The organism is Flavobacterium sp. GQ95 (assembly GCF_059758655.1).
On the sequence record NZ_JCAXEB010000002.1, the window covers coordinates 403,701 to 461,371 of the forward strand.

At 34.9% G+C, this 57,671-nt stretch carries 44 protein-coding genes (2 of these 44 cut by a window edge); 27 read left to right on the forward strand and 17 right to left on the reverse strand.

The window, feature by feature from the left end:
- Both AC6CH4_RS06430 and porV read left to right on the forward strand, forming a co-directional pair.
- A protein-coding gene (locus AC6CH4_RS06430; protein WP_498101250.1) for a S8 family serine peptidase crosses the window boundary here: on the forward strand, nucleotides 1–7,777 show its 3' portion. The gene continues 539 nt to the left of window position 1, outside the view; 7,777 of the gene's 8,316 nt are visible here — the last part of the coding sequence; its start codon lies beyond the left edge, outside the window; it ends in the stop codon at nucleotides 7,775–7,777.
- Nucleotides 7,778–7,910: 133 nt separating this feature from the next.
- Entirely contained in the window at nucleotides 7,911–9,074 is a 1,164-nt protein-coding gene (gene porV, locus AC6CH4_RS06435; protein ID WP_498101252.1) for a type IX secretion system outer membrane channel protein PorV, read from the forward strand.
- A 160-nt stretch (nucleotides 9,075–9,234) separates the two neighbouring features.
- Here the strand turns inward: porV and AC6CH4_RS06440 are convergent, their stop codons facing one another.
- Nucleotides 9,235–10,284: a glycoside hydrolase family 130 protein gene (locus AC6CH4_RS06440; RefSeq protein ID WP_498101254.1), complete on the reverse strand. Its 1,050-nt coding sequence runs from the start codon at nucleotides 10,282–10,284 to the stop codon at nucleotides 9,235–9,237.
- 312 nt (nucleotides 10,285–10,596) lie between these two features.
- On the opposite strand from AC6CH4_RS06440, the gene AC6CH4_RS06445 reads away from it, so the two are divergent.
- Nucleotides 10,597–10,959: a BlaI/MecI/CopY family transcriptional regulator gene (locus AC6CH4_RS06445; protein ID WP_498101256.1), complete on the forward strand. Its 363-nt coding sequence runs from the start codon at nucleotides 10,597–10,599 to the stop codon at nucleotides 10,957–10,959.
- Nucleotides 10,956–12,974 (forward strand): M56 family metallopeptidase, encoded by a 2,019-nt coding sequence (locus AC6CH4_RS06450; protein WP_498101258.1) that lies wholly within the window; start codon nucleotides 10,956–10,958, stop codon nucleotides 12,972–12,974. Before AC6CH4_RS06445 ends, AC6CH4_RS06450 begins: the two co-directional genes overlap by 4 nt.
- Nucleotides 12,975–13,043: 69 nt before the next feature.
- Here AC6CH4_RS06450 and AC6CH4_RS06455 read toward each other — a convergent pair whose 3' ends face one another.
- The 7 genes from AC6CH4_RS06455 to AC6CH4_RS06485 all read right to left on the reverse strand — a co-directional run bounded on the left by AC6CH4_RS06455 (nucleotide 13,044) and on the right by AC6CH4_RS06485 (nucleotide 21,724).
- Entirely contained in the window at nucleotides 13,044–14,258 is a 1,215-nt protein-coding gene (locus tag AC6CH4_RS06455) for a hypothetical protein (protein ID WP_498101260.1), read from the reverse strand.
- A gap of 36 nt (nucleotides 14,259–14,294) precedes the next feature.
- Entirely contained in the window at nucleotides 14,295–15,200 is a 906-nt protein-coding gene (locus tag AC6CH4_RS06460) for a DUF4625 domain-containing protein (protein WP_498101262.1), read from the reverse strand.
- A 36-nt stretch (nucleotides 15,201–15,236) separates the two neighbouring features.
- Entirely contained in the window at nucleotides 15,237–17,663 is a 2,427-nt protein-coding gene (locus AC6CH4_RS06465; protein ID WP_498101264.1) for a TonB-dependent receptor, read from the reverse strand.
- Between the two features lie 10 nt (nucleotides 17,664–17,673).
- Entirely contained in the window at nucleotides 17,674–18,162 is a 489-nt protein-coding gene (locus AC6CH4_RS06470; RefSeq protein ID WP_498101266.1) for a DUF4625 domain-containing protein, read from the reverse strand.
- A 353-nt stretch (nucleotides 18,163–18,515) separates the two neighbouring features.
- Nucleotides 18,516–18,866 (reverse strand): hypothetical protein, encoded by a 351-nt coding sequence (locus tag AC6CH4_RS06475; RefSeq protein ID WP_498101268.1) that lies wholly within the window; start codon nucleotides 18,864–18,866, stop codon nucleotides 18,516–18,518.
- 144 nt (nucleotides 18,867–19,010) lie between these two features.
- Nucleotides 19,011–20,552 (reverse strand): hypothetical protein, encoded by a 1,542-nt coding sequence (locus AC6CH4_RS06480; protein ID WP_498101270.1) that lies wholly within the window; start codon nucleotides 20,550–20,552, stop codon nucleotides 19,011–19,013.
- Nucleotides 20,553–20,986: 434 nt separating this feature from the next.
- Complete coding sequence (locus tag AC6CH4_RS06485; RefSeq protein ID WP_498101272.1) at nucleotides 20,987–21,724, reverse strand: hypothetical protein; 738 nt, start codon at nucleotides 21,722–21,724, stop codon at nucleotides 20,987–20,989.
- 585 nt (nucleotides 21,725–22,309) lie between these two features.
- Between AC6CH4_RS06485 and AC6CH4_RS06490 the strand changes: the two genes are divergently transcribed.
- From AC6CH4_RS06490 to AC6CH4_RS06535, 10 genes are all read left to right on the forward strand, one after another.
- Nucleotides 22,310–22,894, forward strand: a complete 585-nt coding sequence (locus tag AC6CH4_RS06490) for a TetR/AcrR family transcriptional regulator (protein ID WP_498101274.1) — start codon at nucleotides 22,310–22,312, stop codon at nucleotides 22,892–22,894.
- Nucleotides 22,895–22,952: 58 nt separating this feature from the next.
- Nucleotides 22,953–24,005, forward strand: a complete 1,053-nt coding sequence (locus tag AC6CH4_RS06495; protein WP_498101276.1) for an aldo/keto reductase — start codon at nucleotides 22,953–22,955, stop codon at nucleotides 24,003–24,005.
- Between the two features lie 229 nt (nucleotides 24,006–24,234).
- Nucleotides 24,235–24,825, forward strand: coding sequence for a Crp/Fnr family transcriptional regulator (locus tag AC6CH4_RS06500; RefSeq protein WP_498101278.1), 591 nt, complete (start codon nucleotides 24,235–24,237; stop codon nucleotides 24,823–24,825).
- A 74-nt stretch (nucleotides 24,826–24,899) separates the two neighbouring features.
- Nucleotides 24,900–25,487 (forward strand): NAD(P)H-dependent oxidoreductase, encoded by a 588-nt coding sequence (locus AC6CH4_RS06505; protein WP_498101280.1) that lies wholly within the window; start codon nucleotides 24,900–24,902, stop codon nucleotides 25,485–25,487.
- A 27-nt stretch (nucleotides 25,488–25,514) separates the two neighbouring features.
- Nucleotides 25,515–25,730, forward strand: coding sequence for a 2TM domain-containing protein (locus AC6CH4_RS06510; RefSeq protein ID WP_498101282.1), 216 nt, complete (start codon nucleotides 25,515–25,517; stop codon nucleotides 25,728–25,730).
- Nucleotides 25,731–25,753: 23 nt separating this feature from the next.
- On the forward strand, nucleotides 25,754–26,536 hold the full coding sequence (locus AC6CH4_RS06515) for a putative quinol monooxygenase (protein WP_498101284.1): 783 nt from the start codon (nucleotides 25,754–25,756) through the stop codon (nucleotides 26,534–26,536).
- Nucleotides 26,537–26,586: 50 nt separating this feature from the next.
- Nucleotides 26,587–27,411 carry a DJ-1/PfpI/YhbO family deglycase/protease gene (locus AC6CH4_RS06520; RefSeq protein WP_498101286.1) on the forward strand — a complete coding sequence of 275 codons (825 nt, stop codon included), beginning with the start codon at nucleotides 26,587–26,589 and terminating at the stop codon, nucleotides 27,409–27,411.
- 86 nt (nucleotides 27,412–27,497) lie between these two features.
- Nucleotides 27,498–28,607, forward strand: coding sequence for an alkene reductase (locus AC6CH4_RS06525; protein WP_498101288.1), 1,110 nt, complete (start codon nucleotides 27,498–27,500; stop codon nucleotides 28,605–28,607).
- A gap of 168 nt (nucleotides 28,608–28,775) precedes the next feature.
- Entirely contained in the window at nucleotides 28,776–29,816 is a 1,041-nt protein-coding gene (locus AC6CH4_RS06530) for an adenylate/guanylate cyclase domain-containing protein (RefSeq protein ID WP_498101290.1), read from the forward strand.
- A gap of 9 nt (nucleotides 29,817–29,825) precedes the next feature.
- A complete protein-coding gene (locus AC6CH4_RS06535; RefSeq protein WP_498101292.1) occupies nucleotides 29,826–30,470 on the forward strand; it encodes an NAD(P)H-binding protein in 645 nt (214 codons plus the stop codon).
- Between the two features lie 116 nt (nucleotides 30,471–30,586).
- Here AC6CH4_RS06535 and AC6CH4_RS06540 read toward each other — a convergent pair whose 3' ends face one another.
- Nucleotides 30,587–31,279: a DUF4386 domain-containing protein gene (locus tag AC6CH4_RS06540; RefSeq protein WP_498101294.1), complete on the reverse strand. Its 693-nt coding sequence runs from the start codon at nucleotides 31,277–31,279 to the stop codon at nucleotides 30,587–30,589.
- A gap of 11 nt (nucleotides 31,280–31,290) precedes the next feature.
- Nucleotides 31,291–31,725 (reverse strand): DUF6326 family protein, encoded by a 435-nt coding sequence (locus AC6CH4_RS06545; protein ID WP_498101296.1) that lies wholly within the window; start codon nucleotides 31,723–31,725, stop codon nucleotides 31,291–31,293.
- A 393-nt stretch (nucleotides 31,726–32,118) separates the two neighbouring features.
- Between AC6CH4_RS06545 and AC6CH4_RS06550 the strand changes: the two genes are divergently transcribed.
- From AC6CH4_RS06550 to AC6CH4_RS06560, 3 genes are all read left to right on the forward strand, one after another.
- Nucleotides 32,119–32,889: an alpha/beta hydrolase gene (locus tag AC6CH4_RS06550; RefSeq protein WP_498101298.1), complete on the forward strand. Its 771-nt coding sequence runs from the start codon at nucleotides 32,119–32,121 to the stop codon at nucleotides 32,887–32,889.
- A gap of 82 nt (nucleotides 32,890–32,971) precedes the next feature.
- Nucleotides 32,972–33,790, forward strand: a complete 819-nt coding sequence (locus AC6CH4_RS06555; RefSeq protein ID WP_498101300.1) for an alpha/beta fold hydrolase — start codon at nucleotides 32,972–32,974, stop codon at nucleotides 33,788–33,790.
- Nucleotides 33,791–34,045: 255 nt separating this feature from the next.
- Nucleotides 34,046–34,285 carry a hypothetical protein gene (locus AC6CH4_RS06560; protein WP_498101302.1) on the forward strand — a complete coding sequence of 80 codons (240 nt, stop codon included), beginning with the start codon at nucleotides 34,046–34,048 and terminating at the stop codon, nucleotides 34,283–34,285.
- Between the two features lie 81 nt (nucleotides 34,286–34,366).
- On the opposite strand, the gene AC6CH4_RS06565 is transcribed toward AC6CH4_RS06560, so the two are convergent.
- The 4 genes from AC6CH4_RS06565 to AC6CH4_RS06580 form a co-directional block, all read right to left on the reverse strand.
- A complete protein-coding gene (locus tag AC6CH4_RS06565; protein ID WP_498101304.1) occupies nucleotides 34,367–35,941 on the reverse strand; it encodes a Na+/H+ antiporter in 1,575 nt (524 codons plus the stop codon).
- A gap of 253 nt (nucleotides 35,942–36,194) precedes the next feature.
- Nucleotides 36,195–37,526, reverse strand: coding sequence for a sensor histidine kinase (locus tag AC6CH4_RS06570; RefSeq protein ID WP_498101306.1), 1,332 nt, complete (start codon nucleotides 37,524–37,526; stop codon nucleotides 36,195–36,197).
- 34 nt (nucleotides 37,527–37,560) lie between these two features.
- The gene (locus AC6CH4_RS06575; protein ID WP_498101308.1) at nucleotides 37,561–38,001 is read right to left on the reverse strand and encodes a response regulator; all 441 of its coding nucleotides are present in this window, start codon (nucleotides 37,999–38,001) and stop codon (nucleotides 37,561–37,563) included.
- Nucleotides 38,002–38,012: 11 nt separating this feature from the next.
- A complete protein-coding gene (locus AC6CH4_RS06580) occupies nucleotides 38,013–39,830 on the reverse strand; it encodes a PAS domain-containing sensor histidine kinase (protein WP_498101310.1) in 1,818 nt (605 codons plus the stop codon).
- 301 nt (nucleotides 39,831–40,131) lie between these two features.
- On the opposite strand from AC6CH4_RS06580, the gene AC6CH4_RS06585 reads away from it, so the two are divergent.
- Nucleotides 40,132–40,557 carry a response regulator gene (locus tag AC6CH4_RS06585; protein WP_498101312.1) on the forward strand — a complete coding sequence of 142 codons (426 nt, stop codon included), beginning with the start codon at nucleotides 40,132–40,134 and terminating at the stop codon, nucleotides 40,555–40,557.
- A gap of 5 nt (nucleotides 40,558–40,562) precedes the next feature.
- Here the strand turns inward: AC6CH4_RS06585 and AC6CH4_RS06590 are convergent, their stop codons facing one another.
- Nucleotides 40,563–42,011, reverse strand: a complete 1,449-nt coding sequence (locus AC6CH4_RS06590; protein ID WP_498101314.1) for an FAD-dependent oxidoreductase — start codon at nucleotides 42,009–42,011, stop codon at nucleotides 40,563–40,565.
- Nucleotides 42,012–42,408: 397 nt separating this feature from the next.
- On the opposite strand from AC6CH4_RS06590, the gene AC6CH4_RS06595 reads away from it, so the two are divergent.
- From AC6CH4_RS06595 to AC6CH4_RS06620, 6 genes are all read left to right on the forward strand, one after another.
- Nucleotides 42,409–42,606, forward strand: coding sequence for a hypothetical protein (locus AC6CH4_RS06595; RefSeq protein WP_498101316.1), 198 nt, complete (start codon nucleotides 42,409–42,411; stop codon nucleotides 42,604–42,606).
- 57 nt (nucleotides 42,607–42,663) lie between these two features.
- Entirely contained in the window at nucleotides 42,664–44,454 is a 1,791-nt protein-coding gene (locus tag AC6CH4_RS06600; protein WP_498101318.1) for a DUF8693 domain-containing protein, read from the forward strand.
- Nucleotides 44,455–44,499: 45 nt separating this feature from the next.
- Nucleotides 44,500–45,987: a phage tail-like protein gene (locus AC6CH4_RS06605; RefSeq protein ID WP_498101320.1), complete on the forward strand. Its 1,488-nt coding sequence runs from the start codon at nucleotides 44,500–44,502 to the stop codon at nucleotides 45,985–45,987.
- A 121-nt stretch (nucleotides 45,988–46,108) separates the two neighbouring features.
- Complete coding sequence (locus AC6CH4_RS06610; protein WP_498101322.1) at nucleotides 46,109–46,303, forward strand: hypothetical protein; 195 nt, start codon at nucleotides 46,109–46,111, stop codon at nucleotides 46,301–46,303.
- Nucleotides 46,304–46,537: 234 nt separating this feature from the next.
- On the forward strand, nucleotides 46,538–47,173 hold the full coding sequence (locus AC6CH4_RS06615; protein ID WP_498101324.1) for a hypothetical protein: 636 nt from the start codon (nucleotides 46,538–46,540) through the stop codon (nucleotides 47,171–47,173).
- A gap of 183 nt (nucleotides 47,174–47,356) precedes the next feature.
- Nucleotides 47,357–47,809, forward strand: coding sequence for a hypothetical protein (locus AC6CH4_RS06620; RefSeq protein ID WP_498101326.1), 453 nt, complete (start codon nucleotides 47,357–47,359; stop codon nucleotides 47,807–47,809).
- A 113-nt stretch (nucleotides 47,810–47,922) separates the two neighbouring features.
- Here AC6CH4_RS06620 and AC6CH4_RS06625 read toward each other — a convergent pair whose 3' ends face one another.
- Nucleotides 47,923–49,530 (reverse strand): class I SAM-dependent methyltransferase, encoded by a 1,608-nt coding sequence (locus AC6CH4_RS06625; protein ID WP_498101328.1) that lies wholly within the window; start codon nucleotides 49,528–49,530, stop codon nucleotides 47,923–47,925.
- Between the two features lie 416 nt (nucleotides 49,531–49,946).
- Here AC6CH4_RS06625 and AC6CH4_RS06630 point away from each other — a divergent pair, with 416 nt between their 5' ends.
- The 3 genes from AC6CH4_RS06630 to AC6CH4_RS06640 all read left to right on the forward strand — a co-directional run bounded on the left by AC6CH4_RS06630 (nucleotide 49,947) and on the right by AC6CH4_RS06640 (nucleotide 56,616).
- A complete protein-coding gene (locus AC6CH4_RS06630) occupies nucleotides 49,947–53,258 on the forward strand; it encodes a SusC/RagA family TonB-linked outer membrane protein (protein WP_498101330.1) in 3,312 nt (1,103 codons plus the stop codon).
- Between the two features lie 13 nt (nucleotides 53,259–53,271).
- The gene (locus tag AC6CH4_RS06635) at nucleotides 53,272–55,272 is read left to right on the forward strand and encodes a RagB/SusD family nutrient uptake outer membrane protein (protein ID WP_498101332.1); all 2,001 of its coding nucleotides are present in this window, start codon (nucleotides 53,272–53,274) and stop codon (nucleotides 55,270–55,272) included.
- Between the two features lie 549 nt (nucleotides 55,273–55,821).
- Complete coding sequence (locus AC6CH4_RS06640; protein WP_498101334.1) at nucleotides 55,822–56,616, forward strand: polysaccharide lyase; 795 nt, start codon at nucleotides 55,822–55,824, stop codon at nucleotides 56,614–56,616.
- Between the two features lie 131 nt (nucleotides 56,617–56,747).
- Here the strand turns inward: AC6CH4_RS06640 and AC6CH4_RS06645 are convergent, their stop codons facing one another.
- Nucleotides 56,748–57,671 carry the 3' portion of a PepSY-associated TM helix domain-containing protein gene (locus AC6CH4_RS06645; protein ID WP_498101336.1) on the reverse strand. Its footprint extends 192 nt past the window's final position, so 924 of the gene's 1,116 nt are visible here — the last part of the coding sequence; its start codon lies beyond the right edge, outside the window — the gene reads right to left on this strand; the stop codon is at nucleotides 56,748–56,750.

A 57,671-nucleotide genomic window follows, 5' to 3' on the forward strand; every position in this document is an offset into this window, starting at 1 on the left:
GGGATATCCAAATGGTTCAGACATCAATTTATTTAAAGCTTGGGATGTTGTTAAAGGTAATCCTAACGTTATTGTTTCAATACATGATCAGGGAGTAGATATTGAACATCCTGATTTAAAGGCCAACATCTGGACCAATTTAGCAGAGCTTAACGGAGTTACCGGAGTTGACGACGATGGAAATGGTTATACAGATGACATTCACGGATGGAATTTTGACAAGAATAGCGGAGCTATTGAAGCTCAGCCCCACGGAACGCACGTAGCAGGTACAATTGCCGCGGTAAACAATAATGGTATTGGGGTTTGTGGAGTTGCCGGAGGTAGTGGTAATAATGATGGTACCAGAGTAATGTCGTGTCAAAGTTTAGGAGGCGGCAGCTTTGAAGAAGCCTATATTTACGCAGCAAATAACGGTGCTGTTATTTCCCAAAATAGTTGGGGATATACAAGTCCAGGAACTTTTGATGAATCTGTACAGGAAGCAATCGATTATTTCATCGCAGAAGCAGGAGATTTTCCAAACAGTCCCATGAAGGGAGGAATTGTAATATTTGCTGCAGGAAACCAAAATAGTGATGCAGACTGGTATCCAGGTTATTATGAAAATACTATAGCTGTAAGTTCAATTGGTCCTAACTGGCAAAAAGCCAGCTATTCCTGTTATGGTACCTGGGTCGATATTGCAGCGCCGGGAGGAGAAACGGATCTGGGAGCAAAAAATGGCGTTTTAAGTACATTGCCAAAAAATCAATATGGTTTTTATCAGGGTACCTCTATGGCTTGTCCGCACGTTTCCGGTATTGCGGCATTGGCGTTGGCAAATCGTAAGAGTCAATTAACACCTGAGGTTTTAAAAACTAAACTTTTAACGGGTGTTGTTGATATTGATTCTCACAATCCGGACTATGTTGGAAAATTGGGTTCGGGGCATATTGATGCTTTTTTAGCTATCCAAAATAACCAGGGTGTTGCACCAAATGCTATAGCGGATTTGGCTGTAACAGGAATTGCACAGGAATTTGCTAATTTATCGTGGACTGTTCCAACAGATACAGATGATTCAAAACCAGTTGATTTTCGTGTTTATTACAGTACTTCACCTCTAACAAAAAGCAATCTTGCGTCGGCGAAGTATGATATTATTAAAAATACAGCATTGCCAGGAGAAACAGTAACACATTCTGTTAATGGTCTTTTAGGACTTACTCATTATTATTTTACTGTGATTTCGGGAGACAGATGGAATAACTTATCAGAATTGTCGAATATTATCGAAGGGACAACAAATGATGGTCCAAAAATAGAGGTAGACGACAATAGTAAAGAAATTGTAATTGATGTTGATGCTAGTACTTCTTTTAAAGGAGCACATGAAATGACGATCTTAAACAACGGAGAAGGTGTATTGAGATGGGAATTTTCAACCCGACATACAGAAACTTCTCTTTCCTATTCGGCAAACAAAATAAGCTATCCTTCTGCTAAAACAACAAAAGTTGCATCGGCAGGAAAAGTAGCCAGAAAAAAATCTCAGATTGCAGCTTCTTCAAAAACGGCAACTGCAGGAACTTTTGAATTTACTCCACAAAATAAAAGTTATTGTGACGGACCTACGGATATTATAGGTGATACTGATGTGAATATTCCAAATTCAGCAGCTACTAAATATTATGTAAGTGAAGCAGATGGTTTCAATTTAACACAAATTGAGACCTACTTAAAAGTAAATCCAGAATTAGGTCCAGTTGTTTTTGAAGTGTATAAAGGAACAGCACTAAACAAGCAAAATCTAATTTATGCTCAGGAATATACTCCCTGGAGTGCTACAGAAGGTTATGTAAGCCTTAATCTAAAGGAGCAATTGTATTTTCAGCAGGGAGAAACTTTTTGGGTGGTGATGCACATTCCGCCTGGAAATCTGTATCCTTTAAGTATTGGTTATGAAAATACACCAGCAGGATCTGATAATTGTTTTATTTCTTTTGACTTAGGACAAACTTGGGGATCCTTGGGAGTAGCGCTTGACAGTAATGATTTTGCATGGTTCAGCGTTGCAAGTAGTCAAAATAAATACTTAGGAGAATATTTGTCTTTAGATCCTACGAATGGAGAATTAAACGGAAATACGACGCAAAAAGCAAATCTTTCAGCGGATGCATCGAAGTTGATAAATGGTACTTATCGTGCAAATGCTATTTTTAAATCCAATGACGGAACTAATAAAGAATTAAAATTACCAGTTACGGTAAATGTATCGGGGCAGCAACCAGTTCTTAAATCGGTTGAAAAACTTGATTTTTCAAGTGTTTTTAAAGGTACTTCCAAAGAAATGGAATTTGTAGTAAAAAATACAGGATTAGGTAATTTTAATGATGTAGCGGTTGCTATTTCTAATCCAAATTTCGAACTTATCAGTTCAGCTCCTTATCAAATTACAGCAGATAATGAAGTGTTGCTGAAAATTAGATACACACCAAATAATATTGGAAACGATAATGGTTTTGTAACGTTAACTTCTACTAGTAGCCCTAAAACATTAAGAGTTATTTTATTTGGAGTAAGTTCTGAACCTGCAAAAATTGTGGTTGAACCAATGACACAGTTGATTGATAATGTTGCATTGGGAGATCAGGTTACGGCTTCAGTTACGGTAAAAAATGAAGGTCAGGCGGCATTGAAATACTTCATTCCTACTTATGACCAATCCGGAACAAGTGATACTTGGGAAGGCGGTTACCATAAATACGGATATAAATACCGTACAAATTACGCTTCAGAAACTGCTCCATTGACTTATGAGTATCAGGATATTTCAGGTTCTGGAACAGATATTACAAATTATTTTAAAGCAGAGGCTGACAGGTACTATCCTGTTGAAATGGGATTTGATTTCCCATATTATGCTGAAAAAATGAAAAAACTGTATGTAAGTTATAGAGGGTTTACAACTTTTGATGATACAGTAAGACCCGTTAATGCTCCAGATTTGAATGGTGCCCCTTATACACCAAAAGGATACATTTCTCCTTTGGGAACTTTTGTTGAATTAGCTGCTGGAGGCGCTGTTTATTACAAAGTAGAGCCAGATAAAATGATTGTTCAATATACAAATCTTTCTGATGGATATTCAGGAACACTAACAATGCAAATGGTTTTATTTGCAGATGGTAATATTCGTTTCTTTTATGACAATATTACTTTTTCTGAGCAAGATTTGGCTTACCTAAATATTTTGATCGAAGATTATGCACAGAAAGATGGTATTTTAGTAAATAACTATGCTAAAAGAACTCCGATCTATTCTGGATTGGCTTTAGGTTTTGATTATCCAGGTCCGGATATGATTACATCAATCAGCAATGCGGGTGGAATTTTATTGCCAGGTGAATCTGCTAAAATGGATGTTGTTATGAAAACGGCAGGTTTGTATGAAGGTACAATCAACAGATATTTGAATATTGTATCTACAGATCCGTTAAATGCACAAATAAATCCTCTGATTCAAATTAACATTACAAGCGGTGGTAATGGGGAACTTGCTGTCTCTCATACAGAGATTAATTATGGCGATGTATTTCAGGGAGCTATTGCTTCAAGAAAGTTTAGCATTAAAAATAACGGTACTGCACCTGTAACCTTAACAGGATTTGCTTTAGACAACAATAAATTTCAAGTTACCGGCGAAACAACTGCAACTATTGCACCGGGACTTAGTAAAGTATACGATGTAAATATGCCTACAACTGTTGTAGCTGATTTAGCAGATGTCTTGCATATTACAGATAGTAAAGGAGAAAGCTACACGATCACACTTTCTGGAAAAGTATTGGATCCTCCTGGTATTGATGTTACGGATTTAGATGTAATAACAACGACTTTACAACATGGTCAAACGGCGAAATTCCCATTAAAAATTGAGAATACAGGTATAGCTGATCTTGAAGTAGTGGCAACAGGAACACATTGGCTGACTGCCTCAGTACCAGTAAGCACTTCTGAAGCGATTCCGAATTTTACTTATAGTTATGAAATGTTTAATGATGGCACCAATTATCAATGGATTGATATCCGTAAAACGGGAACGCAGCTTCCGTTAGCTGATGACATATTTGATACTGAACAATATTGGCATAAAATGAGCTTGCCATGGTCTGTTAATTTTTATGGTAAAGAGTATACTGATATTCAAATTGGTACTACCGGATTATTAACATTTGATACACCAGATGCTAGTGCCGCAATGAATGACAAGATTCCAACAGATTTGTTTAAAACCCTTATTGCTCCTTATTGGACGTTTGGTGCCTTTGATACAACAACATATCCGGCGGATGAAGTAGGTGTTTTCTATTACAGCGATGCTGAAAAGGTTATTATTTCATGGGAGTATTTTGCAAACTTCTTTGGTGGATTGGGAGACCCGACTTCGGCACAGGTTATCTTTTATAAAAATGGAACGATGAAGTTTCAATATAAAGTAAATGGAACTGTAGATCAGACTACTAATTTAACTGCTATCGGACTTCAGAATGGCGATCATTCTGATTTTCTAGCAATTTCAAATTATGCAAATGTTAATCACGGAACAGGTTTAGCTTATGTGATTAACCCGGCAGAAAAACTTGTTATTCCGGCAGGAACAACATTAAATGCTCAGATTGATATTGATGCACGTAATATATATGCAGGAGAATATACAAGTAAATTAAAATTACGCACTAATGTTCCAGGAAAAGAATGGCTTGAAAAACCGATTAATTTAACGGTTACCGGAGCGCCAATTATCACTTCAAATATTGAGGAAATAAATTATGGCGAAATAATGGTTAATCCTGCTATGAGCTATACTAAAGAATTTTTAGTTCAAAATACAGGTGCTGAGAAGCTTGTTATATCTAATATTTCTACAGAAAGCGGTTCTGCAGAATATACCATTGAAACCTATGCATTTTTTGAAGATTGGTTTGGTGGAGGTTATTGGAGTTGGGCAAATATTAATGATTTGATGGGGAATTACCCGGCAATATTGCCAGGCGAAAATTCTAAATTCAGAATTACGTATGCTCCAACTGTAGCAGGTACTGTAAGTGATAATGTTGTTATTGATAGCAATGCATCAGTACCACAATTTATGATTCCGATAAAAGCAGCAGTTATATTACCTCCGGCTTTATCGGTACAAGCTAATGAAGTTAATAGTATCGTTAATTATTTGACAGATACCGACACACAATTTGCGACTTTTGATAATAGCAATGGTGGTGGAACTTTAAAATATGAATTGAGTATCGATTACTTAAGAAAAGCTGCAACTGGTATTACTTCACGTTCAGAAGTAATGGCAAAAAAGGCAAAGACGGCTAAAGCATCTTCTATAGTAAGATCTTATCCTGCACCTCTCGGAGGAACTACTGTATATGTTGATCCTAGCTTCAATAGAGTTTTGGCTCATGAAGATAAGATGGCTGCAGATACTCATTTCGGTTATGATGGTGGAGAACCTTTCACGGCAGCAACACGATTTAATGCCGGGAAAGATGGATTTACATTATCACATTTTCAAACCTTTATGTTTGGTATGGATAAACCAGCAGGAACTCTTGCTTACGAAATACGTGCAGGTGGTTCTTCTGTTGCTGAAGCAACGATAATAGAGCAAGGTTTTGTTGATTATGTTTATGAAGGAGGAAAAAGTGGAGCATGGGTTACATTACCAATCAAAGAACCAAAAGGACTTTATCCAAATGAAGATTTCTACGTTGTTATAACTTATCCTTATGAATTACCTTTTGTACAAGGTGCAGTTGCTAATATTGTTGACACTCCTGGCAGATATACCCTGAGTGACGGTGACGGTAACTGGTATGACTTGCAAGATGCAGCCCTATATCCTGGTTTTGGATGGATGGTAAGAGCAGGAGAAGAAAAATATACTTCTAACGCCTGGGTTTCCATGAATGGAATAGCAAATGGAGAAGTTGCTCCTGGAGGAAAAAAAGAAGTTCAATTAGACTTTACTGCTGCAAATGGAGTTCGTGGAGATCAACATGCAGTTTTAAAAGTTAGAACCAATGATCCTGTAAATACAGTGGGTAAGATTCCGGTTAACTTACACATCAATGAAGCGCCTCTTTTCTCTAATGTACCTGCAGAAGTTACTGTTGTTAAAGAAGCTTCTGAAGTAATGGTAAACATCGGCTTAACCGATAAAGAAAATAATGCGATTACGGTTACATCTTCAAATATGCCATCATGGGCTACATTTGAAGTAACTACTGGAAACATAGCAATAAAACTTGCTCCGGGTTATGAAACAGCCGGAACATATACAATCGACTTTACCGCTGTTGATGCACTTGGTGCAGCTTCAAAAATGGCGCTTGAAGTTAAAGTATTAAAAACCAATAGAGCGCCTTTAGCAATTAACACGCAAGATTTAGTGTATTCTAAATTGAAGTATTTTGATGTGCGTAAATTCCAGGATTATTTTACAGATCCGGATGCTGATAAAATGACTTTTAATGCTTCTGTAGCAGATAAAAATATTATATCGGTAACAGTAGGTCAGGAACTGGGTCAATTTGTGATTGAGACACTTACAGCAGGTGAAACAGTGCTAACCTTAACAGCCACAGATATTCATGGCTTAAGTACAGAACAAAAAATAAAGGTAACTGTTGTAAATAATAGAGCACCTGTATCTCTGGGATCACAAGCACTTCTTTACAGTAAATTAAACGTTCAGGAGTCTTTTAGTTTTGACAAGTATTTCAAAGATCCTGACGCAGACCCGATGACCTTTAAGGCTGTTATACTAAATCCGGCAATCGCTGCTGCATCTGTCACTCAAAGTGGTTTTACAGTTGAGAGTCTTTCAGCTGGAGAAACGGAATTGATTTTAACTGCCACCGATATTTATGGAGCAAGTGTAGAGGAGCGTATTAAAGTTAAAGTTGTAAATAATCGTGCTCCCATAGCATTGGTTGCGAAAGACCTTCTTTACACTAAATTAAACATTCAGGAGTCCTTTAGTTTTAATCAATATTTCAATGATCCGGATTCAGACGCATTGACCTTCCAGGCTGTGGTTTCAAATCCTTTAATTGCATCTGTAGTAGCTACAAGCACAGGGTTTACAATTCAGAGTCTTTCCAGTGGAAATACAGAATTGATTTTAACCGCTGTTGATCCTTATGGCGCAAAAGCAGAACAGCGTATAAAGGTTAGTGTTGTAAACAATAGAGCTCCTATTGCTCTTGATGGAAAATCAATCCTTTACAATAGATTAAACGCTCAGGAGTCCTTTAATTTTGATCACTATTTCAGTGATCCTGATGGAGATCTTATGACTTTTAAGGCTACTATTGCAGATCCTTCTATTGCATCTCTAGAAGTGGCAGAGGCTGATTTTACTGTTGAAAGTCTCTCTAATGGAGAAACCGAATTGCTATTAATAGCTACAGATAAATATGGAGCTATTGTCGAGCAACGTGTTACGGTGATTGTAAACCAATCAGAAGTTATGGAGCTTAACGTATTCCCTAATCCTGTTGTAAATACGGTAAATATTAAGTGGACAAGCCGTTGGGCTGGAGATGTCGTAATTGAAGTGGTAGCACTAAACGGTTCGACTGTACGTAAATTTAATATTGCTGATGTACAACTGAAAGTTTACAGTGATTTAGATTTAAGCACTCTGCCAGCAGGAGCATACTTCCTAAATGTTAGCGGAAAAGAAGGAACATCCTCTGTTCTGAAATTTATTAAAAGATAAGCAGAGTAAATAATGAAATAATAGATACGTCGCGATACAATATTGAATGTTTTAATTCCCCCAAATATTTAAACAAAATATTGTATCGCAAGACGTGTCTTATTTCAATCAAAAAAATAATTAACAGACACACATGAAAAAAATAATTCTTTTATTTTCCTTACTCTTCACAGTTGGGAATGTACTCGCACAAGAGCAAAGCAATGCGATCAGTACCGGAGTTCCTTTTTTGCAAATTTCTGCAGATGCGAGAGCTTCTGGTATGGGTGATATGGGAGTTGCGACTTCAGCGGATGTTTATTCACAACAATGGAATCCGGCAAAATATCCTTTTGCAGAAGAAAAACTAGGCATAGGACTAAGTTATACTCCCTATTTATCTTCTTTATCAAATGATATGGGCTTGTTGAATTTAAATTTCTTTAATAAAATTAACGAAAGAAGTTCTTTTGCATTCAGTCTAAGATATTTTGGGATAGGAGAGACCATCTTTAAAGATAATGAAGACGATCCAGGCCGAATCATGAAACCAAATGAATTGGCATTTGATGGATCTTATGCATTGAAATTAAGTGAAACATTTGCTATGTCAGTTGCAGGAAGATACATTCGTTCTAATTTAGAAATTCAAAATGTTGATCCAGACGCTCGTGCAGCAAGTTCATTTGCTGTAGATGTTGCAGGATATTATCAGGGACCTGAAAAAGCCTTCAAAAGCTTTAACGGAATTTGGCGTGGTGGATTCAATATTTCAAACCTCGGTCCTAAATTGAAATACAATGGAGATTCTTCATCTGAAAGTTTTCTGCCGGCCAATTTGAAAGTAGGTGGAGGTTTTGATTTTATTTTCGATCAGGATAACACTTTGGCAACTTCTGTTGAATTTAATAAATTATTGGTTCCAACACCACAAAATGACCAAACAATGGTACAATATCAAAGTGCTGGTTTTGTAAAAGGAGCCTTTAATTCCTTCACTGATGCACCTGGCGGATTTAGCGAAGAAGTAAAAGAAGTTACATGGGCAGTTGGATTTGAATATTCCTACCGAAAAGCTTTTGCGTTAAGAACAGGATACTTTCATGAAAACATTGAAAAAGGGAACCGTAAGTACTTTACACTTGGATCTGGATTTCAATACAAGAAAGTTAAATTTGATTTCTCTTATCTTGCCTCTGCAGCAAAACAGAAAACCCCATTAGATAACGTGATAAGATTTTCTTTATCTTTTAATATCGATGGCAATTCTGCTGCTAAAGTTGAAGAAACGGAAAAAAACACGACTAAGACCAACTAATTTTTTTTAAAACAAGGGAAAAAGTTGAAAAGAAAGCGAAAAAAATGAAATAGAAGAAATGAAAAATGAAGCCCTGATATTTCAGGGCTTCATTTTTGCTATTTATTAAGTAAAGTTTTATTAATTTTTGATTACCATTTTTAAAATAGTTTATTACTTTTTAAACCTCTAAAGCCGCTAAAATTGCTGCAATTGAAAAATGAGCTCCACAGACAAATTCATCTGCAGCTCCGTAATACATCGTGATTTTATCGCCTTCCACAACGTGACCATTAGTAAAAACTACATAACCGAAAAAGCCGCTCAGTTCGTAATTCTCTTGCGGACTCATGATAGGTTCTGTTGTACGGGCAATTACTTTGGAAGGGTCTTCGAGATCCATCAAAAATGCTCCAAGGCAATATTGATGTTCGGCATTAGCGCCATGGTAGATTTCAAGCCAGCCTTTATCTGTTTTTATTGGAGCTGCGCCGGCACCAACTCTGGCACTATCCCAAAGTCCCATTCGTGTACCAACAAGGAATTGATGATTGCCCCAATGGATTCCGTTCGGAGATTCAGCCAACCAGATATAATTTCCTCCAATCTGCGGACTGGATGGACGGTGTAAAGCATAAAATTTACCGTTTATTTTTTCTTCAAAAATGGCAACATCTTTATTATGTGGAGGAAATATCATGCCCTTTGTTTCAAAATTTTTCCAGTCTTTGGTGGTACGCAATCCAACTCCCACACCGTTGGATGAAACCGCCGTATAAGTAATATAATAAGTATCTTCCAATTGACTAACTCGTGCATCTTCTATTCCAAATTGTTCCAATATTCCGGAACCTACAAGAGAATTAAAACCTTCTGGTGTATAAAAATGAACTCCATCATCGCTGCACAATAAACGAAGGTGAGAGAGTGTAGTTAAATAATCAAGTCCCTTATATTGAATTACCCTGGCATCAGTGGCAATTAAATCAGGATCGTTAAGTGGTATTTCAATAATTTCAATCTTGCCTAAAGCGTTTACCACAGGAAAAAAAATAACACCTTCTTTTTGTGCTATGCTTTCTGCGACCCTTACCAATAGCCATGTTTTCCCCTCGAAAACAAAAACTCCCGGATTCAAAAGACTAATAATTTGTAATTCGTTACTACTTGCCTGCAAATCTTTAGGCATCAAAAGTGGATTCTCCGGAAATCTTTTTGCAATGTCGCTCATAGGTATATCTGTTTTGATTCATTTAGCTTGTGGATAAACAGCTTAAAGAAAAATAATAACATAAAAATAAGCATTTTTTTAGCTATAATATTTTATATAATAGGAGTTTAGTTTTGCAAGATTGACATTTCGGTTATAATAAAAAAAAATCATTTAGTTGATTTGTATTTACTTAAGGTGTTGAAAATAAGAATAATAAAACATTGAGAATCCTTGGAAACAGATTCAATTACTAATCTATTAGTTAAAATACTAACAAATTAGTTTGTCTACTAATTAATTAGTAGTATCTTGCATCAAAATTTGTAAACGATGATAAAACTAGCCAAAAGAGAAGAACAGATCATGCAGGTGTTTTGGGATTTGAACAAAGCCTTTATACGAGATATAATTCCACTATTGCCAGATCCGAAACCACATTACAACAGTGTTGCCACAATCGTGAAAATATTGGAAGAAAAAGGATTTTTGAACCATGAAACAGCTGGAAACATGCATTCTTTTTTTCCGGTAATCAGTAGGGAAGAATACCAGCAATTTGCACTGAAGGATATCGTTAGCCAGTATTTTGACAACTCTTACCCGCGAATGCTTGCCTTTTTTGCAAAAGAACAAAAAATGACAGAAAAGGATTTGGATGAAATAGTAACTATTATTAAAAATGATAAGAAATGATACCATATATTTTATACTCAGCCCTTATTCTTACGGCCTGTCTGGTTTTTTATAAACTGATGTTGCAAAAAGAAACTTTCTTTCATTTAAACCGGTTTGTATTGCTTTCCTGCATGGCATTAGCTTTTATTTTGCCTTTGGTTCCGATTCCTCAGCAATTATCTTTTAGAAAAATTGCTGTAGAAAAACCTGTTATAGAGGTGAAAACTCCGGTGAATGCTGGTACAACTGCTGTGTTAAAAGAACAACCTGCCCAACCAGCTCTTATAGAAGAAACTCAACAAGTAATCAATGTTGAATCAGTTACTCAATTGTTGGTTTATCTATATTGGTTTGGCATAATCGTCTTTGCACTTAACTTTTTAATGCAGGCTATTTTATTGTTTTACAGAGCTTATTCACAATCTGTTATTCAGGATGGGAAATTCCGTATTGTTGAAATTACGGGCGATAAAGCACCTTGTTCTTTTGCCAATAACATTTTTATCAATCCCGAAAAATATGAGTGGGAAACCTACAATCAGATTTTGCTTCATGAAAAAATTCATATTGAGCAAAAACACACAATCGATCTTCTGCTTGCTGAGGTAGTGCTCATATTTCAGTGGTTCAATCCTTTTGCATGGCAATGGAGAAAAGCCTTAGAAATTAATCTTGAATTCCTGACAGATAATCAAATGCTGCAGCAGGAAACCGTGGAGAAAGAAAGTTATCAATTCAGTCTGCTTAAAGTAGCAGCGCCACAATTCCCTTTGAGTCTTACAACTAATTATAATCAATCATTATTAAAAAAACGAATCATCATGATGAACTCAAAAAAATCAAACGTGCACACCACCTGGAAGTATTTTTTCCTGGTGCCAATTATGGTGCTGTTTGCCTGCCTTTTTAATCAACCGGCAGCGCAAAGTCAAACTCTTGCTTCTAAAGAAAAAGAAGAGAAACAAAAGCATTCAAACATTCAGAGCGGAATGGAAACCGAAGGAAATTGGTTTGCTACAATCAAAGGCAATACCGTTAATGTTCAGTTTAAAAGCGACGAGAACGATAATTCTAACAGTACTTTCCAATTGAATGAATTCAAAGATCTTCCGAAAGACAAACAAGGAACATTTACATTAACCCGCGAAGCCGGAACAATGACTTTCATTGGTAAATTCGAAGGTGATAAAGGAATGGGAACCTATAAATTTACAGCCAATAAAGACTATACTTCAGCGATGCATAAAGAAGGAATTGATCTTAACGACGATGAAGATCTTATGGTTTTCTTTATGATTAACGTCAAACAATCTTATGTGCAAATGCTTAAGAAAAAGGGCTACAACAATCTGGACAAAGATCAATTGATTCCTTTGGCGGCATTAGATGTAAGTGAAGCTTATATTACTTCAATTAAACAAGCAATTCCGGATATTGATTTGGATAATCTGGTTCCTTTTAAATCATTGGGAATAAACAAAGACTACATTGAAGAGATTCGTAAATCTGGTTACAAAGATCTTAGTCCGGGCAACATTATTGCACTAAAATCTCAGGGAATTGATGCAAAATATATCAAGGATTTTCACAGTTCTGTTAATTCAAAAAAGAATAACAAGAATTCAAATGATGCTGCTGATGCTGACGACGATGTTATTGCATTTAAATCATTAAACATTGATCAGGCCTTTATTGATTCCTTTAAAAAAATAGGTTATAATGATCTTTCTAACGATGATTTGCTGGCTTTGAAGTCACTAAATGTAACACCTGAATATATAAATAGTTTTGAGAAAGCAGGTTATAAAAACATCAAAACAGAAGATTTATTTGCTTTGAAATCACTAAATGTAACTCCTGAATTAATAGTACAATATAAAGATCTTGGTTTTAATGATTTGGATCTGAATGATGTAGTGGGAGCAAAAGCAGTTGGAGCTACACCTTCTTTTATTAAATCGATGAAAGGAAAAGGACACGATTTTAAAAGCTTAGATAAATACATTTCATTGAAAGCCGTTCTGGGCAATTAAACATAAAATAACGCAAGTTGTAAGACTAAAAAAAAAGCCCAAACCGAAAGGAATGGGCTTTTGTAGTTATTAGTGACTTTTACTATTCTCGAAACCAATAAGGGTAATCATATAAGGCGTAGTTGAAACCTTGATTTTCTTCTCAATTTTCATAGCAGCAAGATTCAGCTGTACTAATTCACCGGTAGCTGGAGAGGTGATGTAAGCAAAATTTTCTGTTAGCTGCATTTGCGGTTTTAAGGTAGCATCAGTCGCTGTTTCGCTGATTATTTTTCCTTCTTTTTCCACTTGTAAACTTGTCAGGTTGAATAATTTGAATTCACCTGAATGCAATAGGATTCCGAGTTTAGTAGCATTATAGCTCACTTTACATTGCATAATCGCAGGACTTTGCAAAATTGGTTTAATGGTTCCGTTTACTACATCAATTAAGTAAGCTCCTTTTGCGGCAGTATATCCAACAAATTTCCCTTTCGCTTTTGTTTCTAAAATGCTTCCAAACCAGGCAGTTCCAAAATCTTCCGGAAGCGCAATAAGCTTCTGTTTTCCTGAACTTTCAACAACCAAAACACCACTTGCAGATCCAAATACGGCATAAGTTCCATCTGAGGCATTTCCGTGAATACCTTTTGTTGCCACAGTAGGATCAAAAAGGGTTTTTCCTGTATTATCAATAATTTTTACTTTTTCAGGCAGCGTTCCTGCAACCGAATTATCCTTCACCGTAATCGCATAAGTACCATTGGTAAAAGTAGCCATAGCACCATGATGCGCCAGTAAACCAGCATTCACTACTTTAAATTTCGCTCCGGCTGTATTGATTTCTGATTCTTTGGCAACAGATAAAGTTCCGTCTCCGTCATTAAAAGTTAGTAATTCTCCAATTTTACTTTTAAAGTGCGTTGGCAGAAGCGATTGGCCGGTCAAAGCACCAAATTTCGGAATTCCGTCTACATCAACATGATCACCGTGACTTTCGAATCCGCTGTCAAATGTTTCTACGGTATTTGCTGTTCTGTGGATAATTCCAGCGTATCTGCCGGATTCAGTAGTATAAAGTGATGCTTTTGCAAATTTCGCATTAAACAAACTTGTCGTTGCGTCTAATGGATTTACTAATGTAAGATCTGTAGTTTTTTCATCAGAAAGTAATATTCTCAGGTATTTATATTCAGATAACGTTTCATCAGGAATTGCAGCAGAATTGTCGTCATCATTGCTACAGGAAACTGTAAAAGAGGCTATAGCAAATAGGAAAATCAGTTTGAAATAATTGTTTTTCATTTTAAAGGGTTTAAAGTTATTATTAGGATTAATGAATTAATAATTGATAGTAATTGGCATCGATTTATAAATACTCAGGTTGTAAGTTGTATTTTTATAAAGAACCACCCAATTGTATTGGCCGGATTGCCATGCTTTGTCTCCCGTAATTGCAGTTCCGTTCGCCTCTTTTTCAGCACCAATTGTAATGCTTTGACCACCCCAAACCTCATTTATCTTTTGCAGGGTAGCAATTTTTGAAGCGGGAGGAAGGCCTTTATGTTCGACTTTTGAGATGACAATCACCTTTTTAAAATCCAGATTATCGATACTTTCAGGATGGTAATTGAGGCTTTTTTTTATTAAAACAGAATATAAAATGCCATCACCCATAATCTGGCTCACCTGTGCATGTGCCGTGAGCAGATCATTCTTTTTGAAGATTAATTCCGGCTCCACCCAGGTTTCCATATAATAAATCAAATCGTCATTTCTTGAGAGCATATCTCTGCCAATTAACGGATCAGCAGGCATATTGGCCGGATCAGTAATGGTTAGTTCTTCTTTAATTTCGAGTTCGGTTCCGTTTTCATCTTTTACAATGAAATAGAAATCGAATTTACCTTCCGGGGCATCAGCAGGAATATTGAAATGTTTGTGTACATTGGTATTTTTGGCGCCTTTGTACTCGATCCACGTCAACTCAAACTTCCAGTCTTTGGTGTAGGTTTCTCCCTTTTTTGGAAGGATCTTTAGCTGTACATCGGCAATTTTATCACCGGCAATAATATCGGCGTTAAAATGAAAATCACGACCAATCAGGGCACGTTTGTTATTGGCGGTTCCAATTTCGACATTTTCGGCTGTGGGTTTAGAGGTAGTATTCTCATCGTCGTCGTTATTACAAGCTGTGAAGACAGTAGCTCCAACAAGAAGGAGAAGAAATAATTTTGCTTTTTTCATAAGGTTTGGGATTAATTAATTGAATTCATATTGCGTTTATTTTAATATTAAAAAGGGAATCTTCACGGACAGAATAATGTTTCTACTGGCTTCCGGCAGTTCGATTAACCTGTAAAAACTGGTGTGATTGAGGTATTTGGTATTGAACAAATTCTGAACCTGCAGACTAAGAATGAAATCCTGTTGTCCCGCTTTAACCTTAGTTCCTAATGCCAGATTGAAGACACTGCTGCTTGCCGTTTTTTTCTCCGGAGGAACAATCTGATTTTGCGCCGCGGTATAACGGTAATCGATCGAGAAATAGGTATCCAGTAAGTATTTAATTTCGGGTGTATAATTCAGTCCAAACAAAACCGAGGCAGGAGGTGAGAACGGAAGCGTATAGCCTTTTTTGCTGCCCGATAATTGTTCCGAATAAAGATATTCCGCCAGAATTTCGCCGCTTAAATGAGAGGTGAATTGATAACGGGTCTGCAATTCGCTCCCGTAGCGCATCACTTTGCTTTGTTCGTATTCAAAAACCTGATTGCCGGCACCGTAATAAATATCATGCTGAGAAGTCGGATTTAGGTAGATGTAATTGGGGAAATAATTAAAAAATGGACTCAGCTGAACGGACCATTTATTTGATTGCCATTCCATACCAAGATCTAATTGATAAGAACGTTCAGCTGCTAAATTGGGATCTCCTTTCTCAAATCTGAAATAATGATAATTGACACCATTTGAGGCGAGTTCCTTTGCAATTGGCATTCTGAAACTCGTTCCCAGATTTGCTTTTAAAGACCATTGCCCGGGAGTATAATTCACACCTGCAGACCAGTTAAAACTTTTGAAGGTTCTTGTTAACTCTTCAGAGCGTTTTAGATATTCGGAAGTGGTTTGGTCGTTTGCTGTAATTTCACTTTGAAACCAGTCTGTATATTGTTTCATTTCGATTCGGCCATAATCTAGCCGGACTGCACCATGCAGCAGCCATAAGTCGTTGAACTGTATTTTGTCGTAAACAAATAATCCGGCGTTGGCTTGTTTAAAAGCCGGGATTAAAAAACTCCAGCCATTAATTGCATTTTGCTGTTGTTCGCCATTTAGCCCTACGGTAAATTGATGATTGTGGATTAAAAATTCATCTTTAATCGCCACAGAAAAAACTTCTTTATCATATTGCCTTTCCAAATCCTGAGGCGCGTACATGTCCACAGGATAAATAGGTGGCATATATCCATGGTTAACATAATGGCTGTATTCCCTGCGAAAATTCTTCTGAAAACCCAATTGCGTTTCCAATTGATGGATGCCCAATTGAAAAGAAGTTGTATTGCTGATTTTGGTATGTGTAACTTCCTGAAAAGGCATTAAAATATCCCTGCTCGATTTATCATGAAGTGCAGTGTCTACATTTCGGGGCTCGAGCCCGTGTGCGTTGGCAAAAAAACCGCTTTTGCTGTAAATGTTACTGACATATATAACTGATTTGAATTTTTCAGTAATATATCCCGTACTGACATGCCAATCAAGTTCGCGTCCTGCTGTGTTGCGCAAATGATTTTTATATAACGGAACAGCATAATTGTAAACCTGCACCGTATCTGTCGGAACACGATAATCACCATAATCCATAGCGGTTATTCGGGTATCGAAAAACCATTTTTCACTGCGGCCAAAAAGGTTGAACGATCCACCAAATTGTTCATTATTACTTTTGCCTGTAAGATCAATACTTCCGCCTAAAACATTTTTAGCAGGAAAGGGAACAGGCTTTATATTGACAGCACCGCCAATGGCATCTGATCCATAAATAAAAGAAGAAGGTCCTTTGATAATTTCAACCCTGTTTACAGCATACTGGTCAATTTCAAGCCCGTGATCCGCGCCCCATTGCTGGCCCTCGTGTTTGATGCCGTTTTCGACAACAATAACCTGATTAAAACTTAGTCCCCGAATTAAAGGTTTTGAGCCACCAGAACCGATGGAAATGGTTTTAACACCCGGAATCCTTTGTAAGGACTGCATTAGGCTTCCGCCGAGATTCCGCTGGATAAAACTGCTGTTTACGATTTCAAGATTAAGTGATGTTTCTTTTTTGCGATGTGTTTCATAAGAATCTGTAATGATCACTTCCTGCAACTCTTTTATTTCCGGATGTAATAAAATCGCAGGAAGTACAATTTCCTTTTTATCAAAAGAAACTTTTACTTCATAGTGCGCGTAACCGGAAAAATGCACGGTTAGAAACTTAGAATCTTTTGGTATCTGGTTAAAAAAGAAATTACCTACCTGATCTGTAATTGTACTTGTATGGGATGGATGAAGGGTAACGATAGCGCCTTCTAATGGCTTTTGACCATTAGAAAATACGCTACCCGATAAACGAACGGTTTGCGCTGCCACTTTTGTCACTATAGCAAAACAAAAAAGCAACAGGCAAAAAGTCTGCAATCGATTTGATTTATTTTTATACATCAAAAACAACTTATAAAACTTTAATACTTAATCCTTTGATGGTTTGCCAGCCTTCCTTATCCGTCAGACGGATCATAAAGTGATAATCACCCGGATCAACATCAGTCGGAATCGTGATTTCCTGCGTGGCATCGTAACTTTTTTGTCCTGGCGGAATCGTGACAGAATTGATATACAACATTGGATTTACGGGTTTTTTGACAGGTTCAGTATCACAATTATTGACTTCGGTACTATGCGTATGATGATCAAAATTGTGATGAATGTCCAGACTGTAAGAGCCTAATTCAGTGTTGTCAGTAAATTTTGCCCTAAATGTAATTTTCTGCCCGCGGGTTACCTGGCTGCATTGTATTGGGAAGGCGTTTGCGGCCGAAATATCAACTACAGGATACTCTGTATCAATTTCATTTTTGTCACTTTCACAAGAGGTGAGAGCAAAGGCAGTTACACAAAAAAATACAAGGATTCTGTTTGTTGGGAGTTTAAGAATATTCATAACTATAAAATATGGGTTACAGAGGAGTGCATTTCGCATGAGAAATGGGGTAAAATGCGAAATGCGAAATGCGGAATGTGAAATGTTAAACTGTGAAAAAGTGAAAAGGAGATGTGAGATGCTAGTGGCGCATGGTATTGTTACCTAATGAAATAGGCACGATCGTGTTACGAATGCCTGAAGTTATTGGTTTTCGAGGCAAAATAATCATGATGCATAACCACTAAAGGTAATGCTGTTGACATTTAACGCCGGAAAAACTAATAAATAAACAGGTAATCAGAAAAACTAATTTCCTTTCGGATAATTTGCTTCTAAATAGATCTCACATTTCAAGCTTTACTTTTTACAGTTTAGAAAATAGGAGGTGCCCTAAGGGAAAATAACGAGCCTTTGAAAAACTCAGAAAAGGATGTGGAATAAAAATGTACCGTATGGATTAACGGACTATTTTTATAAAACTGAAAACAGCTAAAAGAAAAAGTACCAACCGGACTCAATTTAAAGTGGCAAATGGCACATTCTTCATTAGAATGATCGTGTACTTTTAAGTCGGTTTTATTGGTGTGGAGTTGTAGTTTTACGCTTTTATGCGAAGCATTGTGACTTTGTATGTGTTCATAAGAATGTATCGCCGGAAATAGTATCGCAAATACTACTACCAACGGCAGGAAAAAAGATAAAATTTTGAATTTCTTTTTCATTCTGTGAACAATACTTAACGCAATGTTGTTGCAAATATAAAATTCTTATTTGTAAATGCAACATTGTTTCAATAAAAAATCAGGCATAAAAAAATCCTTATGTGTATCTGCATAAGGATTAGTGTTTTATAGTGAATTCGAGTTTTAATTATCGCAAAAAGCGCCAATTTGCTTTAGATGTCTTTCTGTTTGGTATTTATTAAAGTTGTCCCATTTTGGTGCAACAGTTGTTTTTTGACCGTACATAGCATCCAGACAAATGTTATTGTCTTTGTACTTATCATGTAAAACAGCCAGAATTTTAAAGAAGAATTCATCAAGCAATACGATCGCTTCAAATTCAGATTTTAGAACGCTATAATTCTCATCTGACGGATTTAATAATTGCAATAAATCTAAAACTTCTTTCTTTTCCTCTTCAGTAATTTCAGTTGCATAACCCATTTTTAGCGTTTTGAAAACCAGATTATTCCAGGCTTTACTGTCATGCCCCCATTGAACATCAGGAAGGTTTAAAGAATGCTCACAAATCAAAATAATTGAAAAAAGAACATCATTTAAATATTCTGCCGGAAACTCGTCAAAACTTCTGAATTCGAAACCGCTTTGGTACATTTTTTCCTGATTAAAATCAAGACCCACTTCCGAAAGCATCTCATATTCCATTTCAGTTTCAATCTGATCACGCCACCAAACATTTTCTTCCTTTTCAAATTTTAGCAGTTTTCTAAAATTATCGACATTGTAGGTTAGGATTTTGCCTTTTGGCATTGCTTTATTGTACGTTCCAACGCCTATATAGCGCGACATCGCATTTCGCATAGAGCCCAAAGTGAATTTTTTGTCCAGACTGTATTTGTCGCTGATCACGCCCATAATATCCGGACTTCCAAGAGTCGCTATAAAAAACGGCTCAAACCATTGTAGTAAATAAATAGCGTTGGCATGTGTTTTCTCAAAATCATTGTAATCAACTATTCGGCTGTCTTCAGTTAAAGAAGGCAAAGTGATATGAAAATGATACGTTCCATTATTAAACAAAACCAGATTTTCCTGATTGGTCATGAACATATTAAGACCGTTGTTATAATCCGGAAAATTTAGTTTTCCGTTTAAAACTGAAGATTCATTAATTTTATCCAGAAATAGTTTTTTCGTTGCTTTTAGTTCTTTGCAAGAATCAGCGATTGTTCTATTTTCAAAATACTTCGTTACAAATTCGATAGAATCCCCATCAAAATGTACAGAACCCATCGTTTTGTTTCTTTGGGTAATCATACTCTGAATATTGTATGGCTGATCTTCAAGGAAAATTTCCATAATTGATTTCCCTAAATAGTCAGGATTCTCAATTGGTTCTGCGGCCACCTCACCATTTTCGGTATCTACTAATGGTTTTATTGGCGACAATGTTTTATGCTGATAGTTAATATCCAGTTTTTCAAGTGAATGACTGTTCATCATTCGGCTCACTTTATAACTTTCTTTTGAGTTAAAAGCTTTTTTCAAAACAGGGGCCAAACTTTCCGGTTTGTAACATTTTCTATAATCGATGCTGTATTTTTCAAAACCAATTTTCTCTTGTATAAACGCACCAGAAACTATTAAGGATTCCTCAAATTGCATATAGGTTTCGTTTTCTAATCCAATTCCCCAATAATATTTTTTTGTCTGATTGTCTTTCATTTATACTAATTTTCTTTTATGGTTATTGTAATTTATAAAGTTGTTTTTTATTCAGAAACACAGATCTAAGGATTCAAAACCAGAGACAAAAAATCTTTAATGGATAGCAGAATTGTTGCCTCCATTCAAAAAGTTTTAGGATCCTTTTAAAATTTTAGAAATGTATGTTTTAGTTTCAGGAATTTTGCACTTGTATCAACTGAATGACTGATGAAAAAGTAAAATTTTATAAAGGGGCTTATAAAACTATAATAATCATTAATTACTTTTATATCAATAATTTAAGCAGATGAATAGCCTGATTGTTATATTTCGCTATTCCTGTATTTTCCAAGTTGCAAAAGTAGTTTTTTATTATCGTATTTCCAAGTGGTTAACACGCTGAAAATCAATTATTTTTTTGAATGTTTGAGCAGGAGGTTTGTAGGCTTTATTTAGTCATGATAGTAAAACACAAAATCCGAATATAATTCATCATTCCACCAGTCTTTTCTTACTTCTGAAAAGTAATTGTAATTCAGTTTTCCTGCCTGCGATTGTAACGGATAAACTACTACACCATTTTCGCGATACGCTTTGTGTAAATCGGTTTCCGGAACAACCGGAACGATATGTCCGGAAAGTCCTCTTATTCTTCTTTTGGCACAAATAATTCCGATTCCGCCATTTTCATTTACCTTATTCTGAATTTCATCGGCAGTAAACATTTTCTTCCAGCCAAAATTCGGTCCCCATTCTGAAAACCAATCAGTTATGGCGCTAGAGTAAATTCGATCTACCGTTTTTTCAAAAATAGCTTCGACTTCTTGTCCTTCTGCCATTTTTTCAAGAGATTCAGCTGTCCACCAAACTGTTGGAAGATAGACTTTTGAGAAATAGCAATAATCATAAGAGTACACATTGCAATAGGTATCTTCAACTGTTCTTTGATATCTAAGGCTATTTTCAACATCCAATTTAGCAATCAGTTGGTGAATACTTTCTTTTTTACTGTCAACGTTCGTCAAATCTCTATAGGGAATAGTGGAATCACTAAGCGGTGTTTCCTTCATTTCCATAGAATCTAAGCGAGATTCCGGATCTGGTAATAAATCGGCTTTTTTTATTTGAGGATATGTAATTGGATTATTTTCCAGAGGTAACGAGGCTACTGATTCTATATGTTTTTCCATTATGACTTCTTAAAATTAATTGACCCAGCAGTATAGAAATTGAATGTTTATACCGTGTATTTTGTCAGCTAAAAAAGTAAATATAACAATTTAAACTTTCTGACAAGTTTTGGTAAAGGAAAATAGTAGAAAAATTATGCCATAAAAAATCCCATTTCTACCATGAAATAGATTTTTTTGTAGGATCAGCTTTTGTGATGAAAATTTTAATTTTAAGGATTTCCTTCGCCACCGCTAGAACCATAGATTAGTCCTGTGGCATAGCTAGCATCATTGCCGGAAGTTACACATAGATAAAAAAACAAATACTGCTCCCATACCTGTGATCGCTGTGCGACGGGATATTGTGTTTTTAACCCCATAATAAAATTGATTTTTAAGTTCTTTATTTTTTAAAACTCTTAATTATATTGATAATCAATTAAATATAGAAAATGGAAGTAAGAAGTTTTAAAGAATTATCATATATTATTACAGAAATATAATACAGATTCATGATGATTTCTTAATTTTTTGTTAAATTCAGAATTGTATTTTGTACTAAATGGTACAAAATTATATCTTTGTTTCATAATTAATTCAAAAATGGCTGGAAGACCTAAAATATTCGATGAACAGGAAGTAATTTCAAAAGCCGCTCAGGTCTTTTGGGAAAAAGGATATGAAGCTGCTTCTGCTGAAGAATTGTTAAAAGCGATGGGGATTGGAAAGGGGAGTTTCTATCTTTTTTTTAAAGGTGGAAAAAAAGAACTTTACGAAAAATCGTTACAGCAGTTTGCATCTAATTTGCTTTCACGATTGAAAAAAGAAATTGCTGAAAGTGAAAACCCTTTTGAGTATTTAAAGTCTTTTTTTCTTGAACTTTCAGACAATGCCAATATAAATAAAGCAAAGGGATGTTTCATGGGAAATGCTTTAGTTGAAATGGCAGCAAAGGATGAATATACCCGAAAAATGATAGCAAAACTTCTCTTTGAGTTGGAAAAAATATTTGTTGATGTCATTCAGACAAGTAAAGACAAAAATGTTATCAAAACAGATAAAAGTGCTGAGCTTCTCGGAAGTCATCTGCTTAATTTATGGAACGGAATTAATATTACCAGACGAATGAATATGAACGACGCTTCTTTGGCGGCTCTAATAAAATTTAATCTCGATATGATCGGGTGATTTTTTTTAACAAATTTTGTACTGATTGGTACAGAATAAAATTTAAACTTTTTATATTATGAAATACAAAATTTTTGGACAGAAAACCGGACTAAGAGTATCGGAACTGGCATTAGGAACAGGAAACTTTGGAACACGTTGGGGACATGGTTCTGACGAAGAAACCTCAAAAAATATATTCAATAAATATATTGAAGCGGGAGGTAATTTTATTGATACAGCCGATGGTTACCAAGTGGGACAATCAGAAGAAATCCTTGGAAATCTTATTAAAGAGAAACGCCACGATTTAATACTTTCTTCTAAATTCTCTACCGGAGGATCTACATTATTGACTACAGGAAATAGCAGAAAGAATATCATTCATTCTGTTGAGCAAAGCTTAAAACGATTAGATACCGATTATTTGGATATTTATTGGGCTCATCTTTCTGATGGACAAACTCCAATTGAAGAAATCATGAGAGCGATGGATGATTTAGTACGCCAGGGTAAGATTCTATATACCGGATTCTCAAATTTCCCTGCATGGAAAATCGCAAATGCGGCACTGCTGGCTGATCTTCGTGGCTGGGCACCAGTTGCGGGAATACAAATAGAATATAACCTTATTGAAAGAGGTGCTGACCGTGAATTACTGCCTATGGCAGAGTCATTAGGTCTGGGAGCTGCATTTTGGTCGCCATTAGCTGGCGGAACGCTGACAGGAAAATACCGTTCCAATCTTCAAAATGAACCATCAAGACAGCAGGCGTGGGGTGGTGCATTACTAAAAGGTGAAACTGGAAACAGGGAAACAGAAATTTTAAATGCGCTTGAAAATATTGCCAATGAAAAAGAAGCCAAAATATTAGATATAGCCTTAGCCTGGTTAAGACAAAAGCACGATAATAGTGGATTGTCAACTGTAACCATATTAGGTCCAAGAAATGAGCAACAGCTTGTTGATAATTTGAATTCATTGAATATTACACTCTCTGAGCAGGAAATTGAACTCCTTAATAAACTTAGTACAATTGATCTGGGATATCCGCATAGTATGATTTCAGAAAGTCAAAAAAGTATATTTGGAGAAAGTACAGGACTTGTAGAAGTAAAACATAAAGTATAAAAGCTCAGGAATTAAGAGAAATTTCCAGACAAATAGGATAAATAAAGAATAAAAAATGCTAAACGAAGAGTTTAGCATTTTTTATGTTAAAGCAGATTTATAAAATTTTATGCTGGAATATTCTATTTTTTTTACTTTTGTTATGATGTTATCAGAATTGTGTTAAATGTTATATACCAGTGCTTTAAGTATAGTTTTGATAGAAATGTAAATTAAAACCGATCATACGATGGAATCAGGAGAGGAAATATTTTTAAAATCAGTTAGAGAAATTTGCCCTAATATAACTGAAGATGAGCTCTCACAGTATGCTTCAAAATTTACATTTCAGGAACTAAATAAAAAAGATTTCTTTCTCAAATCGGGTAAAATACAAAAATCATTAGGTTTTATAGCAAAAGGATTAGTGCGTTCTTCTTTTGTAGATAATGACGGAAATGAAATTACCGTTGGTTTTTATGCAGGAGGCGAGTATGCTACACATTATCCTGCTTTTATTACCCAACAACCAAGCAAATATTCCATTCAATGTTTAGAACCAACTACTATGGTTTGCATTTCCTATGAAGCTCTGCAATGGATTTATGAAAACTTATCAGGTTTTGAAAAATATGGCAGATTAGTTGCCGAAGAAGTTTTAAAACGACAACAAGTCCGTATTGAAAGCTTCATATTTCAAACCGCTGAAGAGCGCTATATTGATTTCATCAAACATAATTCAGATCTGTTTAACAGAATATCCGTTTCTCATCTTTGTAGCTTTCTTGGCATTGAGAGACAATCGCTTACAAGAATTCGACAAAAATTAGCACATAAATAGTTTTTGACACTTTTGTGTCAGGTGCCCCTCTTCATTATTTAAAATCTTTGCAGTGTCAAATTAAATGAACTGCAATGAAAACGAACATCCTACTTATACTTGGACATCCTTCTGAAAATTCTTTTTGTAATGCATTATTAGACGCTTACAGAAAGGGAGCAGAAGCGGCAGGAGCAAACTGCAAAACGATCTATATATCCCAATTAGATTTCAATGTAAATCTTTCTGATGGATATAAAAACGGAGAAAATCTACAACTTGAAGAAGATTTAATCCGTTCGCAGGAACTTATCTTATGGGCAGATCATATTGTCCTGTCTTATCCAAACTGGTGGGGTTTTATGCCTGCCATTACCAAAGGATTTATAGACAGGATTCTGTTACCTGATTTCGCATTCAAACATCATTCAGGAAAAATATTCCCTGAAAAACTTTTAAAAGGAAAAAGCTTAAGACTTCTGGTTACGATGGATACGCCAAAATGGTGGTTTTATCTCATCTATCGTGCCTCACAATATCAAATTCTCAAAAACATTGTTTTCGGTTACGTAGGATTTGACCCTATCAAATTTTCCACTTTTGGTTTCATGATAAAATCAACTGAAAGCCAACGAAATAAGTGGTTAAAAAAAGTAGAACAATTAGGAAAACAACTTAAATAATTTAATCAATTAATAAAATCAAACATCATGAGACATTTAGCAAACGAGCACACAGTTGCTCAAATCAATCCAAAAAAAGGTTTCAGAATTCACTTATTAGTATTCGCATTAACTATTCCTGCCATTTGGCTAATATGGTTTTTTACAGACAGAAATTATCTATGGCCTGTATGGCAAACTGCAGCGTGGGGAATAGGTTTACTGTTTCATTATTTGGGTGTTTTTGTTTTTAAAAGAAAATAATTAACTCTTAAAAAGTAAAAGGTATGAAAGCAAAAACACATCTCTCAATTTCACAAATGGCAGTAATTTTTACAGCGCTATTTGTATCGTGTGGTGCATTTGCAACAGCACAAAATTTATCTAAAGGGAAAGTAACGTCTGAAGGACCTAAAAATCAAGAAATGATAGCAAAAATCACCCGTTATGAGGTAAAAAAGGAATTTCAGGAGAAATTTCAGAAAGCCGTAAGTGATTATGTTTTAGAATCGCTTCTAAATGATAGTAATATTATGTCAGAGGCTTATTTTGAACAAGATAATCAGACTATAATTTGGTTGTTTGAGCGTTGGATCAATGAAAAAGAATTGACCAAATTTAAAAACAATTCAAAATCCAAAGCTGTAATCGCCTTAGAAAAATCAGCATTAGTTAAGCCTGAAAAAATAATCTATGTAAAAGACTTAGAACCCATTTCGAAACAAGAATGGAGAAGAGTCAGTAAAGCAGAAGATAAACAGTTAACAATCATGCTTTTTGTAGATGCGAAGGCGGGTACTGAAGAAAATTTCAAAGCGGTTTATCACACGGCTATGCCTCAATTTAGAAGTGAGCCTGGTGTAGTAACGTATCAATTATCACAACTAACTGACGATAAAACTCAGTTTGTGACTTTTGAAAAATTCAGAAGTAATGAGGCATTTGAGTATCATTTGAATTTTCCGCCCATTCAGCCTGTGATTGATTACTTAAACACGAGTATAAAGAAACAGCCTTTTCAAGACGGAATTCGCAACTTAATCGAATTTGCACCGCTTACTCGCGAATAACATCAAAATTAAATTTTAAGTGCAATTATTAATATTTAAATCTAAAGAAAATGAAAACAATTAATCAAATCATTGCTGCAGGTATATTAAGTGTATTTGCTGTAGTTAATGCAGAAGCTCAGTTAACAGTAAAAACTAAAGAAATGAAAACAAATTATTCTCATGAGTTAGAAGTTGTGAATCAATTGGCTACTCAAACAGCGGTTGTAACTATGCCGGTATCAAAATTGTTAAACGCACCAGGAAATGAAGCTTTAAAAGATTTCTTCTTTACTCCTGTAAAAGACAAAACAATTCTTAAAGGAAAAAAAATAGCTGTTATTGTAGCAGACGGTTTTGAAGAAATTGAATTGACCGGACCAGTATGGTATTTCAAAGAATTGGGAGCTGATGTGGAAATAGTTGCTCCGAAGTACAATCCTGCTCCTGAAAGATACGGACTCGCATTTCCTGAAATGTCAAAAACACATGTAATGGCTATTCAATACTTACAACCAGTGGGCTGGATAAAATTTGACCGTACGGCAGATCAGATAAAGGTAAGCGATTATGATGCTGTATTTATTCCGGGTGGTGCCTGGAATCCGGATAATCTTCGTTATGACAAAGACGTTATTAAATTCATTCAGGACTTCAATAAATCAGGAAAATTGATTGCTGCTATTTGTCACGCTCCGGTTGTATTGGCATCTGCAGATATATTAAAAGGAAGAAAACTAACAGGATACTGGAACATTCAATCTGATTTGAAAAATGCGGGTGCAACTGTATTGGAACAGCCAGTTGTAACTGATGGAAATATAATTACAAGCAGACATCCAATTGATGTCGCCGATTTTTCAAGAGCTGTTGAAAGCTGGTTGATTAAAAAATAATTGCAGAAGACTTGATAGTGGAGTTATTAATTTTCTCCACTATCAAATCATCAAAACAAAAACAATAAATTTTAGCATAAATAATTATGAAGACAGATATTTTTAAACCGGCACAGATTGGTTTTTTACAATTAAAAAATCGCATTTTGATGGCACCTATGACAAGAGCGAGAAATGAAAATGGTATTCCAAACGAAAACAGTGAATTGTGCTATGCACAACGGGCAGGGGCTGGTTTAATTATTACTGAAGGAACAGCAATTTCTCCAACAGCAAAAGGAGTGCTTTATATTCCAGGATTGTATACAGAAGAACAGGTTGAAGGGTGGAAAAAAGTAACGGATGCAGTACACAAAAAAGGCAGTACAATATTCTCGCAATTATGGCATGTAGGCAGAGTGTCTCACACTTCAAACCAACCAAACGGAATTGCGCCAGTTGGGCCATCTGATATTCAGGCAAAAAATACTTCAGCCTGGGGATATGATGAAAACGGTGTTGAAGGTTTTGTACCAGCATCAAAGCCAAAAGCGCTTTCTTCAAATGAAGTTAAGGATGTTGTAAATGATTTTACAAATGCGGCTAAAAATGCCATTGAAGCAGGTTTTGACGGAGTAGAAATACACGGAGCAAATGGTTATTTGGTAGAACAATTTTTAAACCCTTTTGTAAACAACCGTACAGATGAATATGGTGGCAATATCGAAAATCGTTCAAGATTTTTATTAGAAATTGTTGACTCATTTATAGAGGCAGTTGGTAATGAAAAAGTCGGGATCAGACTAACACCTTACGGTGGTTTGGGAGATTTACCTCATTATGATGAAATAGAAGCCACTTATCAATATCTGGCCAAAGAATTAAAGAAAAGAAACATCGTTTACATCCATTTAATGGATCAACTTTCAAAAGGAAGTCATGCTTTGCCTGATGGTTTTATCGAGCGTTTTCGTTCCTGGTATGATGGTGTAATCATTTTGGCTGGTGGTATGAACAGAGAAAAATCAGAAGAACTTATTAATGCCGGAATAATTGATATTGCGGGATTTGGAGAACCTTTTATATCGAATCCGGATTTAGTAGAACGTTTAGAGAACAATTGGGAATTAACTCCTCCAAATCGTGATTTGCATTACGGATTAGGGGCACATGGTTATACAGATTGGGAAACGTATAGACAGTTTGTAACTGTTTAAATCTAAATAGTTAGCATCTTTTGCAAGCGGTAACAGCAGTGTTTGTTACCGTTTTCTAATACAGACAAATTCATTTGTATATTGTTGTAATTAATTTGTTGTGCTTAACATTCTGTATTACTTTTGATTAGGAACGAAAGTTTCTTGAAATTCATCAGAATGTATTATATGGAATTACCAAAGATACCTTTCTATAAAAAGTACAGCCTAATTTTTAAAGCGATCATTGCCGGAGGAATATTGGGTTTACTTTACGCTGCCGTTACTGATGCCGGATCAGGTTATGCTTATTTAAAACTTTTGCCCGGCACGATGATTGGAATTTTTATCAGTCTTATTGTCATAACATTTGAAAGATCTCTGAATTTTGATAAATATTCGTTTATAAAGACAATGATCTTTAAAGCACTTATTTACAGCTTAACCATATTGCTGTTTTTACTTTTTTTTGTTATCATTTTTGAGGAAATGTTGGGGCAGCTTTCCTATCAGGAAGTTGTAATTAAATATAGGAATGATCGATTGATTGAAGATTTTCTGTTTTCGCTTGGAGCATCCATCTTTTTAATTCTGTTTTTAGAAATAAGCAGTCTGCTAAGCAGCAGATTCTTTTCAAATTATTTTACGGGTCGATATCATCACCCCATTCAGGAAGAGCGAATTTTTATGTTTGTTGATGTAAAATCATCCACTACATTGGCTGAGCAGCTCGGAGATATTCTTTATAGTAAATTATTGCAGGATTTATTTAATGACTTTACAAATGCAATTCTGGCTTCGCGTGCAGAAGTTTATCAATATGCCGGAGACGAAATTATCCTGACATGGAAAACAGCTGTAGGTCTAAAGGAAGAGCGTTGTTTGTATTGTTTTTATCTGCTTAAGCAATGTATTAAAAATAAAGAGGAATACTATTTAATGAATTACAATATAGTTCCGAAGTTTAAAGCAGGCATGCACATGGGGACTGCAGTGACAACCTGGGTTGGAAAGGTAAAAAAAGAAATTGTCTATCATGGCGATCTTCTTAATACAACCTCCAGAATTCAATGTAAATGCAATGATTTCGATCATGATTTTGTAATTTCGGAAGCAATAAAAGAGATACTTCCTGAGGATCTGTTAATTATACACACACATCAGGGTGAAATACTTTTAAGAGGTAAAGCAAAGCCTATGAAGCTTTACACAGTTGATTTTAATTTTTAAATTTATATTATGAAAGCATTAGTTATTGGCGCGACAGGTTCAACAGGAGAATTTTTGGTTGACGAACTTTTAGCAGATGCAGCTTATACATCTGTTACGGTTTTTGTTAGAAGAGCAATAGGGAAGCGACATCCCAAATTGACAGAACAAATTATCGATTTTTCAAATATTTATTCTCATAAAGAATTGATAGTTGGTGATGTCTTTTTTTCTTGTTTAGGAACAACTCTTAAAGCTGCCGGTTCAAAAGAAAATCAAACCAAAATAGACTTTGATATTCCTGTAACGTTTGCAAGATTAGCAAAAGAAAACGGAGTTCCGTCTTTTGTTTTGTTATCTGCCTATGGGGCTTCTGCACAAAGCAAGGTTTTTTATTCTCAAATTAAAGGAAAACTCGAAGATGAGATTACAGCGCTTAATTTCGAGCAATATATTATTTTCAAACCCGGATTGCTTTTAAGACAAGACACTGATCGATTTGGTGAAAAAATTATGGGAAACATTCTGAAATTTGTTAATGCAGTAGGTTTATTTCAGAAATTTAAACCATTGCCAACAGCTTTATTAGCGAGGAAATTAGCAAAGGCACCGAAAGTATTACCAAAAGGCAATCATATAATTTCACTTGATGAAATATTCCCTTTTGGTGAATAATGCATGAAAATTGGTTTAATTCGCAGAAAATATTCCTGCTGTAAATGTTCTCTGTTTGATATTTATTCAAGTCCCTTTTTGGATAGAAAACTTTTGTCCTGTAAAATCTAAACATATTATGTTAATGCAGTCTTTTCTTTTGCGCCAATAATAAGAAGCCACAAACAGATTCCAATTTCTCCCAAAGCCGAAGGGATGCTTACATATTTAGAGAAACCAAAATCAGCATAACCAGGGATTAAAGTATTACCGAAAAAATTTATGAGGTAACCAAAGCATCCCATTATCAATAAAACTCCAAAAATTTTAGGTAAAAAGTCTGACTTGTAAACTAAATAACCAAACGGAAACAACCATAGTCCCCAAAATATCGAAACCATTAAAATGCCATTATCATATTGATTGAGATAAAACATTACCTGAGATTTCAATTGTTCATTTGTAAAAACAGTATAATTTTCGCCATTGATGAGAGACAGGACACTGAATTTATTTTGGATATTTAAAAATGAAACAGGAACACTAATTATGGCTAAAAGAACCATCAATTTTGCGTGTAATTCATTGACCGGCGCAAGGAGTTTATAAAGCGCAATAGGCAACATTAAAAAGAAAATATAACAGATTATACCACTTACAATTCCAAATCTGAAAAGTGTTTGAGATGCCTTTATCGCAGTAAAAGTCTCCGTTGGATTATCCCAAAAAATAAGTTTGGAAGGTACATAAGCCAGACTGAAAAAACCAGTTAACACGACAACGAGATATAGTAAACCGGCAATTCTGGCCTTTTTTTTATTTGATGTCATTTTGAAATTATTTAGATGGTTTCTTGTAAGTTAGTTTGTTTGGGCCAATTAAAGGCTTTCCAGACAATTATTGAAGTAACTATACTTTCTATAATTGCATATAAAACATAAAAAGATCTCCATTCCGAAATTGATGTAACTGCAATTAACAACATAATAGCTGTAAAAAGAAGGCCAAATATAATATTAAGCCATTTGTTTATTAATGGTTTTAATGAAACTGACAAACCAACCATCAGTGCCGGAATTGCTAATAATAAAGAAGCCAGAAATAATTTTTGGGGATTATTAAGTAAACTGCTTCCGTCAATAATACCTGTTGTTTTGCCAGGTACATAAAGTTCGAAATAGTCACCGTAGAGATATAAAAATGTTACAGATGCCCATAAAAAGGCAAGTTTAATTTTTACATTGATTTTGAAATCTTCAAGAATAGTTTTTTTCATCTTTTAGAGGTTTTAAATCTGTTTTTAAACTTTTAATAAGACGTTTAGTAGCTGATAATGTTACAGTTAATTATTAAAGTAAATTTAATGAATGAAACTAGAGCATTATCGAAAATATTTTAATCAGGGATTGTTGAGAATAGACCGCTTTTTCTCTTCTTCTTATATTTCGTGAAAATTTGTATTAATTAACGAAATGTAGTAAAAAATAAAAAAACGTATTTCATTTAACTTGTTGGTAATAAGTTATTTGTATCTTAGGTACGTTGATTGCTCCCCTTTCTTCAAGGCAGTAAAATTTATTGATTTATTTAAAAAGCAATTTTTAGAACGGTCAATAAAATGTAAAATTATCATAGGCAATATTTTATTACTCATTAAATATTTAATCGTATGACAAAATCAAAATCAATAATTCTGATTCATGGAAACTTTGTAAATGACGTTACCTGGTCAAATTGGAAAAGCCATTATGAACAAAAAGGGTATACTGTTTATACACCAGCTAATCCGGGACATGAAGGAAATCCTGCAGCTTTAAGAAATCAGGTACATCCTGCACTTACTAAAACAGGGTTTATAGATGTGGTGGACAACATTTCTAAACTGATCGACAGTCTGCCTGAAAAACCATTAATCATTGGACATTCTATGGCAGGAATGGCAGCTATGAAATTATTAGAATTGGGTAAGGCAGCCGCAGCCGTCAGTATAGATGGTGCACCTCCCAAAAATGTATTTCCGCCGCTTCAAACATTAAAATCAGTACTACCTGCATTTGGTTTTTTTTCCGGGAAAGACTATTTTATGGGAAGCCGCGAATGGTACGATAAATGTTTTTTCAATACCACACCTTCTGATGAAAGAGCGCATGCTTTTGAAAGTTTTGCTGTTCCGGAAAGTTTTAAAGTAAGTCGTGAATTAGTCCTAAACTCTTTTTCTAATATTGATTTTAGAAAACCACATGAGCCTATTTTATTTATTGGTGGTGGTAGCGACAATATTTTCCCACCATCGCTTACAACAACCTTGGCAAATAAGTATAAAGACAAAAATAGCCGTGTCGATTTAAAGATTTTTCAGGGAAAGAGCCACTTCATCTGCGGAGAAAAAGGATGGGAAGTGGTGGCCGACTATATTTTAGACTGGTATGAAAAACTATAATTTTTTGTAACGGTTTTTAGTAACTTAGATTACAAAGTCAGATTCAATTTTAAATCATTTATAAACATTAAAAGAAACTAAAATGAGCAAGTTTACAGTAAAAGACGGAACAGAACTTTATTATAAAGATTGGGGAACAGGACAGCCTATTTTTTTTCATCACGGCTGGCCATTATCTGCAGATGATTGGGATGCGCAAATGTTGTTTTTCTTAGATCAGGGATTCAGAGTTATTGCACATGACAGACGCGGGCATGGCAGATCTACACAAACCTATACCGGCAATGAGATGGATACGTATGCAGCTGATGTAGCACAACTTACCGAATTTTTAAATTTGAAAGATGCCATACATATAGGACATTCAACAGGAGGCGGAGAAGCGATAAGATATGCTGCTAAATACGGAAGCAGAGTAGCAAAAGTAATATTGATTAGTGCAGTAACGCCTTATATGGTACTGAACGACAATAATCCAGATGGAGTTCCGATTGCAGTATTTGATGATATTCGTTTTAATACGGGCAATAACAGACAACAATTTTATCAAGATTTAACTTTTCCGTTTTACGGATACAATAGAGAAGGAGCTGATGTGAAAAAAGGAATTCAGGATAATTGGTGGCGTCAGGGAATGATGGGCGGAATTAAGGCACATTACGACTGTATAAAAGCTTTTTCCGAGACTGATTTTACTGAAGATTTAAAAAGTGTTGACAAGCCAGTACTTATTCTGCATGGAGAAGACGATCAAATTGTTCCGTATGTGCCAACAGCTTTAAGAGCAGCTAAACTTGTGAAAAATGGAAAATTGATTACCTATCCAGGTTTATGCCATGGAATGCCAACGACAGATGCACCAACTATTAATGCAGATATTTTGGCTTTTATTAAGTCTTAAAAAGAGAGGCTATTAAAGAATAATAACTACAAAAGCTCCATTAAAAATGGAGCTTTTTTCATTGTAGTTTTTATATAATATTCTTTTTTGTATTATAAATCAGCCTGACAGGGCGTTGTACGATCTATTTAGTCAGTTATAGTAGACAGAAATTTATTGTAGTTGTTTCAAGTTATAGATTGAAACATCTTTAGTAAAATACTTGTTTCTTATAGTTGTAACTTAGATGGTGTTATCTACTTAAACCAATAAGATATGTCGATCCCTGAAGAACTTTATAATGCGAAATTTGCTGAGTTTATGGAATCCATTAAAATTCTGTATCTCATTGATGATAAATTCAAAACGATCTGCGACGACTATTGTCATAGTAAAATAAAAACAGAAAAGCTCAAGAAAAAATTTGAAAAAAGTTTTAATCAAAAATTAAAATGCGAAAATTTATCAAAAGAACTTGAAGAAGAGATACTGTTTTATTTATTAAAGAAAGTTTAGATTTCCATTTGTTTCAAAAACTGTCGCTGATTATTGTTTCATTTTATAATATGAAACAGCTTTTTTGAAAACCTTATAATTTTAAAGAAAGCGCAACTTTTCTTCTTCAATATCCAAATAATGCATTTGCCTTCTGATTATAGATTCGTCTAAAGTTCGATCCTCCTTATTTTTATTGATCAGCCATTGCCTTTGTTCGTTTAACAGATCGATATAAATAACTTTAAGCTCTTCTCCAATAGACTCGTCATCTATTCCATTGCTGTGAAGTTCCCATTTCTGAATGAGATGCTGCAGCGGTGTATTGTTTTCAATCTCACCACTGTAATGTGTTTTTAGATAATTTATAGCGTGTTCAGCTAATTCTTTTCGCAACGTATTGTAGGCTTCTTCACGAGGTATTGGATCATAAATATCCGTAAGGTTAATTTTTCTGATAAAGTAAGGTAATGTTAATCCCTGAATTACCAAAGTGAGAAGAATAACAATAAACGTGATGAACAAAATAAGGTTTCGTTGCGGAAAACCATTTCCGTTATTCAAATAAACAGGTATTGATAATGCTGCGGCAAGAGAAACAACACCGCGCATTCCAGTCCAGCCAAGTATAAAAGGTGTTTTTATACCGGGATTTCTCGTATCAGCTACAGTAATGAAGTTACGGGCAATCAATGTTACTACTACAGCTCCATACGAAGAAAGCATTCGGCTTACTATCAAAACAATTGTTATAAGTACTCCATACCCAATAGCTGATGGAAGACTTACATCTTCAAGGCCTTTCGTGATTTGCGGTAAATCTAACCCTATAAGCATAAAAACGAATCCATTTAATATAAAACAGAAGCTCTCCCAAACATTTACACCACGCAAACGAGATTTGCTATTAAGAAAACGGTGTCTGTTATTTGATAAAAGCAAACCTCCGCTTACTACAGCCAGAACTCCGGAGCAGTGAACTTCTTCGGCAGCGAGATAAATAATATATGGTGTAAGCAGACTAAGAACAATATCGGCATTGGCGTCAGTAGGTAAATATTTATGAGCTTTCATAAAAAGCCATCCAATTAGTAATCCTATAGCTACTCCGCCAATAATCATCCAGCTAAAACTTGTAGCAGCTTTGTAAAATATAAACTGTTCTGTCGCGACGGCAATCATGGCAAATCTGAAAATGATTAAGGAAGACGCATCATTCAATAAGCTTTCGCCTTCTAATATAGACGAAATTGCTTTTGGTACTTTAACGAATTTCAAAATAGCACCAGCACTAACTGCATCTGGCGGAGATATAATTCCACCCAATACAAAACCTAGTGCTAATGAAAAGCCGGGAATAAAATAATTGGCAACTAATGCTACTGAAAGTGCCGACAGAAAAACGACAACAAAAGCAAAACTTGTAATGATTCGTCGCCAACGCCACATTTCTTTCCAGGAAACGGTCCAGGCTGCTTCATATAATAGAGGGGGAAGAAAAATAAAAAATATGAGTTCGGGCTCGATATTTATTACAGGTACACCAGGAATAAAACTAATAGCTAGTCCTGCTAATACTAATAAAATAGGGTAAGCTACTTTTATTTTGTTTGCTATCATAATTAGCAATAAAATAACTAGTAATATACCAAGATAAAAGGGAAAGTCGTCAAGCATTCTTTTAATTTATAAGAGGAAATTTAATGTTGTATTCAACTAATATAGTCAGTATTCTTTGAAATATAGTATTGCAGATATTAGATCTTGTTCAAATGATTTTGACAATTCTTATCTGATTAAATACTATTTCTTTAGCTAATTTAATTAATTTTAGTTGAATATGTACATAAGCCCATTTAGAAGATAAATTAAAAAGAATCAAAAATATTTTGGTTATAAGTTGACTGAAAAAATATAATCGATATGGATACTAATGCATTTCATATGTGTTTTGCAAATCATTACTCCTTACTTTAGAAAATTGTTTTTTGGATTTCAAATCTTCCGGGATTTTCTTAAAGTTTTCAGCAATTGGGATGTAGATGTTAAAGGTAACGCCCTTATTTAAATTGCCATCAGCAATTATAATTCCGTTGTGGTTCTCTACAATTTTCTTTACAATGGCTAAACCAATTCCTGTTCCGGAATAATCTTTGGTGTGATGCAATCTTTGAAATATAACGAAGATGTTTTGATTGTACTGTGCTTCGAAACCAATTCCGTTATCCTGAAAACTAAAATTCCAATAATCACAAATTTGTGGACTGTTTGGCAGATTAAGAGCCCTGAATTCTTCATTTTTCAGAATTTCAGATTGTATCGTAATTTGAAGAGGAATTTCAGGGATAGAAAATTTTAGTGAATTGCTGATTAAATTGTATATAAGCTGTCTAAATTGAAAAGCCATAATATTGACAGGTGTTAATCCATTTATTTTAAAAACAGCTTTTTTATGATGAATTGTATCATTAAGTTCTGATTTTACATCGTCAATAATATCTTGTAAATCGGTCATTTCGTATTGATGAACTACTGTACTGACCCTTGAAAGATCTAACAAATCTTCAATGAGTTGTCTCATTCTTGTTGCCGCGACATGTATACGGTTCAAATTATTTTTTCCGTCTTCGGTCATGGTTTTTATTTCTTTTTCCATCATAATTGAAATAAAGATCTGAATTTTTCGAAGCGGTTCCTGAAGATCATGACTTGAGATAAAATTGAATGCAAGCAGTTCTTTATTGGCATTGAGTAGTTCAATAGCTCTTTTTTCCTTTTCAGCATTTTGAAATTCCAATTCCTGATTGGCTATTAGTAATGCTGCAGTTTGTATTTTTAGTCTATTGAGCAGGGTTTCTTTTTCTATTAATTCCTCAGCTTCTTTAAGTGCGCGGGTAATCTTTTGTAATAAGGAAGAAAAATTATTCTTAGAGACATAATCTGTTACACCTTCTTTTATAAGCATTACAGCATTTTCCTCACCAATAGTGCCTGAAATAATTATAAAAGGTATAGCAAGTTCCCTGTCTTTAATTATTTTAAAGGCAGAACCAGCATCAAACGCAGGCAACGAATAGTCTGACAGTATAATATCCGGACAAAAAGTATCAAGGGATTCTTCAAAAGCTTTTCTTGATTCAACTATTTTGGAGGTAAATGACAATCCGGATTTTATCAAATGCCTGACTATTAAGTCGGCATCAGCAGTATTGTCTTCTAATAACAATACTTTTATATCTTTTTTAATTTGATATGGAGTCATAGTTTCAGATTAAAATAATTGTTCGCTTTTAACTTTATAGGGCAGGCTGGCTCAGTATCATCCAGTACATCCCCATTTCTTTTATGGCATTAAAAAAATTATTGCTGTCTACTGGTTTTACGATATAGCTGTTGGCACCCAGACTATAGCATTTCGCTATGTCAGGATCCTCTTGCGAAGAGGTCAGTATAACTACTGGAATCGATTTAAATTCAGGATCACTTTTGACTTTTTCAAGTACTTGTATTCCGGACATCTTTGGCATCTTTAAATCCAAAAGAAAAAGTTTTGGATGTGATTTAGGATTTCTTTCGGAATAAATTCCTTTACAGTACATAAAATCAAGTGCTTCAGCTCCGTCTTTTACATGTAAAAGTTTGTTAGTAAAACCACTTTTGTTTAAGGCACGTATAGTTAATGTAGCATCTTCCATGCTGTCTTCGGCAAATAAAATTTCAATATCGTCGTAATTCATTTTGTTATTTTTTAATGTTTAATATCTGGCAGGCTAAAGTAAAATTTTGCACCTGCATCTAATTTTGATTCTGCCCACACTGTTCCGTAGTGTCGGTTTACTATTTTTTGCACTATCGCAAGTCCGATGCCTGTTCCTGAAAACTCATCTTGTGAGTGCAGGCGTTGGAAGACACCAAATAATTTATCATAATATTCCATGTCAAAACCTGCTCCCCAATCTTTTATGCTATATACGATTTTATCATTTTTAGAAGTTGATGTTATCTTAATTCGGGTTTCCGATTTATATTTTGAATATTTGATCGCATTCGAAATTAAATTTATCCATACTTGTTTGATTAACGATGGATCTCCATTTGCAGGAGCAAGTTCATCAATTTCGAATATTGGAGTGTTTTCGTCTTTTTCAATCGTTAAATCGTTTATAACAGCACTTACTAGCGTCTTCATATTTATATTCATAGATGATACCTGTTTGCGGCCTAATTTGCTAAAAGCCAATAAATCATCTATCAGGATGCCCATCTTGTTTGAATTTTTTATGATGCCGTTGAGTACATTTTTTCCATCATCATCGATGGCACCAATATGATCTTCTATTAAAATTTGTGTATAACCGTTGATGGCACGTATTGGTGCCCGAAGATCATGCGAAACAGAATAAGAAAACGACTCCAGTTCTTCCTGAGCTTTCTTGAGTTCATCGTTTGCAAGGGTTAATTCTTTAGTTCGTTTTTCCTGATAAGCAAGTTCCCGATTGGTAACAATCAATTCGGCTGCACGCTTTTCTTTCTCCACCTTTCTTTTTTGTTTCAGAATATTTTCGGCTGCTAATTTCTTATTTGCAATAATCAATTCAGCTGCACGTTTTTCTTTTTCTTTACTCTGAATGGCAAGTTCTTTATTGGCAATAATTAATTCAGATGCCCTTTGTTCTTTTTGTTCGTTCTGGAACTTCAGTTCTTTATTTGCTATAACTAATTCAGCGGCCCTTTTTTCTTTTTGTTCGTTCTGAAATTTCAGTTCTTTATTTGCTATAACTAATTCAGCCGCACGTTTTTCCTTTTCCTTATTCTGAAAAGCAAGTTCTTTATTGGCTATTATTAATTCAGATGCCCTTTTTTCTTTTTGTTCGTTCTGAAATTTTAATTCCTTATTGGCTACAACTAGTTCGGCGGCACGTTTTTCTTTTTCGGCATTTTGAAAAGCAAGTTCTTTATTTGCGATAACTAACTCAGATGCCCGTTTTTCTTTTTCCTGGGCCTGAACAGCCAGTTGCAAAAATTGTGTTTTTGCAAGTGTAATATCCGTTACGATTTTTAAGATTTTATAGGGCTTCCCATTAGTGTCAAAAATGGGATTATAACTACCAGAAAGCCATATTAATTTTCTATTTTTAGCAACCCGTATGAATTCATCTTTTTGATAAATTCCTTTTTTTAAGCTACTCCAAAATAATTGATAGGCATTTGATTTTGAATAGGAGGGATCTACAAAAAGACTATGATGTTTTCCCAATAAATCAATTTCATTGTAGCCCATAATTTCGAGAAAATTCTTATTGGCACTCAGAATATTGCCTTCAAGATCAAATTCTATCGACCCATTCGAGGTATTAATGGCATTGATATGATTGTTTAGAAGCTGCTCATTTGCTTTTAACTGCTCCTGTAAGCTCTGAATTTCTTCGGTCTGTTTTTTATTATTTGTAGTCGGACTATTTACTACAACAAGTTCCGTATTAAAATTTTCTTTTTGGATATTTTGAACGGTTTGTTCTGGAAAAAGGATTATTTCCTTTTTGTCATTTTTTTCTTTGATATTCATATAATACGAAGTTATATTTAGAAAAATAATGGCAGTAATTTGCGGGAAAAGCACCTATATTTTAGTAATTATTAGAACGGAAATCTTAGATTTTTAAATTAAAGAATTATGGTTTTATACGAATATAGTTAAATTAACTGATTAAACACTTACTTATTTATAGTATTATTATAATTAGGAGAACATAAGGTTATTGCGTTGTAGCAATATTTACGTTTTTGCTTACTAAGAATACTAAAATGTGCATTCTGTTTAATTTAAAAGAGTATCTTTCACACCAGTAATTAATGTTAAGGAATTTATGAATAAAAGCGGGCCAATAATAATTATAGAAGATGATCAGGATGATCAGGAAATCCTTGGATTGGTATTTAAAGAACTTAATTACAAGAATGAAATCATTTTTTTTGGTGATGGAGAATTGGCACTTAATTATTTGACTGCAACAGCTGTTGAGCCCTTTATTATTTTCTCAGATATTAATATGCCAAAATTAAATGGGATAGAACTGCGTTCAAAAATTCATGAAAATGAAGATTTGAGAATGAAGTCGATTCCTTACTTATTTTTTACTACAAGTGCCGAGCAAACACATGTTGTGGAAGCCTATTCAAAATCGGTGCAAGGATTTTTTATAAAGCCGTACGATTTTATAGAAATGAAAAATATGATAAAAAGTATTGTAGAATATTGGCAGAAATGCGTTTCGCCCAATTATGTAAGATAGAATAACTATATATGTTTTTTCTTTAAGAACCGTCCCCGAGGCTCATCACCTTCGTAAAGTACAATTTCGGAATGTAAAAACTGTGCGGCCGCTGCTGAATCTTTTACTTTAATAGCACTGCGTTTCAACATTTCAGACTCAAACTCATTTAATACACTTTCTCTCAGTCCGGCTTTTTTCCAGTGAGATAAAGATTTACATCCTTTGGAGATTCCACGCGCCAGCGAGAGTGCATCTAGCAGAGCCTGATTTGCGCCTTGACCTTTAAATGGACTCATTGGATGAGCTGCATCTCCAATCAAAGTTACTTGTCCACCTTTCTCTAACAATTCTGATTTTAGTAATTCCCGATCATATACAGGATAACCAGAAATCTGAGCTTCCAGAGTGGCCGCTAAAATCTGCGGAATAGGATCGTGCCATTGCGTTCTTCGACAGGCTTCTTCCTTGAGTGCCTGAGGCCCTTGCGCACTTAGTATCTTAGCTTTTTCTTCTGTCATTGGAAAGCTAAGTTGCCACATTATGGAATCTGTTGTATAAGGCATTATGTAAATTCGCTCATTACCATTGGCGGTTTGAAACACCGTAGCTGAATCTAATAAAGAACTATCAACACCTTCCAGAGCACTTAATGGACAAATACCCAAAATTACAATACAGTCTAAGTAACGTAAGGGGGTAATGTCTTCGCCAATTAGTAATCTGCGTACCGAACTGCGAATGCCATCGGCTCCAACAATAAGATCTGCGCTAGCACTTTTAATTTCTCCGTCGACCTGAAAAGTTAATTCCATCTTTTCCTCATCAGATTCTTTAAAATCAATTAATTGATGTCCCCATTGTACCGAATCCGATCCGCCCAGTTGTTCCAATAATTCTAAACGTAAAGATTGTCGGGCTATATGTACATTTGTGCGTTTTGGAGATGTTTTTACATTAGACTCCATCCATTTTCTAATTCCCCATTCACCAATCACTTTTCCTTCGGTAGTATGAACAATATGTCTTGTAGATATAACTCCTTCTTGTAAAGAGAAAATACCCAATCCTTCAATTGCTTTACTGGCTTGCTGAAGGGTAAGCCCATAACCTTGAGATCGGGCATCAAAGTTAATATCACGTTCATAAAGAGTAAAAGGAATTCTGCGATGCAAACAAGCTACAGCCAGAGCCACTCCTCCTATACCGCCACCAATAATAGCAACGTGTGGGTAGTTTTCTTTATTAGCAACAGGAGAGTTGGCAGAAGGAACTAATCCCGATCCCGAACAATTCAGGCATAAGTATAAGTGGGCTTTAGGACGAACAGGAGTTTTTCCTTCTCTATTCGTTTTTTCAAATAAATCGAGTTCTGTCTGGTAGCGGAGCTTCACTTTTTTGCTAAGCCTTTGGCTTTTTTTGCCACGCCCCTGACATTCGGGACAAATAATCCAGCTTGTTTGTTTATGCTCCACTTTTTATTTTTTCTCTTTATTCGATTATACAATCTGCTGCTCTATGCTTATAGCATTGTGCAAATTTAAGACAAAAGATTACCTATACATAGCTTCCTTTCGAATTTTTGCAGAAAACTCTCATTACAAAATCAGTAAAAAAAGTAATATTAAATTGTATAATTATTATAAAATAGGTTATTTAAATGTGGGAATTATATAAATATTAACACCTTAAAATGTAAGTTAAATTTTATATTTAGTTGTAACTTGGTGATTATCAATAGTGTGGGTTTTCGAAAAAAGTCTGAATGCATTTAATGTCAGAATTAGAGATCTTTTACCTCATTATACTTCTTAATTTTTCCGTTAAAGATTTTGTTTTTGCAATTATTTAAGATCCCCAAAATTAAATATTATGAGCCATAAAATCACGTTTTTGATCGTACCTGTATTGTTTCTTATATCATCAACTGCTTATTCATTTCAGGACCCTCCTGAACCGAATATTCCGCCTCCAGTAGGATTACCTGCATCTATTAATGAGAAAACTTTATTTTTGACTATTTCCGGCGTTTTGTTAGGCTTTTTTATTTTAAGAAAAAAGAAAGCATAGTGAAATTTTGATTGCTATTCTATATGTTATTTTTTACTGTACCTCTAAACTGACACTATGAAAAAAATATTATTTTTATTTCTACTTAGTACTACCAAATGTTTAGCTCAGATTTATTTTGGACCTACTGCCAATATGTATGTTAAAAATGAAATCCTTTTTGTACAGCAAAACATTAATTTAGCAGCAACAGATTCCAATTTATATCTTCGGAATAATGCCCAATTAATTCAGGGTACAGCTGGTGTATCTGCAAATACAGGACTTGGAAAACTATCAGTGTATCAGGAAGGGACAAGTGATAATTTTGAATATAATTATTGGTGTTCACCTGTTGGAATTGCCTCTGCATCATCCGGAAATGGAAATTTCGGAATTACAATGCTTAACCAGCCCATCACTTCAACAAATTCAAATGCCGCGCTAGTGGTTAGTGGTAATGACGGAATTGCCAATCCGCTTTCCATTTCATCCGTTTGGATTTATAAATTAATAAATGCCAATAATTATTCGCAATGGATATTTGTAGGCAACGCAAGCACGCTGGCTCCAGGCGAAGGTTTTTCTATGAAAGGAACCAGCGGTACTGATAGTACAAATCCGGAAGGAACCGGCGTAGTAAACAACCCCGGTAGTGGTCAAAGATATGATTTTAGAGGAAAACCAAATGATGGAAATATTACTATAAATTTAGGGACCAATAATTCTACTTTAACAGGAAATCCATACCCATCAGCCTTGCATTTAAATGCATTTCTTTTAGATGCTTCAAATGCGGCTACCAGAGGTATTGCTTATTTTTGGGAACAGGACAAAAGTGTAAATTCTCATTACCTGTCTGCTTATAGAGGGGGTTATGGAAGTTATTCACCATTGCTACTAGGTTCTGAAGGTTTATATGTACCTGCAACATTCAATTCTTATAATCAGGATGGAACTTTAAATACAGCCGGGGTGTCATCCGGCCTCGCTATTCCACGCAGATTTGCACCTATAGGCCAGGGATTTGTAATTTTTGCTAATGCTAATGGTACAGCCACATTTAAAAACGAACACCGCGTCTATACCAAAGAAGGTCTCGGTGTTTCGCAGTTTGAAAAACCAACAAAACCAACTGCTAAAACGGATAATGCAAATGATAAGAATGAGGAAATAGATCCTGTTCAATATTTTCGATTAAATACAATTATCGACAATCAATTTACCCGACAGCTGGCATTGGCTTTTTTGCCGGAGGCTTCAGACGGGATAGATTTTGGTATTGATGCTCTTAACATGGATACCAGCCCTCCTAATGATGTAGCTTTTCGAATCGAAAATGGTAGTTATGTTATCCAGGGAGTAAATTTTGATCAGACCAAAAAAATACCATTAACAGTTAAAGCAACCACCAATGCTACTTTTAAATTTTATATACCTGAAGTAAAGAATTTTGATAATTCACAGCCCATTTATCTTTATGACGGTCTTGATCAATCCTATCATGATATCAAAAACGGAACGTATCAGGTGACAGTTTCTCCCGGATCCTATTCAGACAGATTTAAAATCTCCTTTACAAGTGAAACACTTGGCGTACCTGATGTAGCTGAAAAGCAATTTATAATTTTTCAGGATAATAGTAAAAACAGTTTAAAAGCTTCCAATCCCGATAATATAGCAATGAAGTCATTTAAACTGTACGACATGCTTGGCAAAGTAGTTTTATCGAAAGATGATTTAGGAACGGATTCTAATTTTTCTTTTTCAACTAGTGGGTTAAGTTATGGAATCTATATAGTGGAGTTTTTAACCACAGATAATGAAAAATTAACACAGAAAGTGGTGATTTCAAATTCACTTAGATAATAAAAATTAGAAAATTTAAATAACGATAAACTAAAATAAGAAATTATGATAAATATATCTACTCCAAAAAACATCAGAACGTTATTATTTCTATTCTTTTTTCTTTTAACAGTTTCTGGACATGCACAAATCGGTATTGGTACTGTTACGCCAAACGCAAGTTCTGTCTTAGATATAACTTCAACCACAAAAGGGATGTTAGCACCAAGGATGACCACAGCAGAGCGAATTGCAATTGCGACTCCTGCAGAAAGTTTATTGGTATATGATACTACTGTTAAAGCCTTTTATTTTTATAATCTCAGCACTACTTCATGGATAAAGATTGCCAATGAGAGCTCGGTTTTAAGAAATAATTATAAACTGGTAAAAGCAGTGGCAGATTTGGCACCAGAATTAGCAGCAGGAGGAAATACAAGTTATTTATTGACTACAAATACTTATTATGAAATAAACGGAACGATTTCACTCTCATTTCCTATTAATTTAAACAATGCTTATGTTTCAGGACTTGATACGAATGAAGACATTCTACAATCAACAGGAGTTGTTTTTCAGGGCAATACAGGTGGAAGTATTAGAAATGTTACTTTAAAAGGGACGAGAGCTTTTAATATTACCGGGCCGGGAATAGCGACTAATAGCTCTCTTTTGATTCAAAACACAGTTATAGATGGAATGACTACGAATGTTGGAACAATTTCAGGTTTCGGATTGTATTTTGGTAATATCGTTCAGTTTGTTAACAACACTAGTGGTATAACCTATTCTAATATTGGTAATTTGTTATTAAGTAATCAAGCCTGGTTAAGTAGTAATAATGGAACTTTTGAAACATTTACAGGTACATTTGGATTAATAGAAAAAAACAGCGGTTTTAGCACGGTTGACGGTAGTGATATAGCAATGGATGTCAGTACTGCAGGGCTTACTGTTGGAACAGGAATTTTAGTGGGAACAGTTTTTTCAGGTACCACTACTGCACTTTCCGGTAATCCTATCAAAAGTTATGCAGCTGCATCAACTTATCCAGGATATAATTTTAGTAATGCCTGGACAGTGGAGGCGCCAGGTATTCCGCGTGAAGCTGATAATGAATCTACTGGTGATATTAATCTAAGTGCTGCAGTTGGTAGTGGTATAACAACGACATTAGGCACTAGTGGGAGTAAAGTAAAAGTTGCTGGTACTACTACTTCTAATAATTTGTTTCGCTTTACGAAAGATGGAGATAATAAAATCACATACAGAGGAACTAAAACAAGATATTTCCAGGTATCGGCTTCAGTCTCTTACCAGACTAACGCGGATGCAACTTTAATTCTTTATATAGCAAAGCAGGGTACTGTAATTGCTGAAACGAAAGTATATGGTAAACAAAGTGGAGGTCTTTTTTCTACCGCGGCTATTATTGCTCTTCCAATCATAGGTACAGTACAGCTAAAAACGGGAGATTACATCGAAATATTTGCTGAGCGCTTTGATGGAACTGGAAATATGTCAACCGTTTCTCTAAATTTAACGGCAAGATAAGTTGAAGTAAGCTTCGGGTTATGGTGTTTATAGTTGTATTTTATAACTTTTAGAAATGATTATATAAGTAACAAGGTAAGTATTTAAAGTAATTTTAATAAAACTTTAAAACTTATATATTATGAACACAAATAATAAAAATCCGAAACCCAATAATCAAAAAATTGGCGCTGATAAAAGTGATACGAAAAAACATCAATATAAAGAATATGATGAAGTTTTAACAAATGATGAAAATTATGATGTTGACACTCATAAATTTAAAGGAGAAGCACCTGAATTAGATGATAAGTTAGATAACGAAGAAAAAAAATAAAAAAGAGACGTCTCAGAAAAGAATTTGAGACGTTTCTTTTTTATATATAAGACTGATAACTTATTAGTTATGCTAAATAGTTGCTCTTTCTAAAGGCGTCAGTCAGGCTTATATCTGCAATGTTTAAAAAAAGTTAAAAAGTAAAAAAACAAGTATGGATTGATTTTTATAGATTTGTAAAATCTGTATATTCCAAAATTAGTTTCGGAAAATCAATTATAAAATCTAATGGCAATGAAATCTGTTACTTCAATATTTTTATTTTTAATGTTTGTTTGTTCAAATTCTTATTCGCAACTGAGTGCAGATAAAATATTCGAAAGCTTTAAACAAGGGGAACGTACAAATTGCTCATCGATAGCTTTTATTAAGGCGTCTTTAAATGTTTATGGACTGGACAATCTTTTTTTAACTGAAAAAATAAACGACAGCCTATTTAAAATAACACTAAAAAATAATGCATCATTTAATTTGAACGGTAATGAGTTAAATAAAGCTAAATTTTCTGCTGATTTTGTATTTATTAAGGACAATTGTGAGAGCGAAAAAATAACTGATTATGCAGTATTAACCTACGCTGTGATGGCGAAATACAAGCAAATTATTGATAAGAAGTCAACTTTTGATAAGGCATTAGAAGATTTGGAAGAAGGGGAGGTATACACCCCAACAATCTATAAATATTTAGGATTTAAAGAAGGTAAAGAAATACAAAAGTTAAAACGAGAATCAGGGAGTGAATTTTGTGGAGTTGTTGCCTGGTCTACAGCTCATGCCGTTTTTGTTTGCGAAGAATTTATGGACTATTATGGCAACAAAAAAAGTATATGGATAAAATATCCGGGCCGTTTCAGAATAATAAAGTCATAAGAAGCTTCAGAAAATACCGTAAACAGTCAATTATATTACGATATAAATTGTAGCTATAACAGGACTGATACACTGCAATTAAACTAATTGTTTATTTTTTTTGAAAAAAGAAAACAATAAAGTTGTAATTTAAGTTAATTTATATATTTTTGTTTTCTTCAACAACCAACCTACATTAAGAATATGAAAATGAAAATTACTTTATTATGTGCACTTTTCTTCTTGACAACTGGCGCTATTTCAGCACAGGCAAAAAATGCTCCAAGAAGTATTATCAGTACAACAGCTCTAATCCGTAAATACCATGATCAAAAAGAATTAAGTGGTATGCAAAAAGGAGAACTTTTAGAATTATACATTGAACGTATTAAAGTTCTGGTTAAAACCCTACCTTATATCGCTTTGGTTACTAAACCAGGTGTTACAATGGCAGACTTAGGTATTCCGGACGATGGTGAGCACAAAAAAATATTAGATAACCAGGCAGTTGGTACAACAACGTTCCTGGATACAACAGTAGAATTTCAGAGAAAAATGATGCCTTATTCTGATAAAGGAAATCTTATTGCTGCGATTTTATTCTATGAAAGCACATTAAAATCATTACACGAGTTCAACGATTTGAACGAAATGTAATAAAAAATATAGCTTGCAAAATTTAAAGCCTCCAAAATCAAATGATTTTGGAGGCTTTTTTGTGGGACATTTGTTTTATTAATTGTCCAATATTTTTGATGATTTTATTTAATTCAGTTTCCCTTTAATAAATTGATACTTACCGTAGCGATATCGGCATCTGGAAAACGTTTAAAAATTGATTTATCCGGAAATAATCCGGCTTCTGCTGCAACTTTATTAAAGACATCTATCTCAACAATATATTGATCTGAAAAACCATGAGTGGCATCATAGGCTGTTGCGGGAGTCTTTCCTAAATTACTGGCAGCCAATTTTGGATTAATACTATGTAATTCAATCAGAAGCAAACCGAATTTACGGACATAGGGTGACCATTTTTGTAAATGTTCCAATAGATTATCTTCTACCAGATTGTTGCTGATTCTTTTTCCTCTATAGGCAAATGCACCGGTAGAAGCACTAATTCTATCTTTGTTGATGTGTTTCGGATCTGTCCAAATTCTATTGTGATCTAAAAAAGTCCTCACGTTAAGTAAATCTTTCAGGTCGATATTGTAGTTTTCTCTTAAGTCATCCGAAAGTAAATCCGGACGTCCAATATCTCCCCAAATTACTTTTGCCCAAATATCTGCCTTTATAAGATTAGCTCTGGTTACTTTCAGTGCCGCCTGATTATAATCTGCCCCAACCAGAAACAATGGATATTCATCGAGCATTTTTCCTCTTAAAGTTTGCCTGTCAATTACTTCAAAAATGTGCTGCAAAAAAGCGCCGTTTCCACAACCCATATCCAGAATTCCTTTAGGCTGTTCTTCAATTGGCAAGTTGAAAAGCGCAATAATAATTTCATCTACTACTTTAAAGTAAGTATCATGAGCGCCGCCGCTTCCCCATACATTCATTTCACGATCAACATGAATTTCGTTTTCGCCATCCATTACCATTCGTAAGACGGCCGGATTGCCAAAAATTAATTCTTCAATTTTAGCAAATGTTGGTAAATAAGAAACTGTAACACCGTAGGCACTTGTTCTTTTTGCAAAAAACAAACCCGTTTCTGTAAATTGATAATTGCCATTTTTCTCCAAAAACCATCCAAGATGCACAAAGAAGTCTAATATCTTTTTAAAATTTTCAGGAGATTTATGAAACTCTTCGGGCCTGAAGGAAGTTTCCATAAAATATTTGTGAAACATCCCTTTCATGGCCAAACGTACTATCGTTGGTCCAATCAAATAACCTTCGATATGTTTTAAAATCTGATCCTGAATATTTTTTATTAAAGGATCTTCAGAAAGTTCTATTCCGTATTTCTTTTTATATTTTTCAAAAATAATATTGAGTTTTTCAAATGGCACATCTTCAAAGAGACGAGTATGAAACTGAATCGAAAACTGAAGCAAATCAACAACATCTTCATAGAGATAAAATAGTGAAAAGGCTATTGCAGTCTTTTCATTTACTGAAATCTTAATTTCCTGTGTTTTGTTATCGACTTCGTAATCTAAAAAACCCTGAGAAGCCAAAATCCTCAAACCAACATTCAGGTAGCCTTCATTTGCTTTAAAAACAGTTGCAAGTTCTGATAATTGTACTTGCTCTTTGTTCAGGATAAAATCTAAAACTGCATGGTTTTTTAGTGCTATTGCCACAGGAGCAACAGCTAATCCGTCAAGATGTCTGAAAATGAAGCTGCGAAGTTGTGATTTATCGGTCATAGTAAGGGAATGATAGTTCTTTAAAGTTAATGATTTTTTTTAACAGTGAAGAATCAGTATTCCTATATTAAACATTTACAGCAATTTTCCTTTTTAGAACGAATTTAGGCTGTTTTAAATGCTTGTATTGAATTCTTAATTATTTGTGAGTATTTTTTTAATAATAGTATTTTTTTGAACTAAAATTAAACAAAACAATACTTTAGTATACCCTAAATCGGATTTATCGATCCCTTTCAGAACCTTTTATTAATCAATTTTGTCAACGTAAATCATAAATCCATTAAACAGAATATTAAAGTGATTTGCCAAAAACTAACTAATTAATTAACCAAAAATTACAAACCAAAATGACAAAATTTATTAGGATTAAAAAAAGTCCTGATTGTGTATCTGGATTTAATTTGAAAAAGAAGATGATGATACTCTGTGTATTGTTTTCTTTATCTCAAATTGACGGATACGCTATTAGTTCTGAACGTACAGCAGAGTTACAGAATGTAAATCAGCAAAAAAGTATTAAAGGTCAGGTCAATGATGAAAATGGTGTACCAATGCCGGGAGTTTCTGTTTTAGAAAAAGGAAGTAAGAATGGTACAACAACAGATTTTGACGGAAAATTTACTTTAAAAACAGAGAATGAAAATGCTGTGTTACTGGTATCCTATTTAGGCTATGTAACGGCTGAAGTTGCTACAAAAGGACAAACTTCAATTATTGTAAAAATGCAAAAAGCTACGGCATCATTAGAGGAAGTTGTGGTGGTAGGTTATGGTAAAATGAAGAAAAAGGATTTAACAGGAGCGATCGTTCAGATAACGCCAGATAGATTGGCAAATCAAAATCCACAGACTGTGCAGGATATCCTTAGAGGTACTCCAGGCCTAAATGTAGGTTATGACCCTTCTGCAAAAGGGGGAGGGAGAATGCAAATTCGTGGACAAGGGTCTGTTTATGATCCAAGAAAAGAGGGTGTGCATAGTTCACCGCTTATTATTTTAGACGGAATGCAATTTTATGGTGAGCTTTCAGAAATCAATCCTGATGATATCGGCCAGATCGATATTTTAAAAGACGCATCGGCAGCATCTGTATATGGAGCAAAAGCCGCTGCAGGGGTTATTATTATTTCAACCAAAAAAGGTAAAACCGGGAAGCCTATTGTTAGTTTTACTACAAACACGACTATTAGTAATAAAAGTGCCTATCGCGGTGTATATTCTCCAGAAGGTTACTTAAAATACCGTGAAGATTGGGAGACTGCCCAAACTTATGGTCCTAATACAACAACCGGGCAATACGAAGCATGGATAGCCGGGACAGTTGCTCCTGGTAAACCTGGTTATTTCTCAAGCCCTAATGATTTAGGGAAGTGGGGTATTACAGAAGCACAATGGTTGGCTTATCAACCAGCTACGCAAACAGTAGGAAAAAGTGCGAAAGAAGTATGGGGAGCTCGTTTGGGGTTGAATTTCGATCCTTCGCTAATGGCTAATTTCCTGGTAGATAAAACTCATGATTGGAGTGACAGCTCTTTTAGAACAGGGATTAATCATGATAATAATTTAAGTGTTTCAGGAGCAAGCGACAAGGTAAATTATTATGTATCTTTTGGTTATTTATCTTCAGAAGGAGCAATTGTTGGAAATGATTATAAATCAGCTCGTTCTAATATGAAAATTGATGCTAAAATTACGGATTGGCTTGAATTTGGAGCAAACGTTAATTTTCAGGATCGATCAGATGGAGATATTACTCCTTCTTTGGGTACAGCGGCTGGGGATAATAATATGATGAGAACCAGTCCATTTGGAACCTTTATAGATGCAAATGGTAATTATGAGAGACAGCCAATGGGTAAAAATGTTTCAGGACAGAATTATAACTATTACTACGAACGTCAATTTATTGAAAAGGAGACAGGATTTACAACATTGAATACGATTTTTAATACAAAGATAACTTTGCCTTTAGGTATTACGTATACTTTTAACATTGCTCCGCGTTATCAATTTTGGCACGATCGTTATTTCCGATCGACACAAAATCCCAATTGGCCTGCTGCTACTACTGGAGCAGTCAGAAATAGTTCTTCAAGTTTTGATTATAACCTGAATAATACATTAGCATGGGATTATACAGTTGCTGAAAAACACCATTTCATTTTAACTTTAGTTCAGGAAGCTGAAGAACGCCGTTATTGGTCAGATGGAATGAATGCCTATAATATTTTGCCTACGGATGCTTTAGGATTTCATAATGTTGCTACTGCAACACTGGCTAATAGTGAGCTTAGATCAAAAGATACACATGAAACGGCAGATGGATTGATGGCACGACTGTTTTATTCGTTTGATAATCGTTATATGTTAACAGCGACTGTCCGTCGTGATGGATATTCTGCATTTGGAGCTTCAAATCCTTACGCAACTTTCCCTTCTTTTGGTATAGCATGGAACTTTAAAAATGAAAGCTGGTTTAATTGGGATGCGATGTCTACAGGTAAATTACGTTTGTCCTGGGGTGAAAATGGAAACAGATCGCTTGATGATCCGTACATTTCTTTAGCAAACCTGGTAAATACCGGAACGATGGGATATTTAGATGCTACAGGAAAAGCTCTTGAACTGAAATATTTGGCTCTTGATCGTATGGCAAATCCAAATCTGGTATGGGAAAAAACAAGATCAACAAATATAGGTCTTGACTTAGGTTTCTTACATGATCGTATTACTACTACTATAGATGTTTACAAAAAGTCTACCCACGATATGATTATGAGTCAGGCTCTTCCTGGTTTCACCGGTTTTTCAGCCATTGCAACCAATCTTGGAGAGGTTCAGAATCAAGGTTTTGAAGTAAGTTTTAATACCATTAATATGAGAAAACCGAACTTTGAATGGCGTACTACACTTGGAATATCTTATAACGAAAATAAGATTATGTCATTATATGGCAATATGGTAGATGTTAAGGATGCCGCTGGTAATGTCATTGGCAAAAAAGAGGGTGATGATTCAGCTAACGGATGGTTTATTGGAAAACCGATTTCTCAGATTTGGGATTATAAAGTAACTGGAATTTGGCAAAAGGATGAATGGAAAGAGGCTCAAAAATATGGACAGCGTCCCGGAGATCCAAAAATTGCAAACAGCTATACTGCAGATGACGTTGATGCTGTAGGAACAGATGGTGTTCCTTATAAAAAAGCAGTTTATAATGAAAAAGATAAGCAGTTTTTAGGAACCTCAAGTCCTCCTGTACAGTGGTCGTTGCGCAATGAATTTAAGATTTATAAAAATTGGGATTTAGCGGTGAATATGTATTCTTATATGGGACATAAATCACTTAATTCAAACTATATGAATACGTTTAACGATGCCAGTTTGTATAAATTCAATTTTAATCCTTATCTAAATCCTTATTGGACACTTGACAACCCAACCAATGATTGGGCACGTCTTGATGCTAAAGGGCCCGCCGGAACTCCGGTTGCACCAAATAAATTGTATGATCGCAGTTTTGTTCGTCTGGACAATATTTCGCTGGCTTACTCACTTCCTAGGGAACTTTTAGATCGCGTGCATATTAAAAATTTAAAAATTTATACTTCGGTTCAAAATGTAGGAACATGGTCTGCTTCTAAAGAATGGAAATATTATGGAGACCCGGAAACAGGAGGATTGGCTACACGACAGTTTAATTTAGGTTTTAATGCGCAACTTTAAAAATTATTTAACTATGAAAAGATATATACATAAAATTTCAAGACTGCTGCCTTTTATTGTATTGGCCGCAATGTCTAGTTCTTGTTCAAAAGATTTTCTCGAAGCAGATCCGCTTTCGTTTTACGAACCTGAAACTACATTTTCTACAGAAGCTGGGTTGCAGGCAACTTTAGCACTGTGCGATAAACAGCTGCGTAATAATTATATTCACTTTGGCTTTTCGGGCGTAAGTGTGCCTATTGGTACAGAATATCTTTTCTCTGACATGGCACAATATGGAAAAACGGATACAGGTGCTAATATTGCTGATTATGCTGCTACTATCGTTCCTACCGGAGATTTTCGAAGAGACGCAGGTGGTGAATCGATTTATTTAGGATTTCTCTGGACTGAAGCTTATACAGGTATTAAAAATGCCAATACTGTATTATCATATATTGGTAATGTGAAAACTTTATCAGAGGAAATTAAAAATAAATATATCGGTCAAGCTTATTTTCACAGATCATACCGTTATCTTAATCTGGTTTATGAATTTGGAGATATACCGTTGATTACTAAAATCTTAGAGGTTCCAAAGCAGAGTTATTACTCTACTAAAAAGGAAGCCATCATTGAAATGATTACAGCTGATATGGAAAAAGCGGTACAATATGTGCCGGAGCAGTCAAAAATTGGATATATAGGTATGGTTAGCAAAGGAGCATGTCGTCAGTTGTTGATAAAATGCTATTTGGCATCTGGCAAATTTGCGGAAGCAGAAGCACAGGCAAATATTTTGATTAATCAATCAGGTTACTCTTTGGTACAAAACACTTTAGGGATTTTTGACCCGGGAGGAAATCCTGCGGCATGGCCTATTACCAGAAATGTGATTTGGGATTTACACAGACCGGAGAACAAAGTGATAACCTCTAATACTGAAGCTATATTGGTGGCGCCAAATGGAGGAGCGCAGTCATTTTTAGCATTTGCTTCAATGAGAATTTTTGGACCAAACTGGAATGATGCCAATTTAATTACTCCTGATGGTAAAACAGCAGCACCACGTTTTCCATTGACTGATAAAACGAATTACAATGCAAAATATGATTATCAAAGAGCAATAGGACGTGGTATTGGTGTAATCGCTGGTTCTTATTATTCACAGCATCCTATGTGGGTTGTGAACGGTGTTGAGGACAAACTGGATCTTAGACATAACAGCACGGTTGGAAACTGGGTGAATATGGAAGATCTTAAATACGCTCCCGGAGCAGGGGGTAGTGCTACATGGGCAGGGCAAAATTTTAGAATGAAGGATGCAGCAGGCAAACTGTTAGCACAAGATTCTCTTCGTGACTGGTATGATTTTCCGCATTATAAAATCTTTTTACACGATGTTGTTGCTGAAGCTAATCCGGCAGCAAATGATTTTCAGGGTGCTACTGCAGGAGCTAGTGCACATTTGTATATCTATCGTTTAGCTGAGACCTATCTGTTACGTGCAGAAGCGCGTTTTTATCAGGGTAATGCTACCGGAGCAGCTCAGGATGTGAATGTCGTAAGAGCAAGAGCGAAGGCTACACAAATGTATTCTACTGTAACTATTGGTGATATTTGTGCAGAAAGAGGAAGAGAGCTTTATCTGGAAGAATGGAGAAATGTGGAGTTAAAACGTATTTCGCACTGTCTGGCGCTTAGTGGAAAACCAGATGAATGGGGGCATACTTACAGTAAAGAGACCTGGGACAAACAATCCGGAACAGATGCAGCCGGAGGAAGTTACTGGTACCAACGTATCGTACATTATACGCTTTATAACAAATATCCTGGTGGTATTTCTGTTAAGCCAGGTGTAAAGTTTTATACTATGGACAAACGTAATAATTACTGGCCAATTCCATTTAGACTTGCGATTGAGCCTAATATTAAAGGTCAGTTAAGTCAGAACTTTGGTTATGATGGATACAATGCAGGTGTCAAAGTTTGGGATAAATGGCAGGATGCAGTTGAGGATGAAAGTAAAATTTAAAACTCTTTTTGCCCTGAATTGAAGTTTAAGCAATAAAATGATTGAATAAATAGCTTTGTAATATCCAAAAGAAAGCTAAAACACAAAACGAGTTAATTTATATTAACTCGTTTTTTTTGTTTTTATAATGTGTTGTTACTCTGCTTTCTGATGCAGAATTTAACAAACCTGTTTTAGACAATCGTCGATTACAAAAATGGACATGTATTTTGAAAATGGTCCCGACCTAAAAAATGTATCTCAATCAATACTAACCTCGCTGTGTCAATATTGGAAATATCTTATTTGAGATGTAATGTGTTTAATTCTTAATTATTTAAAGTTTGTGTAATTTTTTAATATTTTTTTTAAGGATATAATTTTTAAAACCTAAAAAATATATGCAAAACATAAGTATTGTATTTTTTTGTACCTAAAAACGTACTTTATTTCTCCCTTTGTAAGTTGTTAATAATCAACTTTACAGTGTTAATTACTAATTGCATAACGTACGAAAATGTGATTTGTAATAAACTAACTATTTAATTATTAACCATTAACCTATTAAAAATGAAAAAATTCTTAAGATTAACAAGTTTGCTGTTTATTACAGCATTAGTATTTAATTCCTGTGAAAAGGAACAAGATGTAGATGCGCCACAAGCCATCAACAAAGAAGTGTCAAAAAGTGCTGGCGCAGATGGCCCTCAAAGTATTACTGACGAAGTCGCCCCACTTGCTGCTGCTGCAGGAGGTGGTGCCGGAGCAAGAACGATTACATTAAAAACAAATACACTATCGTGTGGTGGTGGTTTGTGTACATCGTTTGGTGTTTGGTCAGAGGGCGTTTACACCGTTTGGTTCCAGATGAAATTTAATTCCGGATTTTATTGGAGCAGAGGCGGTAAATGCGGATATGGTATCCTGATTGGTGACCAGAATACTGGTGGCGACCCAGGATGGGATGGCAATGGTGGTAGTGCCAGATTTATGTGGTATTGCCCGAATGGATCAAACAGTGCCAAAGGAAGCGGAGCGTATCTTCAACCTTATGTGTATTACAAAGATCAGCCTGGACAATTTGGTAATGATTTTGGAAAAAAATACTACATACAAGAAGGAGTTACCTATAACTGCCAGATCTCTGTTAAGTTAAACACAGGATCAAATACTAATGGATATGTCAAATATTATGTAAATGGTACAGAGATATTGAATCAAACAATTCGTTGGGTGACTAACGATTCAAAGCGAAATGTTAATGCAGTAAGTCTTCACACGTTCCGTGGTGGTAGTCAGGAATACTGGAAAGCTCCGGTAACAAGTTCTATCTATTATGCCAGTGCAGCCTGGGATGCTCAATAGTTTTTATGCGCTTTAAACAATTTGGCTGGAATAAATAAAATCACAATTTCGATGTTTTTTATTATAGCAGAATCAAAACAAAAGCCACTCCATTTAAGGGGTGGCTTTTGGCTTTTATAACTATAGCAAATCTATTTGTTCTTTTTTTTACCTTTTTTTCCTAACCAGATCAAAAATCCTGTAATGGGTAATGTCATGGCAAACAGCGTTACCAAAAATGCAATTATTTTAGTCGGAAGACCATAAAGGCTTCCGGTATGAATAGGATAGTTCAAACGCCTGATTTTGTCTCCGGTTGAGAATAATTTGTAGGGTCTGGCTTCAATGTTTTCAGCAGTGTATTTATCAAAATAAGCAGCACTCGACTGATTTGGAATTGCCATTTCTATATTTTCCTTAAGCACTAAAATACTGTTGATGGTATCCACAGGCATTCGAATCTGAATGTTTCCGGTGTAAGGAAAAATACTGTCTGCTTTGTTGTAAATGCTTTGGTAAAAAGCAGTATTGTTTAGTTTCGGATCTATTTTGGTTGGGTTTTCTACTTTTGCAGAGGGCTTTTTTGTTGTACCGTCAGCCAGGAAATAAACACCATCCTGAAACCAGGTAAAGGCAAAAGACAATCCGGTAAGTGATATAATAAGCAGAATTAAAAAACTGTAAAAACCAAAAGTAGAGTGGAAGTCCCAGTTGACTCTTTTGAAAGAAGCGCTCCATTTTACAGTTAATCTTTGCTTTAGATTTTTCATTTTTTTAGGCCACCATAATACGATTCCGGAAATGAGCATAAAAGCAAAAATTAAACAAGAGGTTCCCATGATGATTTCGCCAGTTTCTCCCAGTAATAATTGTCTGTGTAACGATAAAACGATGACAAAAAATCTGCTTTCCTGTGGTGTTGTTCCCAGAACTTTTCCGGTATAAGGATCAATTGAAAAAAATTGTGTCTTTTTATCTGAATCCTTTCCCAAAATTTGGAAGGTTCTCGAAGGATCATTAAAAGTATAAATTCGGGTTATTTTTTTTATGGAGTATTGTTTCTCAAGTACTTCTAC

Excerpts from the sequence above, each read along its gene's own strand:
- AC6CH4_RS06490 (WP_498101274.1), top strand. The coding sequence starts at position 22,310 with ATGGCTGGAAGACCTAAAATATTCGATGAACAGGAAGTAATTTCAAAA.
- AC6CH4_RS06580 (WP_498101310.1), bottom strand. The coding sequence starts at position 39,830 with ATGAATATCAAAGAAAAAAATGACAAAAAGGAAATAATCCTTTTTCCA.
- AC6CH4_RS06620 (WP_498101326.1), top strand. The coding sequence starts at position 47,357 with ATGAAAATGAAAATTACTTTATTATGTGCACTTTTCTTCTTGACAACT.
- AC6CH4_RS06480 (WP_498101270.1), bottom strand. The coding sequence starts at position 20,552 with ATGAAAGACAATCAGACAAAAAAATATTATTGGGGAATTGGATTAGAA.
- AC6CH4_RS06545 (WP_498101296.1), bottom strand. The coding sequence starts at position 31,725 with ATGAAAAAAACTATTCTTGAAGATTTCAAAATCAATGTAAAAATTAAA.
- AC6CH4_RS06530 (WP_498101290.1), top strand. The coding sequence starts at position 28,776 with ATGGAATTACCAAAGATACCTTTCTATAAAAAGTACAGCCTAATTTTT.
- AC6CH4_RS06635 (WP_498101332.1), top strand. The coding sequence starts at position 53,272 with ATGAAAAGATATATACATAAAATTTCAAGACTGCTGCCTTTTATTGTA.
- AC6CH4_RS06615 (WP_498101324.1), top strand. The coding sequence starts at position 46,538 with ATGAAATCTGTTACTTCAATATTTTTATTTTTAATGTTTGTTTGTTCA.
- AC6CH4_RS06555 (WP_498101300.1), top strand. The coding sequence starts at position 32,972 with ATGAGCAAGTTTACAGTAAAAGACGGAACAGAACTTTATTATAAAGAT.
- AC6CH4_RS06610 (WP_498101322.1), top strand. The coding sequence starts at position 46,109 with ATGAACACAAATAATAAAAATCCGAAACCCAATAATCAAAAAATTGGC.
- AC6CH4_RS06470 (WP_498101266.1), bottom strand. The coding sequence starts at position 18,162 with ATGAATATTCTTAAACTCCCAACAAACAGAATCCTTGTATTTTTTTGT.
- AC6CH4_RS06515 (WP_498101284.1), top strand. The coding sequence starts at position 25,754 with ATGAAAGCAAAAACACATCTCTCAATTTCACAAATGGCAGTAATTTTT.
- AC6CH4_RS06565 (WP_498101304.1), bottom strand. The coding sequence starts at position 35,941 with ATGCTTGACGACTTTCCCTTTTATCTTGGTATATTACTAGTTATTTTA.
- AC6CH4_RS06550 (WP_498101298.1), top strand. The coding sequence starts at position 32,119 with ATGACAAAATCAAAATCAATAATTCTGATTCATGGAAACTTTGTAAAT.
- AC6CH4_RS06525 (WP_498101288.1), top strand. The coding sequence starts at position 27,498 with ATGAAGACAGATATTTTTAAACCGGCACAGATTGGTTTTTTACAATTA.
- AC6CH4_RS06570 (WP_498101306.1), bottom strand. The coding sequence starts at position 37,526 with ATGACTCCATATCAAATTAAAAAAGATATAAAAGTATTGTTATTAGAA.
- AC6CH4_RS06560 (WP_498101302.1), top strand. The coding sequence starts at position 34,046 with ATGTCGATCCCTGAAGAACTTTATAATGCGAAATTTGCTGAGTTTATG.
- AC6CH4_RS06585 (WP_498101312.1), top strand. The coding sequence starts at position 40,132 with ATGAATAAAAGCGGGCCAATAATAATTATAGAAGATGATCAGGATGAT.
- AC6CH4_RS06465 (WP_498101264.1), bottom strand. The coding sequence starts at position 17,663 with ATGTATAAAAATAAATCAAATCGATTGCAGACTTTTTGCCTGTTGCTT.
- AC6CH4_RS06495 (WP_498101276.1), top strand. The coding sequence starts at position 22,953 with ATGAAATACAAAATTTTTGGACAGAAAACCGGACTAAGAGTATCGGAA.
- AC6CH4_RS06455 (WP_498101260.1), bottom strand. The coding sequence starts at position 14,258 with ATGAAAAACAATTATTTCAAACTGATTTTCCTATTTGCTATAGCCTCT.
- AC6CH4_RS06440 (WP_498101254.1), bottom strand. The coding sequence starts at position 10,284 with ATGAGCGACATTGCAAAAAGATTTCCGGAGAATCCACTTTTGATGCCT.
- AC6CH4_RS06575 (WP_498101308.1), bottom strand. The coding sequence starts at position 38,001 with ATGAATTACGACGATATTGAAATTTTATTTGCCGAAGACAGCATGGAA.
- AC6CH4_RS06485 (WP_498101272.1), bottom strand. The coding sequence starts at position 21,724 with ATGGAAAAACATATAGAATCAGTAGCCTCGTTACCTCTGGAAAATAAT.
- AC6CH4_RS06535 (WP_498101292.1), top strand. The coding sequence starts at position 29,826 with ATGAAAGCATTAGTTATTGGCGCGACAGGTTCAACAGGAGAATTTTTG.
- AC6CH4_RS06460 (WP_498101262.1), bottom strand. The coding sequence starts at position 15,200 with ATGAAAAAAGCAAAATTATTTCTTCTCCTTCTTGTTGGAGCTACTGTC.
- AC6CH4_RS06605 (WP_498101320.1), top strand. The coding sequence starts at position 44,500 with ATGATAAATATATCTACTCCAAAAAACATCAGAACGTTATTATTTCTA.
- AC6CH4_RS06595 (WP_498101316.1), top strand. The coding sequence starts at position 42,409 with ATGAGCCATAAAATCACGTTTTTGATCGTACCTGTATTGTTTCTTATA.
- AC6CH4_RS06500 (WP_498101278.1), top strand. The coding sequence starts at position 24,235 with ATGGAATCAGGAGAGGAAATATTTTTAAAATCAGTTAGAGAAATTTGC.
- AC6CH4_RS06630 (WP_498101330.1), top strand. The coding sequence starts at position 49,947 with ATGATGATACTCTGTGTATTGTTTTCTTTATCTCAAATTGACGGATAC.
- AC6CH4_RS06510 (WP_498101282.1), top strand. The coding sequence starts at position 25,515 with ATGAGACATTTAGCAAACGAGCACACAGTTGCTCAAATCAATCCAAAA.
- AC6CH4_RS06625 (WP_498101328.1), bottom strand. The coding sequence starts at position 49,530 with ATGACCGATAAATCACAACTTCGCAGCTTCATTTTCAGACATCTTGAC.
- AC6CH4_RS06540 (WP_498101294.1), bottom strand. The coding sequence starts at position 31,279 with ATGACATCAAATAAAAAAAAGGCCAGAATTGCCGGTTTACTATATCTC.
- AC6CH4_RS06505 (WP_498101280.1), top strand. The coding sequence starts at position 24,900 with ATGAAAACGAACATCCTACTTATACTTGGACATCCTTCTGAAAATTCT.
- porV (WP_498101252.1), top strand. The coding sequence starts at position 7,911 with ATGAAAAAAATAATTCTTTTATTTTCCTTACTCTTCACAGTTGGGAAT.
- AC6CH4_RS06640 (WP_498101334.1), top strand. The coding sequence starts at position 55,822 with ATGAAAAAATTCTTAAGATTAACAAGTTTGCTGTTTATTACAGCATTA.
- AC6CH4_RS06600 (WP_498101318.1), top strand. The coding sequence starts at position 42,664 with ATGAAAAAAATATTATTTTTATTTCTACTTAGTACTACCAAATGTTTA.
- AC6CH4_RS06450 (WP_498101258.1), top strand. The coding sequence starts at position 10,956 with ATGATACCATATATTTTATACTCAGCCCTTATTCTTACGGCCTGTCTG.
- AC6CH4_RS06445 (WP_498101256.1), top strand. The coding sequence starts at position 10,597 with ATGATAAAACTAGCCAAAAGAGAAGAACAGATCATGCAGGTGTTTTGG.
- AC6CH4_RS06475 (WP_498101268.1), bottom strand. The coding sequence starts at position 18,866 with ATGAAAAAGAAATTCAAAATTTTATCTTTTTTCCTGCCGTTGGTAGTA.
- AC6CH4_RS06520 (WP_498101286.1), top strand. The coding sequence starts at position 26,587 with ATGAAAACAATTAATCAAATCATTGCTGCAGGTATATTAAGTGTATTT.